Source organism: Pullulanibacillus pueri, assembly GCF_014639255.1.
GTDB classification, from domain to species: domain Bacteria; phylum Bacillota; class Bacilli; order Bacillales; family Sporolactobacillaceae; genus Pullulanibacillus; species Pullulanibacillus pueri.
On the sequence record NZ_BMFV01000005.1, the window covers coordinates 1 to 57,671 of the forward strand.

Below are 57,671 nucleotides of genomic sequence, written 5' to 3' on the forward strand. Positions count from 1 at the left end.
AAGCCAATCAATGTTAGGGCATATGGCGTAATCCTACTTGAAAAGAATAGTTCAAGTTCTGGAAAGTTTAATTGAAGTGCATTATGCAAGTGCATCCGTGTACGTTTTATTTCTTCTTCTACTTCTTGATAGAACCGAGAAAGGTCACGGATTTCATTATAAATTTCCGGCTGTTGTATTTTTTCTGGTCGATCATTTTTTTGATGGGCTTGTGCTAATTTGTGGGCGTCATGTTTGTCTGTTTTCCAGCTCCTCAAGGTTCCTTGTTCTAGTTGCTTTTTTGCTACAAGAGGATTTAATAAGCAATAACGCAATTGGTTTTCTCGACAAAAGATTTCAACTGGTTTTGAGTAAATACCTGTCGATTCAAAAACGAGAATAGGTTTTTCAGAAAGGTTTCGGATCTCGTCAAGCAATGTTTGGAACCCGCTCTCATTGTGAAGGATTTCCCCCTCCGAAAGGCAATTTTGACCATCGTATAGCACTTTGTAGCTTTTCCCCATAGAAATATCTAAAGCAATTACTAATCCCAATGTTTTTCCTCTCTCTTCTTGATCATTTTGAAAGATCTTCACTTATTCATTTCGATTCCAATTTCCTATACACGAGCTCCATGGCCCCAACATACTTAAATCTGATTCAAAAATGAAAGTGAAGAAGCTCAGTTTATGTTTCGGATTCGAAATCCCTGAGGTTGTGGTCGAGCTTTCTTTCACTTCTCACTATAACTCTAAAAAGAAAAATAGTGGGTAAAGTCATCCGTCGATGACCTTACCCACTAATCTTAGTATGTTTTTGTTTCCCTGGTTCTCTTTAAATAAGTTTTCCTTATTAACATGGATAATCTATTTTTATTTTACTTATTGATTAGATTGAGAGTATGATAACCGTAATAAGGAGTGATGAGGATGACAACCAAAAAAGATGTTCAGAGTCAATTTGGACGTAGTGCAAAAGCCTATGTTAGTAGTGACCTTCATAAGTTAGGAAAAGATCTCTCACTATTATTAGAAATCGCTAATATCAAAGGTAAAGAAAAACTCCTTGATGTCGCCACGGGCGGTGGCCATACGGCTAATGCCTTTGCTCCCTTTGTCCAAGAGGTCACAGCACTCGACCTTACACCAGAAATGCTTGCCGTCGCAAAAGACTTTATCGAGAGCAATGGCTTTCAGAATGTAAATTTTGTTGAAGGCGATGCGGAAGCTCTTCCCTTTGCAGAGGATGCTTTTGACATCATAACCTGTAGAATCGCGCCCCATCACTTCCCTCACATCGATCAGTTTATTACTGAAGTTTATCGCACGCTAAAACCAGGTGGGCAATTTTTGCTCGACGATAACATCGCCCCTGAGGATGAAAAAAGTGACCAATTTTATAATACAATAGAAAAAGAGCGTGATTATAGTCACTTCCGGGCGTGGAAAAAAACGGAGTGGATTCAAAAACTTGAAGCAGTCGGCTTCAATATTGAGGTCTTTCACCGTTTTGAAAAAACCTTTGAGTTTGATAGTTGGTGCGAACGCATGCAAGTCACTCCCGCTACAAAAGAAAAGCTTAATACTTTCATCCTGCATGTGCCAGATCAACTTAAGCAAAAGTTTCAAATTCAAATGACGGACGATCGCGTGCTCTCTTTTACAGGTGAAGCAATGGTCCTTAAAGCTATTAAGGCTTAACTCATTCCTCTTGCTGATATCTGCTGGGGCGGCTTTAGACTCTTCTAAGTTTCCTAGCCGTTTATCTGTCCGAAGACGGCTTCTCTACGGACTCTACTTCGTTCTCTAGATTTTATCTATCCGGAAATTGACTTATCTTCCGACCTATTCCGGCTCTCTGACTGTTGTCTGTTCTAACTCCCCGTACCAAGACAATTTTTCTAATCATACTCTTTATTCTTTAGGTAGCCTATATTTACTAACTCCTGAGAAAAACTTGGCTTCCGCCAAGTCCTTATCAGAGAAGACAAATTTTTCTACCGATCTCTTTATTGCTTCGACGGCTTATACTTTCTTATTCTTTTAAAAAACGGATTCCCTCATTAGGAATCCGTTCTAAATCTTAGTTTAAAATTTCAGCAATCGCTTGAAGTTCAGATGGTGTTAATTTAACCTCAAGAGCTTGGACAACCCCTTGAATTTGTTCTGGGTTTCTTCCTCCTGGAATAACGGCGTCCACCCCTTTTTGCGCCAATAACCAAGCCAAGGCAAAGTTCGGCAATGTCGTATTTTTTGAATCTGCAAAAGCCTTCAGCTGCTCGGCTTTAGCTAACTTCTCAGGTGTAAATCTCTGCTTGCGAGAATCGCCTTCTTCAAAGGTCGTCTTCGTAGTATATTTTCCGCTTAATAAACCAGCAGCTAAAGGGAAATAAGGAATAAAGCTAATATTATTTTCTGCACAATAAGGAAGAACATCAGTTTCTACAGAACGATCAATCATATTATATCCCGACTGGAGTGCAACAACCTCAGCGACCTGATCGGCTTCTTTTAATTGGTCAATATTAAGATTGGAAACTCCAATCGCTCTGATCTTGCCTTCTTCTTTCAGGCGCGTCAGTTCACCTAAAGATTCCGCTAGTGGCGTCACATTGTCTGGAAAATGAAGATAATATAAGTCGACATAATCTGTGCCTAATCGTTTCAAACTTGCTTCTAAAGCCGACCGGAGATAATCGGGATGATTATTGACTTTAACATTACCGGCATTATCCCATTGGTTAGCGCCCTTAGTCGCAATAATCAACTCGTCTCGTCTTGTCGAAATCTCCTTGAGCACTTCTCCAATAAGCTCCTCTGAACGCCCATGCCCATAAACATCTGCTGTATCAAGAAAATTAATACCTAGGTTAATAGCTTCTTTAACAAAATCCTTGCCCTCTTTTTCACTGAGATCTTTAAAATAGTTATGTCCACCGACTTTATTAGTTCCCAGTCCAATGGTCGAAATCTTCATGTCCGTCTTTTTAAGCTGAGTATAATCCATGAAACCACTCCTCGCCAGATATTTTTCCTACTTATTTCTAGTTTCTATATAGTATAGTACGACCCTTAGAGAATTGCATCTGATCTGATATTTCCCAAAGGAAACCTTGATAGAATAAGAAAAGTAGGACTTTATAAAATTATTTCCCGACAAATAATATGAATATTCCTACTATGTAAACTTTAGTGTACCTGTTTCTCTCCTAAGCTATAAATACTCAATTAATATCCATGTCTAAGTGAGGTTTAATCGCCTTTTCAATCTAAAAAAAGTCCGTCTTGCTCTTGAAATGGCATTCTCTCCTTCTTATCACTAGACTCCTCCCTTTAATTTCATATACTAAACAACACGCCATTGTACAATCCAATGGCGTGTCTATAAACACTGTGAGATCTATCCATTTATATACAGACAATAAACAGAGGCTCGCAAGTCCATTTTCGTCAAGAATTCACCTGAACATCGCCAAATTGCGCTTGGTGGAGTTTACTATACAAACCACCGGTTGCTAGTAACTCTTCGTGACGGCCCTGCTCGCTGATGCCTTCTTCTGTCACCACTATAATACGATCGGCGTGCTTGATCGTTGCTAAGCGATGGGCAATGACAAGCGTAGTCCTTCCTTCAGCCAGTTCCATAAGCGCCTTTTGAATAAGGGCTTCTGTTTCCGTATCAAGAGCAGAGGTTGCCTCATCAAGAATCAAAATCGGAGGATTTTTCAAGAACATCCGAGCAATAGAGAGTCTTTGTTTTTGTCCTCCAGAAAGCTTAACCCCGCGCTCACCGATGATGGTGTCTATCCCTTCAGCCTGTGAATGAATAAAGGTTTCCAGTTGCGCCCTTCTCGCGGCTTCCCAAATTTCATCATCAGTCGCATCAAGCTTCCCATAAGCAATGTTTTCGCGAATCGTTCCTGAGAAAAGGAAAACATCTTGCTGTACAATCCCGATTTGTTTCCGTAATGAGGACAAGGTCATGTCACGAATATCCATGCCATCAATGGTGATTTGTCCAGAATCCAGTTCATAGAATCTTGGCAGCAAAGTACATAATGTGGATTTCCCTGCCCCTGAAGGACCTACAAAGGCAATGGTCTCACCCGCATTAATCGCTAAATCGACGCCATCAAGCACCTTTTTCCCTGTCTCATAACCAAAGGTCACTTGATGATAGTCAATATTGCCGGATACGTTTTCGACATCCACTGCCCCCGGGCGATCTTGCACATCAGGCTCTGTATCAAGAATCTCAGTAAATCGTTTAAAGCCAGCAATCCCTTTCGGATAACTTTCAATAACCGCATTAATCTTCTCAACAGGTCGAAAGAAAACATTCGTTAACAAAATGAACCCCACAAACTCCCCATAAGAGAGCTGCCCATGAATGACAAACCATGTGCCACAAATCAAAACAAACAGGGTCATAAAGCGCATCATCATATAACTCACCGAAGTGCTTAAGCCCATAATTTTATAAGATTTAAGTTTTGTTCTCCGCAAAATTTGATTTCTAACAGCAAAGCGTTCTCTTTCATGCTCCTCGTTAGAAAAGGCTTGGACCACACGGATCCCACCGATGGTATTTTCCACTCGAGAACTAAAATCAGCGACGTCTTGGTGCATATTACGAAAGGTTTTCGTCATCATTTTATTACAGAAAATGATGAGCCAAGTGAGAAACGGAATGATGACAAAAGTCATTACAGCAAGTTTCCAGTTCGTCAGCAGCATCATCACGAAAGCTCCAAGTAATGTCATGATTGCGATAAAAACATCCTCAGGTCCATGGTGAGCCACCTCACCAATCTCAAACAAATCATTGGTCAAACGTGACAGTAGGTTCCCGGTCTTATTATTATCAAAAAAACGGAAAGAAAGTTTTTGAATATGATCGAACAAACGCTTGCGCATATCTGTTTCAATATTGATACCCAATTTATGTCCCCAATAGGTCACAATATACTGTAAGCCCGTATTTATGGTGTACATCGCAAACAACCCGATACAGGCCCAAACAATAAACGTCCAGTGATTGCCCTCCGAGAGTTTGTCGATCACTTTATTGACCGCAAGCGGAAAAGCCAATTCAAGAATCCCAGCAATAACCGCGCAGGTAAAATCTATAATAAATAATCTTTTATAAGGCCTATAGTAAGAAAAAAATCGTCGTATCACAGGCATCCCCCTCACTCTATACGTATTAAAATTAAAGTGATAACATTTCTCAATTATAGCGTATAAAGAAGGAGATTCATAATAAAAAATTGATATATACTAAAAAAATATTAAGATTTATATTTGGTCTGAAAGTTTTCTTGAAAAAGCTTTTCTTAGTCCTGTGGGATCCGGAAAGCGAGCGTTCTGAAGCGGAAGGCGGAAATCCCACACCGTCCTGATGACCAGAATTTTATACTTTCTGATCTTTCAAGAAAAACCGGGCAAAGATGAAGTTAGGTCTGAAAAAGTTTCTTATACCAAGGCATCGTCTGCAATCAAGTTGATTGGAGTGGAAGACGCGAGACTCCTTCGGAAACAGCAACCAGCGTTACTTCACGAATACACTTCGAGTTGTTCCGAGAAAACTGACTTCGAAGCAATACTTGTAGACGCAGGAACAGGGGTTTTTATTCATAAATACTTGGAACACAAAGAGTCCATTCCAAAATTAGCTGAGGCCGCTAAGGACAATCGGCTAAAATCGTCACGTCCTGTGACAACACCGATCCTACCCACTTCCTGTGGCATGAGGAAAGCGAGCGCTCTGAAGCGGAGATTAACACCGTCAATTTATAAAAAAACCTCATTCCTGAAGGCAATGAGGCTAATCACGTGAAAATATTCGTTTGACCATGTAAATGATAAAGACGATAATCGCAATCACTAAAAGAATATGGATAAGTCCCCCTAATAAGTGAAAAACCAGGCCTAGGAGCCATAAAAGGAGGAGAATCCCGATAATTGTCCAAAGCATTGACAAAATCACTCCTTCTTACAAGAGTCTATCCTAAATCCCCATTGCCCAACCACAGTAGGGATAGCAAGACATGTTATTGACTGGCAACCGAGCCGCCATCCACACGAATATTTTCTCCAGTTATAAAAGAAGCTTTATTTGAAGCGAGAAAAACCACTGCATCAGCCACTTCCTCTGGTCGCCCTGGGCGCTTCACTTCTATATGAGGGCGGTTCTTTTCTAAGAATTGTTGAACAGCTTCATCAAAGGTGATATTCTGCTCCTCAGCATCAGCCTTTAAATTGTCTTCTAATAATGGTGTCATCACAAAAGCTGGTGAGACAGTATTCACCAAGATCCCATCTTTAGCATAGGCCTTGGACAGGCTTTTTGTAAAATTGATAATCGCTGCCTTTGAAGCATTGTAATGGGGCATAAACGGATCGGGTTGTATCCCTGATTCCGAGCTGATATTGATAATCCGCGTACTCGCTTCCTTCTTCATATAAGGAAGTGCAGCCTTTGTCACTCTAACCATACCAAAAAGATTTACATTGAAAACCTCCTCCCAGTCTTCCACTGATAAAGCTTCAAAATCAAAGAAGCCACCAACAATGCCCGCATTATTCACCAAAATATCAAGGGTATGATAATGACTGATCGTCTCTGAAATCAACCGATCAACATCCTCCTGCTTCGTTAAATCCGCTTGAACGGCAAAGACCTCACCGCCTTGTCCCTCAATCCTCTGCTTCGTCTCATTCAACGCTGCCTCTCCACGGCCACAAATGACGACCTTACAACCTTCAGCTGCTAAAGCTATAGCAATGGCTCGTCCAATCCCTTTACTTCCTCCAGTGACAATCGCTGTTTTACCCATTAATCCGAATTCCACCAGTGATCACTCCCTTTATCTATTTTAGTCAGGTATTTCCCCTCTTCCCTATAAAACAAACCCTCATGAATTACAGTTTTCCAGTCCTTATCACTTCCATCATCATTTCTTTGTTAGGATAATCAGAGTTTTGATAGAGCTGAATGACTTTTTCAATATCATAAGGGACTTTCTCAATGGTGGCGTGTAGCCGTCTATCCTTTACTTCCACAATCGCATAAGAGGCGCGCGGACCATCAAAAGGTAAACCAACACTCCCAAGATTTAAAATACATTTCCCCTCAATGTATTTGATGTAAGCCTTATGAATATGTCCATACACGTAGAGATCGGCCTCTTCCGTACACAGCGTCTGAAGAATCTCTTGCTCCGAAGCATTGGGAAGAACATTTTTGAATAAACTATGAGGAGTAGCGTGGAAAGCATGCACATGAAGCGCATGATCTAAAGATGCCTTTATGTCGCCAGGTAACTTCTTAAGAAATTCAGTATCCTCCTGGGTCAATTGCGCTCTCGCCCACTCCCGTTCTTGAGTCATGATGTCAAAGGCGGGATCAGGGACTTCGCCTTGCTTCACACCACGAACAATCCATTCATCAGCATTTCCCTTGATGATGGGCACCTGTAACGTACGTACGATGTCGAGTGCGCGTTTCGGCTCAGGCCCTCTAAAGCAGAGATCACCGAGTACATAAAGTTGGTCAACGTGCTGGGTTTCAATATCAGCCAATACAGCTTCTAGGGCCACCGCATTACCATGGATATCAGATAGAAAGGCGACTTTCATAAGCAACTTCAACTCCCTCTTATTTTGTGTTAGGAATAGTTTAGCATCATTTCATATCATTTCACAAAATAGACGATATTCTTCACCGAATTTCGGGTATACCTATAGTAATAAAGAAATTTCCTTAAAGCAGAAAGGAAGATGGACATGAACGAATTGATCAAAAAGGGATTTTACTTAGGCCTTGGCGCCACGATCGCGAGTAAAGAAAAAGCAGAGAAATACATTAAAGACTTCGTAAAAAATGGCGAGCTTGCCCCCCAAGAGGCACGAAAAATGTTAGAAGAATTAAGTGAAAAAGGACGAGGCAAACAAGAAGATTGGAGTGACAATTTCCGAGAAGAAATCCAAACATCCTTCAAAAAGCTTGGTTTCGTCACCCAAGAAGAATTTAACGAACTCAAAGAACAAGTCAAAGTGCTTGAAGAAAAACTTGAAAATCTTAAGGGTTAACTAGCCCACTGCAGGTGAAGGGTCATGATCAAAAAAAGAATGCGCCATATCAACCGCTATCGGGAGATCGTCACTGCCCTTGTTAAATTTGGTTTTGGCTATATCGTGAAAGAAATTGGACTCTTTCATTTAATTTCCAACCCTATTAAGAAAATAAGGGTGAGTCTTGAATCAGAACACGTTTCCGTTGGGAAAAGACTGCGCTTATTTATGGAAGAGCTCGGGCCTACTTTCGTGAAGCTTGGACAACTCTTAAGTATTCGCGGTGATCTTATTCCTAAACAATTAACGATTGAACTAGGGAAGCTGCAGGATGATGTCAAACCCGTCGATCCGCTTGTGATTGAGCACATTATTGAGAGCGAATTGGGCGCTCCTACTTCAGAACTTTTTAGCTCCTTTAGTGGGAAAAGCCTTGCTGCGGCTTCCATCGGGCAAGTGCACAAGGCCACTCTTAAGACAGGAGAAACGGTCGCCGTCAAGATTAGGCGTCCCCATGTAGAGAAACAAATTGAGACAGACATAGAAATTTTACGAGATTTAACACGACTTGTTGAACAACGCTTTGCTTGGGCCAAACAGTATCAGCTTAGAGATATTGTCGATGAACTCTCTGAAGCGATTAAGAGTGAAATGGATTATTCTCAGGAGGGGCGTAATGCTGAAAAAGTCGCCAGACAATTTACAGATGATGATACCATCATTATTCCAAGGGTATATTGGGACTTTTCAACGAAAAAGATCTTAACCATGGAATTTATTGAAGGGAAGAAATATACCGATATAACCGACTTGCCAGAGGACACCTTTAACAAAGAATTATTAGCCGAGCGCCTCGTGAATTCCTTCCTTAAGCAAGTCTTAGTTACAGGTATCTATCATGGTGATCCCCACCCTGGAAATCTCTTTTTCTTGCCTGGTAATAAGATTGCCTATATTGATTTTGGACAAGTGGGTATTCTGAGCCAAGAGATGAAAAACAACTTCTCATCACTCATTATAGGACTAATGCGTAAGAACACGGATATTCTTCTTCATACTGTACTGAACATGGCGATTGTTCCAGAGGAAATTGATGAAGGCAAGTTAAGGAATGATCTTGATCAATTACGCGATAAATATTACGATATTCCATTTAGTAAAATTAATATCGCTGAAGCTATTAGTGATTTATTTGAAGTGACACAAAAGCATCAGATTACCATACCAAAAGATTATACCCTTCTTGGCAAAGCACTGATCACCCTTGAAGGCATTGTTACTTCGCTAGATGAGCGTCTCAGTATTATTGATCTCGCCGAGCCGTTCGGAAAAAAACTACTCTTAGAACGTGCCCATCCAAAAAATGTGCTCTCAAAACTTTGGGATAACGTTCAGGATATCAGCGGTGACACTCTCAAACTTCCTCGCCTCTTAAAGAAGGTGTTAATCAAGGTCGATCGTGGCGATGTCCATCTTGAAATGGAACTCCCACAAATTGATAAACTTTTACTTAGAATAGATCGGATTGGCAATCGTATTTCCTTTAGCGTCACCTTACTCGCATGTAGCATCATCATTATGGGTCTCATTATTGCCAAGACCTTTGGAAATCATTTTCTAGACTTCTTTCCCATTGTTGACATTGGCATTGTAATTGTTATTCTTATGTTCCTATGGCTGATTTTTTCTATTTTTCGTTCGGGAAGATTATAGAGAGGGAAAACCTATTGTGGATAATGTGTATACTGTGGATAAAAACTGTGGATCATGTGCATAACTCCACAGTACTCCCCTCTCTCTCTTCTTCACTTAATGGCGACTTGCTTGGTGTAAAAAGGCCTCGCCATTTTTCTGGTTACGCCATACTTTTGCCAGACCACTCAATAGCATAAACAATCCAGCTAAGGTAGTAAACATGGCCCCATAGCCCCATTCATTTTGAATCTTACCGAGCATCGGAAATAAGACCGCTAAAAGAATGGCCATGCTTGATTCCATTGCTGACATGGTTGTGGATTTAAAGGCTTCCGGAGCCAGCACCATCACTTTTCCATCAATCATCACTTCATTGATACCCGACAGTGTTTTACCCAAAAACAGGGCAAAGATAGCCATACTCATCAGAGCGATGTTTGGCAATTCCGTCCCCGCCGAGGCAATAAATAAAAAGAGAACTCCAGCATAAAGCAATGGCGTGATAATGACCCAGCGGCGGAAGTGCAACCGCTGACTTATCGTCTTCGCCAACTTATTGCCTAAAATCGCAAAAACATTAGCCACCGTGAACACCAGAGTAATTACGATGTTATTCAATCCGACGTGAGCATAGTAAGGCTCTGCCAGCTGTCCAACAAGACTCGACAGCGTCCAATAGCCCGCACAACCGAGTAAAAAGATGACAAACATCTTTGGAAGCAAGCGCCAAAAGGTCAAGAGCTCTTTCGCCTCTGACCAAAGCCTCGCCATTTTATCATTTACAGTCTGTTGTGGAGAAGGCACTGACTGAAGCCTTGGCAAAGTGAAGGTCAAACCTAAAGTGAGCACAACGATACAGAGTTGGATCCCATACAACCATTTAAATGACAGCAGTGTTGAGATAAGACCCCCAGCGATACCCCCTACAATTAAACTGACATTGACGACGGATGAGTAATTGGCCAGTACAGCTTCATACCGGTGCCTTGAAATCTGTGCCACGTAATCATACACATAAGCCCGATCAACATTGGAAACTAAGGTAATCGCCATTCCCATTAAAACACTGGACAAAATATAGAGTGGAAAATGACCGGCTTTTAAAAAGAATAAGCATACCACACTCACACCTTCTAATACTGCGCCTATCATTAAAAACTTTTTACGCCCAAAGCGATCAGCTAAAAAGCTGAACGGAATATCGGTGAGAAGATTCGTGATTTGGAAAACGGCATAGCCAATCCCAACCTCTGACAAAGAAAAGCCCAAAGAGCCTAAATAAATAAAATACAAAAATTGATCTAAAGATAATTCCGATAAGAAAGCATATAAATATAGACGTTTCATCACAATCCCCTCTCCTACAATGGTTGCCCTTATAAGAGCTTCCGCTAAGTGATACATTCTGACTTGCAGGAAAGGGGAACGAAGGTCTTGGGCTTGGTCAAACTTGTGGACGCACTCTAAGATTCAAGAATAACGATAAAAAAGAACAAAGCTCCCGTCGCTTTGTCCTTTCCAATCGGCCTCCTATTATAAGAGACACACCGTACGTATAAAGGAAATGAAGCTTACGTTCCGCTATCCTGCAGTCAGTATTTGGCTAAAAAAAGACAGACGTCTCCCGTCTTAAGCCAAAACCAAAAGTCGAATAACAGATAAATCCATAAGCCTCTTTCACTCCTTTAATTTTGATTATAGCCATTATAACACTTTTCCCACTATTTACAATAGGAGACTTAATTCTCCTTCTCTCTGCAAGGGTGTGGATACTGTGGGTAACTATTGTTAATAATGTGGATAAGTTATCTATAAAAGCATCATAAATCACTTGAATTTGCGGTTGGATACTAGGAAGATTGCTTGTTGCAACCACCCATACAATATTCAAATCAATACCAAAATACTCATGAATAAGAATAATTCTAATGCCAATCATCTCTCCAAGGAACATCAGGATTATTGTTAATAAGCTCTGGGCTCAATTTATTTGCAGCTTCACCAATGACCTCGCTATTCCTTATCACCGCATCTAGAACATGATCCTTGTGGACAATGTGGATAGGTTGATGAGCGTTGTGGATAACCATTGTGTGTGGAGTGGATAACTGTCATTTCCCCTAAAGTCATTAAAAGGCCTCCCGATTATCGTGACCGGGAGACCTTATAAGAGCAACTTTGGCTTTCTGCATTAAAGCTTGGTGATAAGCCAAGTTTTTAATAGACAATCTCTTCTTGCTTATGGGTTTTATTGAATTCGGTCATGTTAGGATCAAAATAGGAAGGATCATAGTGCTTAACAAAGGAATCGTTTTGTACATAACCTGAACCCCAAGTGGGATCCATAGTCACCCATTTACCGTTTAATTTGGCTTCTACCCATGCATGTCGTCCTCCTGCTTCCCCGGTAATATAATGAGACTCAATCCCTGCTGCTCGCAATAAAGCGACTGTGAGAAATACATAGTCCTGACAAACACCTTTTTTAGTACTGAGTGTGCGCAGCGCACTATCATCCAATTTAAAGAGATCTTTGTGATATTTATCCATATCATAGGTGACGTTTTTGGCGACGTAGTCATAAATTGCTTTGGCCTTAGACTTTTGATCAGGTTTTCCCTTTGTTAAGGTGGCGGCTAATTGTTTAATTTCTGGGGCATCAGATTGTATCCCCCGTGAAGGAAGCAAATCGCGCTCATCCTTAGCATCACTTGTGACTGAGAATTGAGCAATCCCACTATATTTAAAATAGGAGTGATAACTTCCTGGATCATCAGGAATAGCAACAGTAACCTGATAGTTTCCGGACCCGAAGCGCAAATAAAAGTCACCAGCAAACCGACCGTCTTGTGCCGGGATTAAATAAGTTGAGGTCAGCTTGCCTTTTTTTGCCTCAACGATTAATTGATCAATTTTAGCATTTTTCCCCGCTTTCACATCATAGGTTCCTGAGATATGAAAGGTTTTTCCTGTCTTTTCACCACTGGCCACCGGTTCATCAAGTTGATAATGCTCGTCAAAGTAATCTTGAAAATACTCTATTGATGCCGTCGTTTCTTGTTTTGAGCTGTTATTCACAATAAAAGTGGCACCATCTAAATAATAATGCTCTCGTTTGGGATAGGGGACCATGACAGTAATTTTGCTGTTGCCTGCTCCATATTTAAGCGGAAAATCCGTCGCAAATGTGCCGCTATTCACTAACACCATCGTGTCCCATTTCTTCTGATCCTTCTCTGCTTGAACCATCAGATACTGGCCATTGTATTTTTCAGAGATCTGACCTTGTATCTTCACCTTATCTTTGGCTTCACTATACCCTTCAAGCGGAGCAGTGAGCTTCAAGTCAGCGTCTAGGGCATCTGGCGTCTTTTCAATATCACGTGTGATCTTTGAGCTCGTATTGGTGACATTGAAGGTCGTCATTTCATAGAAGCTATTCTTTTGACCCTTATTCGGAAGATTCATGACCACCTGATACTGGCCTTTTCCCTCAAAAAGCCTGATCGTTTGTTTAAAAGTCGTCTTTTTTATCGGAATATAATAGTCAAAGGTTCCATGTTGAGGACCCGTTACCCTCACCCAGACCCTTTGGCCATTTAAAGCTTGATCCTTGATTTTGCCTGATAGTGTAAAAGCCGATTGCACCTTAGACGCATTCTCCTGAGGTTCTTCAAGATGAGCACCAACGTCTTTGGCATAGGCTGAGAGTTCAATAGGATTCAGATGTTTCCCACTGGTTTCTTCTGCCGAAGGACCACCTTGTGATTTCAATTGCTCTAAAGGTGTACAACCCACGAGCAAGCATATCATCAATAAGCCGAGACCACTTATCAGAGACAGTCGCTTTTTCATTCCCTTCTCCTTTCCTTCTATAGGAGTTCTTCAGCTATAAGCCTGTAAGATCTTAGGCGTTCCTCATAAGTCGGTGTTAATGTAATAATCATCAATTCTTCAGTTTGATAGCGCTCCTGCAACTGTAACAGCTCTGTTTTAACCTGTGCAGGATTACCAACAATGACTTTCTTCGCTGACTCCTGCAACTTTTCTTTTTCATCAGTAGAGAGTGAATAGCCCTTCGCCTCTTCTACAGTGGGATAGCCGACATGACGAAAATCTTTCTCGCGTTGTAAGTTGCCAATGGCAACGGCATAGGCGATATCCTCAGCTTCCTTTGTCGTCTCTGCGCAGATCACCGAGACCGCCACAAGTGCTTGTGGATGCTTGAATTGGCCATTGGTTTGAAAGTCTTTTTTATAATCAGCCACTGATTTGGGACCGTCATCGTCACTCATAAAATGACCGAAGGCGTACGCTGTCCCTTTTTCCGCTGCAAGCTTGGCACTCTTGTTGCTCGTTCCTAAAAGCCATAATTCAGGAGACTCATCTGGCTGCGGTGATGCTTTGATCTTCGAAAACATCTCATCCGCAGGAAAATCATTGTTTAAAAAATGAATAAGTGCTTGCAGGTTGTCTGGCATTTGACGAACGTTTTCTAAAAAATTTCCTGAAAGCGCGATGGAAGCCTCAGCAGATCCCCCAGGGGCCCTGCCAACCCCTAAATCAATCCGACCTGGAAATAGTGTTGCCAATAGATTAAAAGTCTCCGCAACTTTATAAGGTTTATAGTGAGGAAGCAAAACAGCCCCCGAGCCAATACGCATCGTCTTCGTATGGGCACCGATATAACTCAGCATAACCTCAGGTGCGGGACAAGCAAGACCTGCCATGTCATGATGTTCTGCCACCCAATATCTCGTATAACCTAGTTGTTCCCCTAATTGTGCTAAGGTAACCGAAGCCTCTAAAGCCTCTCTTGGACTGCTTCCTCTCATGATTGGCGATTGATCAAGAATACTTAATTTCATACTCTGCCTTCTTTCTACGATTATAGCTTATGAGTTTAAATGTGAATTGTGGATAAAGTCCTGTGACTATGTGGATAACATTCTATTTGTACTCACTACCATACCATTCTTTTATCTATAGGATACCCCATTCTCTTATTCTTAATAGTGTATCACGGATTTTATACTACCTTTTAATCCTTCGCTTTCCCTCTTCCAACTCAAACGATGAGCAATAGCTTTATAGGTAAATACAAAAAGAGCATCGGCCATATCCGACACCCTCTTTTCAACTACTTATTATCCTTTTTCCTTTAAGTTTAAAACTTTCCACTGGGCCTATTTTCTGTAAGCTTGGTTGTGTAATAGCTTCCTAATACCTTCACATCATGGCCAAGGGTTTCTAAAATAGTAATAGCCTTCTGCATGTTGACTTCTTCAGCGCCTAATTCCGCTTCAACAAAAAAGCGGTAGGTGCCGAGCTTCTTTTTCGTCGGTCGTGATTCTATCCATGTTAAGTTAATAGCAAGTGATGAAAAAACATTAAGAATCACCGACAATACTCCCGGGCGCTCTTCGCCCGGAGAGATCACAAGCATGCTTTTCGTTGCCTGCTCAACCTCTTGTTGTTCCTTCGTTAAGACGATAAAACGTGTATGGTTAACCAGATTATCTTGAATATTACTTTTAAGTGGAATAAGATCAAACACTTCTGCTGCCCATTGTGAAGCAATAGCCGCCACATCACTTCTTCCTGACTCGCTCACTGCTTGGGCGGCGGAGGCCGTACTATTAAAATGCTTCACCTCTGCATTTAATTCATGAATACATTCTTGACACTGAGCCAACGCCGGTGGAATCGACCAAATTTCTTCTATTTCACTGGCTCGAGTTCCCTCATTTCCTAATAAATGCATAGCAATGGGTAATATAAGTTCTCCCTCGATATGTAAGCCTTGAGACAGTAGACCGTCTATCGTGACGTTGATCGTGCCCTCTATCGTATTTTCTATAGGAACGATCCCCTTATCGACATTGCTTTTTTGAACAGCTTCTAACACATCAAAAATCGTCTCGCACATTTGCCATTCCGGCTTTTGCGAAGAAAAATAACGGTATGCTGCTTCTTCTGAAAATGTTCCTTTAGGACCTAAATACGCAACCTTCACAATGTGAGCTCCCTTTAATGTTTTCATCCATTATAACGCAAGAGGATTTTTAAAATCTAGGAAAATCTTAAATACTAAGCTTAAGGCAATACGAACAAAACTGTATAATGATAAGAGATCTTATCCTTATAATTTTTTTAGGAGGTCCAATGTGATTGCATTACTTGAATTCTTAGGTGTTGGTATTTTAACAGGCATTCTCTCAAGCATGTTCGGCTTTGGTGGCGGACTTATCGTTATTCCCGTGCTTTATTGGCTACTACCTAGCCATGACATTCCAGATACCCTGCTCATGCATGTGGCTGTCGCGACTTCACTGGCGATCATGATCATTAATTCAACGAACTCCACTCTGTCACATCATAGAAAAAAGAACATCATATGGCCTATCTTTTGGAAGCTTGCCCCTGGAATTGCTGTTGGTGCTTTCATCGGTGGTTTGGTCAGCCATTTCTTTGATGATGCTATTTTACGTTATCTCTTTATTATTTTTGTCCTTTACACCATTATTTCTTCCTTTGTTAAAAAGTCCTTCATTCAAGTCAATTCAGAACCCATAAAACTACCTGGACCTGTCATGAATTCAGTTGTCGGTGGTGTGATTGGGATTATCGCAACCTTACTCGGAATTGGGGGCAGTGTCTTTACCGTTCCTTATTTGAGAAAGTGTCGATTAAAGATGCTGAATGCTGTTGCCCTCGCTACACCTTTAAGTTTACCCATCGCCCTCATCGGTTCAGGAAGCAATCTCTTTACGGGCCTAACCCAATCTTCATTACCAGCTTCTTGTTTTGGGTATATTTTTCTACCGGCGTTTTTCGGCATTGGCATCGGTGGATTTATTGGCGTGCCAATAGGGGTGCGATTAGCACAACGCCTGCCTGATCAGATCTTCTCTAAAGTCTACTTAGGACTCCTTGTCCTTGTCGCTATTTCAATGGTGATTTAGACATATAGTTCTTAGGCAAATGTTGGTGTAATAAAAAACCGGAAACAATAATAAGATTCCAAAACAAAATGAGCAAGGCTTGAACCATCATAAAATGCATCATCCATATAGATTGCAAAGTAACAAGGAGGCGCACCAATCAAGGGGAAATTCACAAAAGAGCGTCGCGGACTCACATAATGCCTCGACAGTAATCAAGTGGATCCCGAGATTCGGAACACTTATCCTAAGTGTGTTCCCAGCCTCGCTGACTCACGGATGACTAAACTAGAGTCCTTGGGAAACAAAATTTATGCTTTTTTAATTAAAAGAGTGGTACCCACTTCATTTTGGCGGGTACCACTTTTAATTTTACTGGGTTTTGCCCAGCTTCTTTATCATTATTTATCTAATAACTCATTCACATTGTAAATCCTGCCGTTCTCGGGATCCTTATCAATCAATAAATCAATGAGTGCCTGAGCGACAACTTCAGGAGATCTTAATTGCCCATTCTCTTTAAACCCTTGAAATTTCTCAACATCCTTAAACGCCTGCTTGCCACTAGAACGAATAACACCTTGCATTTCAGTGTCCATAATCCCGGGATTATAGGCGATAAAAGTATGCGGTGCATCAATATGTTGAGCTTCTAAGGCCGCTGTTTCTGTGAATAAGTTCACTGCCGCTTTTGAGCTGCCATAAGCACTCCAACCATGCGTAGGATGTAGGGCTGCCCCAGATGAGACATTGACGACAGTAAGTTTTTCCTGAGTAAAGGCCTTCACAAAGCCATTAGTCATCACCATTGGGGCGAGGATATTCACCGTCATCAGCCGCTGCAAGTCCTCTGTTCCCATTTCTCCAACAACTTCAATAGGCTCAACAACCCCCGCATTGTTGATGAGATAGAGCGCCTCCGCGGTTCCCCATTCTTGAAGCAAATGAATGATCGCCTCTAAAGTCGATAATTGTTGATCGGGTGATGCCAAGTCACAGTTAAAATGAGCATAGAGTGATTGACTTTCACTTGCCTTCCTTTTCAGCGCTTCATTTTCCTGTCGTGAAACTGTAATTAGACCATAACCCTTATCTATAAATCCTTCCGCAATGGCAGCCCCTAAACCTCTAGAGGCACCCGTGATAACTGCAAGCTTCATTTTTATTCCTCCCCAACTTTCAATTGTTCGCGCTTTTGATTTGGAGCTGTGATTACTTCATTATTTCCAGCTTTTAATCCTAAAAACAGGAGTAATAAAGTAGCCACTATCAACATGATCAGTGGCAGTGTCCAAGAATGACTCATATCGTGAAAGAGTCCAAATAAAAGAGGACCTACAGCCGCCAATAAATAGCCGACGGATTGCGCCATTCCTGAAAGTCTCGCGGCATCATTGGCATTTTCTGTTCGCAAACCAAATAATGCGAGAGCAAGACTAATGGCTGCCCCACCCGCAACACCGATTAAAATCACCCATAACCATGTAAGGGTTGTTCCATTACTCAATAACCCAATATAACCGATCAAAAACAGAAGGAAGGTAAAAAAGATAATCCTTCGTTGATTCTCGAATTTCCCTGCTAATACCGGGATGATAAAGGATGCGGGTAAGCTGACAAATTGCATGAGCGATAACATCCATCCTGCAGTCCCTGCCGATAACCCTCTGCTCTGCAATAACTCTGGTAGCCAAGCGACGTTCGAATAAAATAAAAGCGATTGTAGTCCCATAAATAAAGTGACCGCCCAAGCTAATGAAGAAGTAGAAAGCTTCGTCTGTGAAGCCACATGCTTTGGCACATGTCTGTTTCTTAATTGCGGAAGCCAAATAATGAAAGCCACAATAGACAAAATGGACCAACTGACTAATGAACCCCGCCAACCAAAGCCATTGACATGTGAAATCGGTACACTGATACCCGATGCAATAGCCGCACAAATGTTCATCGACATTGAGTATATGCCTGTCATCAGACCCACATTTCCAGGAAAGTCCCGTTTGATTAAACTCGGCAATAACACATTGCCCATCGTGATGCCAATCCCTGCTAAAAGCATACCTATTAATAAGGTTATTGATGAATCAACATAACGGATAAGAATCCCTGCTGTAATAACAACTAAACCCAGCGCCAATGTAAGCTCTATTCCCATCTTACGGGCAATTCCCGGTGCGAGGGGCGAAAACACCGCAAAGGCTAGAAGAGGGAAGGTGGTTAACATTCCTGCTAACACGCTCGATAACCCTGTGTCCTCTTTAATAACATCAATAAGTGGTCCTACACCTGTAATAGCTGTTCGTAAGTTCGCCGCAACAAAAATAATCCCTAAGACTAATAAAAAAGTGCTCAACTTCGTGCGACTTGTTGCTGAATTATTATGATTGCTCATATTTTAAACCTTCCTTATTCAATTATCTTTCACCCCTCCAATCTTAAAGCGAAAAATACCAATTAACAACCTTTTTACTTTTTATGATCATTAAAAAACTTGGCACCCACCAATAATTATGGCAGATGCCAAAGTTACGCTTATAAGGTCTTTACTGTTATCACACTGACATTATAAAAAACTGTGTGCTAAACCCCGTCCTTGTAAAAAAATCTAGAGGAGCAACGGTATCATTAGTCCTGTGGCCATGAGGAAAGCGAGCGTTCTGAACGCGTAAATCCACAAGTCCTGATGGCCAAAATTTTTATGCTTTCTTAAAAAAGCGTGAACAGTATCCCTACTATTCACGCTTAACACTCTTATCTCTATTAAGGCTTTAAAACAACTTTAATACAGTCATCTTCTCTATCGTTAAAAATTTTATAGCCATGTGCCGCATCATCCAGAGAAAGCTTGTGAGAAATAATATTTGTCGGTTCAATTTCTTTCTTCACTATTTTTTCATAAAGCTGTTCCATATACCCTCTCGCTGGGGCTTGCCCCATTTTCAACGTGACATTTCTCGCGAAGAATGCTCCAAGAGGAAACATATTATAAAGCCCCCCGTAGACACCTGTAATCTGGACCGTTCCAAATTTGCGCACCGCTTTTGTCGCGATTTGAATGGGCCCTAATGTACCTCCTTGCAACTTTAATTTCTGCTCAATAAATTCCAACGGAGACTTTTTACCATCCATCCCAACACAGTCTATAACAACATCGGCGCCGCCTTTGGTTGCCTCTTTTAAAACTTCTCCCATATCCTTTTCTTTCGTAAAATCAAAGGTTTCTACGTGATTAAATTTGTGTGCATGTTTGAGCCGATAATCTAAATAATCCACAGCAATGACGCGCTTTGCCCCTTTCTTCCAAGCAAATTGTTGCGCCATAAGACCAATCGGACCACAGCCTAGAACAATGACGGTATCTCCGCTTTTAACCCCCGCATGCTCAACACTCCACCAAGCTGTCGGTAATACATCCGATAAAAATACTAACGATTCATCCTCAAGTTCACAATTCTCCGGGACGAGGAAGGGTGTATAGTTACCAAATGGGACTCTGAGATATTCTGCTTGTCCCCCAGGATAATTCCCATATTTTTCACTATAACCAAAATAACCGCCTGAATCATAATGTGGATTAGCGTTATCACACTGACTCTCTAAATGATGTTCACAATAAGGACAGTGGCCACAAGCAACAGTAAACGGAATAACGACTCGATCTCCCTTTTTAACTCTTGTCACATCCGGACCAACCTCTTCAACAATGCCCATTGGCTCATGACCAATAATATAGCCTTTCGGAAGTGGGAAATCGCCTTTATATAAATGTAAATCTGAACCGCAAATTGCTGTGGTAGTTATCTTAACAATGACATCTTCTCTATCTTGTATTTTCGGGAAATCCACATTTTCTACACTGACAGAATGAACACCTTGATATGTGACTGCTTTCATAGCTCCTCCTTAAAAACATCCTTTTTTCTTTAAAGTGTGCCTCAAACTGAAAAAGTATATGTAGGAAAAAATTAGCTTTTAATAAAAGAAACTTGTTACTCCACACTCCTGTGATGCAATCTTAATGTGAAAGGAAAAAGCTTTTTTTGAATCTGACTACTTCTTTTGCAAAGCTAGGTGTCCATTTATAATCGGTCTCCTTGTTAGGAAGCGTTTTGATAGTGGCCTTCAAATAATCTAGATCCTTTTCCCCTAAAAAAAATCAAAGACTCATCCTCAAAAGAGAGGTCTTTGATTTTCGTTAATGTTCTTGCTCATTTTCAGTTGTTTTTTTCTTTGCACCCAATAGCCTTGCCAAGTATAAGATGCTTTTATTGATGCGCCATATATAATAAAGATCATTAATCAGTTGTTCTGCCAGTCTGCGATCACCAACAGTATCCGGTCCGCGCTCAATAATCTCTCGCTCCCTTTGAAGATCCCAGACAATGGGGTGGTTTATTTTATCCCCTGAAAGCAACTGGCAAAGTGTCTCAATATTTTCACTCAGACGCTCGTTAACTTGCTCAATGGTTTGTCTTAATCTGTCATTCAAACACTGCTTTTTTGTACGGATTGAAGAAGCCACTAAGTGTTTAGCATAGTAATTTATAGCCGTTAATGTTGTTATTTCACTTGATAGCGTCGCGGATGGATTGAAACGAAGCCGTGGTTTAGTTAACGGTTCTGCTTCATCCCTCACCTTTTGCAGTTGACTGGCTAACAAAAAGATTTGATAGTCAAGATGATGATTCTGCACCCCTTCTTGACTGTATGCACGCAAATGAACCATTGTATTTTCTTTGAGCGTCATTAAGAATTCAACCATCATTTCAGCGACCTTATCCTTTGTCCTTTGCGGTAAGAGAAAGGCTGTGGACAAAGTGCCGAGGCCGGCACCAATCAGTGTATCTAAGACACGCGCAGATAATAATTGCTCATTAATGCCACCAAGGAGCAAATTATACATTATTGCGAGCATCATGGTGATCCAAAAGCTCAGCAAAGTATAGGATATCTTAATCAAATAAAAACCTAAAAAGATGCATAAGAATAGCAGCGGAATTTCAACCACGGGAAAACCCGAGATAAGACTATCCAAAACAAAACCTAGAATAGCCCCAAGGAATGTCCCTAAAAACCTTTGCCAGGCCTTAACAAAAGTGCGCCCCACAGAGGCCGTACCTAAAAAAACAAGATATGAAGCCAAGAGCATCCAATATTTATGAGATGGTGACAGCCAATAGCCAAAAGTAATGGCAAGACCACCCGCCACAACCGCCTGAATCGCCTTCTTGGTTTCAGGATATAAGCCTTGTTTTTTATCACTTTCTTGATCAAGAAGTGACTCATTCTCTTCCAATGGGGGCCTATTTTCTGGCACTGGAGTCCTATCGCGGATTTCATAGATCCTATGAATTCCTTTTATAAGATGCTCTGTTATTGACTGAATCCGCCTTAATAAATAAAGCCAATTTTCACTTTCCTTATTATCCGTTCGTAAATGGCCAAGTTTCTGTTTAAATTGAACTAAAATATCCTCAGCTTCTAATAAAGCCCCATGATTATGACGGCTTTCAATAAAACTGACTTCTCGGAGTCGGCGCATGAGTTGAAGCAATACCAAACGAACAGCTTCATGCTCAAAGGCATGATGCATTTTTAATTGACTCACAGCAGAAGACAGAGTTTCCATAAGCATGGCAGCATTAAAAATATAGAGTCGTATAGTCCGTGGCTCAATATTTTTCCAATGTATTAAGTCCTCATCGGAATCAAACTGGTCCGATACGGTTCGGGCATATTCATTTAGTTTGCTTACATTATGCTTGAGCCGCTTTACCCTCTCAGGATCGAGCTGTAATTCCGCAATCATTTCCATAATAAGATCAAGGGTTAAATTCACTTGGATGCGAAAAGAATCGACCGCTCGTTCTAGCGTTTTCTTTGGCCTTTCCCTCCAAATGATAAAATTCATACAAAAAGCACTAGTTATTCCCACAATAATCGCAACATAAAGCCAGCCCAATTGCGCAGGGCCCACCTGTAATAGCGCCGAAAAATAAATGGACATAAAGGCGACCATACATATTGAAAAATAGCGACTGGCTATCCGTTGAAAATATAACGCGCAAAAAATAATAATCAAAAGTAACGCATCAACAAAGACATGCCCCAACGTGGCCATGAACGTGGCCCCGGTAAGCGCTATAGCACTAGAAAAGGGGAGTAAAAGCGTGGTTATTCGCTTTTGCTCAATCGTATCATCATTAACCGTCACATTCCCCAACATCGCCAGAACCCCTGAGAATATGATCACAGTAACAGGGATATTGCCTGCACGAAAAGCAATAAAGCCCATCACGGAAACGGCAATGATGACACTTAGAATGGTTTTTGAAGCCCAATGCAAACGAATATGCCCAGGGTCAGAGGCTGAAAAACGCACCCACCAATATTGTATTTTCTCTAGATTTACGATTGTTTGCTTCATATTTTTATTATACCATTGGATGACAGCACGTCTAAACCAACACCTTCATGGGATTTAACCGAAGAGTAAACGGATCCCACCAATCGCGGTTAATATTAAGACAATACGCTGAAACCACTCCTGAGGAACCCGCTTTAGAGCAATCACTCCGATGAGAGCACCACCAATAATAGCCGGGATCATCAAAATATCAAAATGGAGTGTATGCCATGTTATCAAGCCTAGGGAAGCATGGAAAGGCACCTTTATAACATTCACAAAGAGATAAAACCAAGCCCCAGTTCCTACAAATGCATCTTTATCAAGCTTCTTCGCCAAGAGGTAAATACTCATAATTCCCCCGGCCGCATTGCCAATCATCGTTGTAACACCCGCTAATATCCCTAAAATTGCCGAAAACCATAAGGAACCATCTAATTTAGCTTCTAGTTTCTGATCCATTCTGGCTTTGATAAGATGAAGCACTAACAAAATGAGCACAATGGCCCCAATTAAGATCTGTAATAGCTTATTACCACTATAATCCAGTACGAGGAACCCACAAATTAATCCAACAATAACCCACGGCATCACTTGCCATAAATACTTCCATATCACTCTGCGTCGGTAATAGGTGACCGCAAAAATATCGCCGACTATTAACATTGGGACTAATAACCCCACCGAGGCTTTAGCTGGAAAAACAATCGCCATGATAGCAACCGCTAACACGCCTAGACTGGGCATCCCCGTTTTTGAAAAACCAATTATCAAGCCCACTAACAGTCCAATAAGCAACTCAAGAATGCCAAAGTCCACAGGCTCTCCCCACCTTTAACCAACTCTGAATTAATAAGGCACTTTATTCGTTAGACTTCCCCAAAGCGCAAAAGGCTCAATGGCATTATCAAGAGGTAGATGAATAAAAGGGAGCGATCGCTTCTCGGGAGAAATAGGGACCTCTTGATAAATAAAATCGTCATCAAAATCAGCATGAGCGGCATCCACCCGATTGGCTGCATAATACACAGCATCTAAACGAGCCCAATAAATGGCGCCTAAACACATAGGACAAGGCTCACAACTGGTATATAGAGTACATCCGGAAAGATCAAAGGTTTTCAATTTTTGACATGCCGCTCGGATGGCCATGACCTCAGCATGGGCTGTAGGATCACAATCATCGGTCACACGATTGACGCCCGTCGCAATGAGCTCATCTCCCTTCACAAGGGTAGCACCAAACGGGCCCCTTGGTTTCTGACATTTTGTGAAGCTAAGGCAACCGCTTTCGATAAATAAGTGGCGTGCTTGTTGCTCATGAAATCTCCCCCTGTAAAATGAGATAAACGTGATCTCTTTGTTATTATGTATCTCTTCTTAAATTATCTCATACAAAACAAGACAGTAAAGGTTTTCACTCAAGAATACCTTTCCTTATTTAAAAGGTAAGAATGAGAGAATCCCCCCTTATTCCTACCCATTCCCACCTTTCATCATTTTCAAAAGTTGCTTATGCATCCAAATGGCTGCCTGAAGTCCGTCCCCCATAGCAATAGCGACTTGCTCCGAGTGCACAGTGACATCGCCTGCTGCCCAAACATTTTCAACATTCGTCATTTTAGTTCTCGGATGAGTATTGATATGTTTATTGTGATGTAACTCTACGCCTAACTGTTCAGCAAGGTCCGACCGCACTTCATTCCCTCCAAAAGCGGAAAAAGCATGATTGGCATCTAACCTCTGTCCATTTTCTAATAAGACCCCTTTAAATGCCGCACCTTTAGCGAACACCTCTCGGACACCCTCATTATAATAAGGAATACTCTTCTCAACTAATTGTTGGATAACATCTTCATCTATTGGCGCCCTCTCGTGATTCACATACATTAATTCATCAGTAAAATAAGTAAGGGTTAACGCCATTTGTGCCCCGGGATTTCCAGAACCGAGAACAATCGTTCTTTGATTTTTTATTTCATAACCATCGCAATCCGGGCAAATATACACACTGATCCCTAAACAGGGCTTCAATTCTTGAAAAAGTGGCATTCTATCTTTTACGCCTGTCGCTAGTAAAAGCGTCTGACTCCTGTACTTAGCACCGCCTTCATCCTCTATCTCTATGTACGTCTCTTTTTTTACCGCCTTTATCACTTTGGCACTATAAAATTGTATGCCTAGACGTTCGGCCTGTGCCTTTCCAATATCACGTAAGGATTGCCCACTCACACCTTCTGGCCATCCCAAAAGATTATGGTAGCACTGGCAGAGATTAGACCGCCCTTGGTTAGAGTCAAACACCAAAACCCGATGCCCATAGCGCCCTAATTGAATGGCAGCCTGTAAACCAGATATACCACCGCCAATGATGATGCTATCAAATATCATACTAAACACTCCGTTTGTCATATATTCTTTTACTCCTCGTTAAAGCCTCGACTTTCCGTACAATATAAGCATGCCACCTCCTCGGTTCTATCTCTCCTAGTCTCCCCAATAGGATGAATGACACACACCTTTTTATCAAAAGAGAGGCCGTCTCTACTTCTTTTAAAGTTCAGAAAAAAAATATGTAAAAAATACAGAAATGTCACTTTCCCTAGTCTAAAACTTCTCTAATATTTAGAAGCCTTTTTATCCTCTCTATCCTTTATTAATGACAATTTTTATTCTCTTTATTTAATGAAAAAGGGCTTTCTATTCAACTTATTTTTTTAAAAGAAGGGAATGGGCAGTGAAGATGTTTTATAAATCTAATGACCCTGATTTAAATGAATAGGAATATACCTGCACGGTTAGAACGCTTGCCTGTCACACGGTTCACTTGGAAGATTGTTCTACTCGCTGGATTGGCTTGGTTTATAGAATCCCTCAGCATCGGCTCATTAGGGGTTGTCCTTGATCCTTTAAAACAATCTATGCACTTAACAGCAAATCAAGTGGGATTATTAACAGCGTCTTCTACATTGGGCATTGTTATTGGCCTCATTCCGGCTGGCTTCTTGTCTGACCGCTGGGGAAGAAAACGCATCTTAATCTTAGGGATTATTGAATACAGTCTCTTTACCTTATTTTGTGCGTTCAGCCCTAATTACGGCTTTCTTTTATGTTTCCGCTTTCTGTCTGGATTTGGTATGGGTGCTGTGTTCCCACTTCCATATGCCATAGTGAGTGAATTTGTAAAACAGAAACAGCGCGCCTTATTTAATGGGATTATGGATGCATGTTTATCTGTTGGTTATTTTATAGCGCCTTTATTAGGGCTGTTGATTTTGCCACATATCGAAAGTTCTATGTCGTGGCGACTCTTCTTTATTGTGTCAAGCCTTCCGATTTTATACGCCTATCTCATCCATATTGCTCTTCCTGAATCTCCACGTTGGTTGGTTAAGAAAGGGCGTTTTTTAGAGGCTGAAAAAATCATGCAGACCATTGAAAAACAAGTCGTGGATTTAACAGGGAATCCATTACCTGAACCCGAAATCATCTATGAGCGACCGACTGAGCAGCGTGTTAAGGTCACGCCGTTAGCACCATGGAAACACCCTTATTTTAAGCGCACTGTCTCTCGATCTCTCGCAGCAACAGGTGCTTTCTTTATGTTTTACATAGTGAACACCTATATGCCCGTTCTATTCAGTTCTAATGGGTTTTCTTTTGCCGATTCGCTATTATTTACCGCTGTGATCACAGCTGCTGCGATTCCTGGTAAACTTTTAAACGGTTATCTCTCTGAGTTTTTGGGACGTAAAATGATGTACTTTATTTTTATGGGGATGGCTGGGGTGGCTTCTTTATTCTTTGGGTTAGCGACTACTGCCGTGTCTATGCTGCTCTTCGCTTGTTTCATGTCATTCTTTGGCACAGGGACTTTCCCAGCACTTAAAATGTCGTATGCGGAACAATACCCAACACTCCTACGCACGACAGGAACAGCCACAGTAGAAGCTATTGGACGTTTTTTTGGAGGGGTTGTCGGATCTTACGCAATGCCCCTGATCTTGAATTTAAAAAATGGTATGACAATAGGATTTTATATGGTTGCCGCTGTGGCCTTTGTCGCCATATTTGTTGAGCTGCTCTTTTCTCCAGAAACAAAAGAAGCGACATTAGAGCAACTTGAATCCGCAGCAGTAAATAAGTAGAAAAACAAATGATTTAATCTTTTATTGAGGAGGGTAGCCCATGCAGAAAAAACACTTATACGAAATAGACCTAATGCGCACCTTTATTATGCTTGGAGTACTCTCTGTCCATAGTGTGTCGGTTTATCTTTCGCAATTAGAAGATTGGACGCCATCTTTTATTACGATTGCGACTATTCATTCCTCCATGCACTTTACTCGTATGGCATTTATGTTCATCACAGGTGTTGTCTTATTTATTACTTATTATCGACGTGAGTTCCACACATTGAAGTTCTGGAAAAAACGTCTTTTACTCATCGCTATACCATATGTATTTTTCAATATTATTTACGTGCTGTTTGGTCATGGCCTTTACAATGGGTCACTCTTAAGCTTTTTTAAACATTTATTACACGCTTTGGTGAGCGGCGATGAATTCTATATCTACTATGTTCTTGTCAGCTTTCAATTTTATATTGTTTTCCCTGCCTTACTTTACGCCCTTAGAAAGTTTGAAAGATGGCATGTGCCTATTTTCATTGGGAGTTTTATCTTTCAACTCTTACTCATGGGATTCTATAAATTTATACTTCCACCGCTCGATACATCCCATTGGCCTTATCTCTTACAACTCTTTGCCGGTCATTACGGTGTCTTTGTCTTAACCTATGAGTGCTGGTTTATTGCTGGCGGTATTTTCGCATGCCATTATGAAAAAATTGTTGCCTTTATCACCTCTCATGCAAGAGCCTTGTACGTGACATTGGGAACCAGTGTCCTAATCATGTGGGCACATTACTTCTTCAATCGCATCGTCCTTCATGAGACAGACCATAAAGCCGAAATGGTGGAGCAACCCATCTTTGTTCCCTATAGCTTTATCATCATCGCAGTGATGCTTTACTTAGGTTTAAGATGGGCTCAGCGTCGGACTGAGCCGAACATGAAGACCTTTAGTCGTTTCGTTGCTTTAGCATCACAGTGCTCTTTTGGCATGTTCCTTGTACAGCCTTTCGCATTATTTTTGTTAAAAATGATGGTACCTAAACTCGAAGGCACACTCTTTTTTATTTCTATTCCTTTTGGCATATTATTTGTCTATTTTTTATCGATGCTTATTGCCTATTGCTTGAACCGAATACCGCTGCTTTCCTATTGCGTCGGACGAAAATCAAAGCTTTTCCAACGCAAGTATAAAGAAAGCCCAGCTGTTAAAAACACTTAAAACTGTCTATTAAACTATATTATTCAAAAGGAGATGCTTCTATGTCTCAGCTTACCGAACGCATCCACGAACGTCTGGCTCATTCACCGTTACCCTGTCTCTATGACATGGAGCGGTGGATCACAGGTCAAGACTTTTATCGTGACATGACCATTATAAAGAATATGCTCTTCAAGGCAGGCATTAAACCCGGAGCGCGTATCTTGCTGAGTTACCCTAATTCTTATGCCTTCGTTGTCACCTATCTAGCTATTATTGAATACGGTGCTGCTGTGGCACCTATTAACCCGAAAATGCCTGAATCTGAGTTCATTCAGTTCCTAGAGCGTTGCCAACCGACTTGTGGTTTTGTAGAAGAGCAACACTTAACACTTATAAAAAAGAATACTGACACCTCAATAGGTTTGACGCATCTTTTCCTTGCAGAAGCCATGGACTCACCGCTTCCTTTAAAAACCTATACATTATCAAATACAAACTGGATTGAACACTCCCCCTTTGTTAGTGAAACACCAGGTGATCACCCTCTTCCCTCCGAAGAGACTGTAGGTGTTTTACTTTATACCTCCGGAACAACAGGGAACCCGAAGGCAGTCGGTTTAAAACACCGTCATCTGCTTGCAAGTGCTAACAATATTATTGTATCCCATCAACTTGATACAACAGATGTCGCTTATAGTTTCCTGCCTCTGTTTCATATTAATGCTCAAGTGGTCTCCATTCTTTCGACAATTCTTTCGGGAGGACGCGTGGTCCTTGCACCGAAGTTTAGCGTGAGACGATTCTGGCCTACTATTCAAGAACATCAGGTAACATGGGTATCCGCAGTACCCACAATTATCGCAATTCTTCTCACCTCCGATGGTCCAACCCAAGCGCCCACGCACTTGCGTTTTGTCCGTTCAGCATCGGCACAGCTTCCTATGCTGCATGCTCGCCGATTTGAACAAAAATTTGGGGTTCCTATTATTGAGTCCTATGGAATGACAGAGGCTGCCAGCCAGATTTGTATCAACCCTATTCCTCCCAATAAGAGAATACTCGGCTCTGTAGGATTACCGGTAGGTCTGGACTTACAAATCGTCAACGAAAGCAACCAGCCTCTTGCGCCTAATAAAGTTGGAGAAATTACTATCCGTGGGAATAATGTCATTGAGTATTATGAAAAAGCTGATCATCAAAATGATTTTCAGGAAGGCTGGTTCCACACAGGCGACCTTGGTTATTTAGATAAGGAAGGTTATGTCTATATTGTGGGGCGAAAAAAGGAAATGATTAATGTCGGTGGAGAAAAAATCAGTCCTTATGAAGTCGAAGATGAAATTCGTAAATTATCAACTGTCAAACATGTCGCCGTGATTGGACTGCCTGACCCTTTATATGGGGAAAAAGTTGTGGCTTACATTATACCCACGACGAGCACCGTTGACGAAAAGGTATTCATTCAGGATATTCACGCTCATTGCATAGGAGCCCTGTCCCATTATAAGTGTCCATCAGAAATCCATGTCGTATCCGAGATCCCTATAGGACCTACTGGAAAGATACAAAGATTTCGCCTCAAGGAACAAGAACTCCTTAGACAAAAGGTGGACAGTCATTAACCCTACCCGCTAATAGAATAAAAGGAGGGAAGGATTACAGCATCCTGCCCTCTCACTTTTTCTCAGTCATCCCTCTATTTATCATCACCGCATAATCATGTACTTTCATTTTTAAAAGGTATTGTAAACGTTTTGGCAGGTTTCTGCTGTCGGTTCGTAAAAGCAATGTAATTTATAGCGCCCTACAAAAGGTTGATCATACCATGTTTGTGGGCAATCTCCCGGTGGTCTAAAATACCAAAGACTATACTTCGCTGGCCAATGTTGCAAGCCGTTTACAGCCTTCCTCGCCAAACGCTTTTCCTGTGGTCTTGCCCTTTGATAAAAATAACTATGGATGGTCGCCTCAAAGGCATGGGGTTGAAACACCATTTGTGGAATCGTTCGAAGCCCCGTAAAATCGGAACAGTTTGCTCTAATTCGGTTGATTCCGACATTTCCTACAAGCTGCATTCCAACAATACCTTCCCCCTCTGCTTCAGCCCTTAGCAGCCGCGCAAGAAGATCGATATCCGAATCCGTCGCCTTAATCACTGCCATGCCAAACACCTCCCAATATATTTTATTACACTAAGTCCTTATTAAGAACATCATCCATTGGCAATCATAGTCTTATTCCTCTCTTGCTTAAAATATGTAATTACAACGGTAATTGCCAACTTTATTTAGAATTAGAGTACACTTTTTTAGTGAAGCATTACCCTTCTAAGGAACAAAAAGCCTCAGGTCATAAGTTTGGAGGTAAACCATATGAGAAAATTAAGGTATATCCTCATAGGGGTTCTAGTTATCGCTCTAATCCTTTGTCTTTTCATTTTATGTTTTAAAGAGAACTCTACAGAATACACGCCTTCAAAAGGGGCGCTATCTTCTGAGAAAGACAATGAACAAGTGAATCAACAAGCTGATAATGAGGCGTTGATTTTAAATCATTATAAGAAAAAAAATTATTCAATCAAGGATCCATACGTTGTAGTCAATCCATACGGAACGAGCCCTCTTAGTGCTCTTGTCATGTTTACAACTGACAAACCTACCCAAATAACGGTGACGGTTAAAGGGACTAACCCACATACAACTATAAAAAAGACGATTTCCGGCTATAAAACAAAACATGAAATTCCGGTGCTTGGTCTTTACCCTAATAAAGCCAATGAGGTAAGCCTACAAGCGAAAAATAAAAAAGGACAAAATACAGAAAAAACACTCAGCATTCAGACAGGGGCTTTGCCTAACGATTTCTTACAAACCACACTCGTCACGTCGAAGCCCGATAAAATGGAGAAGGGTTTAACCTTTCTAACACCTAGTAGTAAATATGCTTATGCAGTCGATAGTCATGGTGATGTCCGTTGGTATAGCACCTTATCTAATGAACATGTCTTTCAACGCTTAAAAAATGGAAACATCCTGTTTGCAGCCAAAAAGGCCGGACAATATAAAGAACTGCTTGAAATGGATTTACTGGGAAAGGTTTATAATGCCTACACGATTAATGTAAAAAACTATACCAATTCAGACGTCATTCATCACGATGCTATCCAACTTCCCAATGGCAATTTTTTAGTTACGATTCATGATGGGTCAAAGTACATCGAGGACACCATGATGGAAATTGATAAAAACAGTGGAAAAGCGGTACGGACATTAGATATGAAAAGTATTTTCCCCAAAAGCTTTTACAAGCAATATGATGGTCCCGGGGTGACGGACGATGAAGTGGATTGGTTACACCAAAACGCGTTATGGTATGACCAAGGTGATCATAGCCTTATCATATCAAGTCGCCACCAAGACACCATCATGAAGCTCAGCTATCCTGAAGGTAAAATTAAATGGATTCTAGCAGACCCTAAAGGCTGGCCAAAAGAGGAACAAGACAAATTATTAACCCCCATTGGAACAGACTTTAAATACCCAGGGGGGCAACATTCAGTAATGGCCATGCCTGATCAAGATCACGATCCCGATACCCTTGATATCCTGATGTTTGACAACAATAATGTGATCACTAGAGGAAATAAGAGCGTAAGCCAAAAGTTCAGTCAAGGCGTTCAATATAGAATTGATGAGAAAAATATGACCGTGAAACAGGTTTGGGATTTTGGCAAGTCACGCGGCACGGACTTCTTTTCAACAATTGTAGGAGACGATGATTTCCTTCCTAAGACCGGCGACCGCCTCATTACCTCTGGTTATATTAAAAGCCAGAACGGTATGAAAAGTAATATTGTAGAAGTCACAGACAGTCAGCCCGCAAAGGTGGTTTTTGAATTAGACGTCACCGGATTTAAAGCAGATAGTCACAGACAAATCTACCGCGCACTCAGAATGCCCTTATATCCCGATAAATGGAATTTTGATATAGAAGATCATCAATAATAACCGATCACCAACCGCTTCTAGAGACATTAAGAGGCGGTTTTCTTTTCTGTTTATAGGACTTAAGCCCCCATCCTTTTTCAGGATTTCCCCTCCCTGCTTTTATGCTAATATTAAATAATGTTCATATATTTAAAAAACTGTCGGCCTGTAACGGAACTTACATCTATTGTTTTATTCTATCGCTCAAGGCGCATATCGTTTGTTGTTATTGATATAGATTGAAATTAACAGGGAGGCGCACGAAACAGGGTGAAACTAATAAAAGAGCGCTGTACCTGCACATAAGATGCAGTTAACGAACAAAAAACGTCGACAGCAATCCAGTGGAATGGAGTTGAAATCAACACCCGTCCCTTTCACCCAAATTGAGTGGGGGATTTTCGTTCATATTAGGAGATCACCAGCTGCCCGCGGAAGGTGTAGTGTATTTCTGTAGCGATGACTATGTTTTACGTCGCCTTTTACTTCAACTCTTAAATTTCATGACCCTGAAAAAATCAACATTCCTCTAGAATGTTCCATTTTATATAAGCCATAAATCCAGAAAGGGGAGACTTAGTGATTGCATTACTGTTCAAATTGCGGAGAAGCATTAAATGAGCATGAAAAGTATTGTAAATCGTGTGGGATGAAGAGCGATAAGGTAGCATTACGCCGTGAAGAGACTTCGGCCAAGGAACAAGTAGCTTCAACAGAGCACCCTTCTCCACCCCAAGACACACCAGCATCTCAAAAACGACTTAGCAGAAAGGCATGGATTGGTATGGGGTCGGGAGTCATGGTTATCATTCTATTGGTCACCGCCTACTTGGTAATGGCCAATCATTATGGCCGTTCTCATGCTGCGAAAACCTTATCAGAAGCCATTAAAACAGAAAACGCCTCGAAAATAGCAGATCTTCTTATTTATACTTCAGGGGATACCAATATAACTCAGGCATCTGTCAAGCCTTTTACAGACTATCTCAAAGAGCACCCCAATGAAAAGAAAAACATCCTGAAAGATATCGAGACTCAAGGGCAAGGCCATGGCGTTTACTCTTCCCTCTTTGACTTAAAGATTTACAAGCATAAAAAATGGGGGCTATTTAAAGTTTATACGTTTGCAGTGGACCCTTATCGTTTAACCATTAATCCCGTTCGAGCAGAAGCTAATGTCACCGTCAATGGTCAGACCAAAACCTATGATGGCAAGCAGGCACTCACCTTTGATCACCTTTTTCCCGGTCAATATCAAATAGAGGGAAGCTGGTCTGGTGATTATGCTAAGCTTCATGATGAACAGACAGTTGAACTAACGTCGCCTAAAGATTTAGAGCAAAGTGTTGATCTTGATCTTAAAGGGCAATTAATTGAGTTACATACAAATGCTCCGCATGCAAAAGTGCTCATTAACAGCCAAGAAACAGACCTACAGGCTGCTGACATTCAACATTTCGGTCCAGTAGACCCCGAAACCACGTTTGCTTTACAATCAGAAAAGCTTCCATGGGGAACCGTGACAAGTGAACCGATACAGGTTACTAAAGATCAAACCGACTATACAATTCAACTCACCCCTTTTGATAAGGACACCATCAATACCATGCTCGAGACAATGAATACCTTCGCTAAACAGAGAGCAAAAGCCAATAGTCAAAAGCGCGTGGAAGCATATCAAAATGTTGATAAATCCTATCTCGTAGATCTGGAGACGGAAATTAAATATATGGGAGCAACAAAAGGGTGGAAGAACGCTAAACTGATGAAAACAGAATATGCTATAGACAACCTTGACTACGAAACTAATTACAAGAAAGAGTATGTTGTCCAAATCCCTGCTAAGTTTACTTATCATGTAGACACTAATAAAAAAACCATCGAGCAACAGCTCCTTGTAAGCGTGGCCTATGTCCCCAAGGACAAAAACTGGAAGCTCTCCTATAGCTTTGATCATGACTTCCCTAAAGACGCGAAGCAAACAAAGGCTTTTAACTTTTAAAAAACACAGACCGAAAGTGAGAACATCTGGCTTATCCTTACCACCTCATTAAGTACAGCCTAATGTTCTTACTTCCACACTCACACTAGGGTTGTCGCCAAATCTTAATGGCAAAAAGCTAAAGCTACCCTTATAAGTTCTTCCGCTAAATTCTGATTTTATAGTAAAACGGGGATCAGCGAGACGACTTGGTTACCGTTTTTCATAAAAGTCTGGAAAACGGCAAGGTCTTCGTTGAGAAATTGAAAAGGTTTTTACCGAAAGGCAGCGTAGCAACTGAGTTAATTGGAACGGAAGGTGCGAGACTCCTTCGGGAACAGCACGTGTCCGAAGATCCACTTGGGAAAATCGATGCCCATCCCAAAAGTTAGCTGGGGCCATTAAGGACGATCGGCTAAATGCGTCACGTCCTTAAGGAACTTCGACTAAAACCGTCCATCCGTGTGACAACGCCGAAGCTAGTACATCATTACCACCCCAAAAAGTAAAGAACACTTTTCGGGGACCCAAATCGAGTCGAACGCCGACCCTACCCACATCAAAAAATCGTAAAAAATACGATTTTTCTGCGAGGATTATTCTCCTAGAAGTTTTCCATAGTCCTGTGGGCATGAGGAAAGCGAGCAGCCTAAAGTGGGGTCAACCAAAATTTATACTTTCGTACTTCTAAAAAAAAGAAGAAGGTCAATACATGCCCTTCTTCAAAAGGAGAATTAAAATGGAAAATGACGATACGGTGTTATTAAAGGATAGTCCCTTATACAAAGACGCATCTTCAAAAAACACTATATATCCTTCCCTAAAGGCTCAAAACCATCAGCAGACACTCACGATAAAAAGAATGATTATTGAAGGCTTGCCCATCTTTATTTTTTTACTAGGACTCTGTATCCTTGTCGGATATTTTTTAATCCTTTAAACCCTTTATGGTTTTCTCAATGCTCTTCACCTTCGCCTTTTTTTCTTTAGTAGATAACGAATCATCAGCTTTAGTGTATTTTAAATAAGCCTCTTCCACCTTTAGTTGTATGGCCTTATCCTTTAACCCTTTGGCCATAGCATAAGCTTCTGTATAATGATCAAGCTTCAAATCACTTTCTATCGCCAATTCACTCGCTCGTTTGCTCCCCGCTTCTTTATAGAGTGCAAGCACTTGCTCATAATCTTGATTGAGCCAGGCTTGTTCTAGCTGTACACTAGGTTCTTCAGACGGCATGTCCTTAATCGCTTCTTTAGCCTCATCCGTCTGCATTGCCACGAGTTTTCCTACTATCGTCACTTGCTCGCTTGGATCTAACTTAGCCGCTTTGAGTAAAGACTCTGGATCCCCCAGCGCCATGTATTGTTCAACTAAAGTCTTTTGATCTTGTTCATTTAATGTTTTTAGCGATTCAAAAGCCGCCACCGCCTCTGATGACTCGTTTTCCCTTGCCAGGCGATAGCCCTCCAACAAAGCTTCCGCTTGAGACAACTTTGCCTCGGTCTCCTGAACGGCATCTCCCTTTTTATCCATTTGCTTAAGTGCCACGGTTGCCGTACTCTGTGCTGGTAGGACTTGAAGAAAATACATGAGCCCAATTCCCACCAATAGACCCACTAACAGCCCACCTAAAGCAAAGACGGTCGCCGGACGCTGGCTTGGCCTTTTATTCCTTCGACTGATGAGACGCTTATGCTCTTTTTCCCTTTCCTTCGTACATAGAATGGATAACTCATCGATTGTTCTGGCTAAGGCGATCTCATGAACAAAAGCAGATTCATTCCCATTGAGCTGCAGCTGTGACGCTCGCAGCTCTTGAAACTCATGGTCTGAAAAAATAGAAATAAATAAACACTTCATGAGAAATAGCAGCTCATCTTCATTCGATGCATCCGCTGGCAATAATGTTCGCCAGCCTCTATAGAAATATTTAGCCTTGCCTGCCTTGTTAAAAAAGATATTATCGGGATCTATAAGCGTCGTGTAATTGGTGTTGACTATTTTATAGATCTCGAGGAGACTTTCCGCGACGGCTAACCGTTCTAATACATGATGACTCGATATTTGGGATAAGGGAATATAGCCCTTTTCTGGGGTGTAATAAAGGGAAAGACCTTTCTCATCCATATGTATATCCGAACAATGAAAGAAAAGCGCGTCTCTTTCTTTTAAAGGATTGAGTTCATCCAACTGTTCAACAGTTACTTGATGCCTTGGAAGATGATAGACCCAATGTGCTTCCTCATAACTAACAGTCCCTGTACCGAGCTTAAACTGTCTTTCCATGGTTCATTCCACCTCTGATTCTTCTCCACTCTTATCAGATATCTTAAGTTCTATTCATTAAAATATAGACGAGAACACCCATCAGCCATAAGAGTGATAGACTATATTCAACGAATAAGCGTTTGTTCAAAAGTTTCGGCTTTTCTTCCTCAATCGCCTTAAGCCGCTCTTGCACCTCTTTTGCCGTTTGACAACGCCTGCTAGGTTCTAATTGAATTAAATCATGAACAAGACTAACCAGGCTTTTGGGTAGATGGCGATGCAGTGTGTTCAATGGCTTTTGCGTCGTATAAACATATTTCCCATTACTCAGTAAGAAGTACATCATCGCCCCTAATGAAAAGAGATCGGTTCTATGATCCGTTTGCTGCTTTTCAAATTGTTCAGGAGCCGCGAAACCAACAGTACCAAGCTGTAGGGTGTCCGCCAATTTACGCTCATCAAATTTTCTAGAGGTCCCAAAATCAATGAGCTTCACTTCACCGGTATTTGTGACCATGACATTTCCCGGTTTAAGATCCTTATAAATTACTTTCTTCCGATGGAGATAATCGAGCACTCCACTGATCTGTAAGCAATAGTGGACAATATCCTTATAATCCAGCCCTTCTTGGCTTTCCTCATGGAGTTGTAAAAGGGTTTTTCCCTCGATGTATTCTTGAACAAGGTAGAAATAGCGGTGATCTTCTGATGAAAAATAGTCGACGATTAATGGAAGGTGGGGGTGATTTAATTCGCTCAGTATCTGGGCCTCTCCTTTTAGCTGGTTATAACCCTTTGCTGCTACAGAGGACGCCTTAATCGCCCAGCGTTTGCCATCAGACTCGCTATCCTCAACCAAGTAAACCGTAGACATCCCCCCTGACCCAATGATTTTTATAATGTTGTATCGACCATTAAGAGGCTCTTTTGCCTGCCGTTGTCCTTCAACACGCCCCATGCTTTCCCCTCAGCTTTCTGTTTCTCCTATCCTGTCTATAATCTCCTAAACCCTTTAGCATGAGTAAAGGGTGCTTGCTGACGAACATACATATGTCGGAGTAGAATCACAGTGATATTATCCTGACTGCCTCTATCACATGCCAATTGAACGAAGTGTTGGCTAATCGCCTGTAAGTCCCCATGTTCCTCCTCAATCTCTTGTAAAATTTGAGCAATTGCCTTGTCTGAATAGGTAGAATAGAATCCATCACTACATAAGAGAAAAATATCATGAGGTTGATAGTTTCCTATTTTTATAAAAGGATGAACAAGCGTCTCAATACCTAAGCTTTGTAACAGAACATTTCTTTTCTCATGGGTTCGCGCTTCTTCCTTTGTCAGTCGTCCCGCTTTGACCTGAGTATTAACCCAGGAATGATCCTCCGTTAACTGATCAAAGTGTGCCTCTCTTTCCAAAACCTCTGTTTCCTGACCCATACCTTTATAACCCTGAAGCTCCGCCTGTTTCCGGAAAAAATTTTGAAAACCAATGGAACTCCCTTTATGCTGATAAATGCGGCTGTCACCCACATGGCTTAAAATAAATTCACCTTTATATAACAATATAACGGAAAGCGTCGTCCCTAGTTTTATGCCTTCCTCCTCCCCGATTGTTATTAAGGCGTCATTAATGTCTAAAAAGAGTTGGTTCAACGCTTTCACAAGCTTATCCTTTGGGAAGCGTCGTTTTAAAAGTCTTTTTATCTTGAGCTCCCACCAGTCATTGACCTTTTCAATAGCTAAATGACTGGCCACGTCACCGATTTGATAGCCACCCATTCCATCCGCAACAACTGCCATCACTATTTCATGGCCCTGATGATCATGTTCAAGCCTCACAAGTGCTCGATCCTCGTTTCTTTTTTTCTTAGGCCCTGTTTCAGATGCCACACCAAATTGCCAAAGGGTTTCCTGTCCGTGCATGATCAAGTCCCCATCCTAAAAATGTACTCAACTTTGCCAATAAAGACCTTATCTTGATCCTTTAAAGCATATAACTTATAAGGGACCAATTGCTCTTCATTCAATTGTGTGCCATTCTTTGAACCTAAGTCCTTTACCCCATAAGTCCCATCCAAATGAACAAATTCAATATGAGCACGGGAAACCCCAATGCTATTTTCAACATATTGGACCGCTTCAGCATTTCGGCCAATGACAAAGTGATCCGTATCAAGCTTCACTTTCTCTTTCTGATTACCCTCTCTTATAACTTCTAAGAAGGGCCGTATAGTAGATGGTGTTTTCTGCTCACGACTCTCTGTGAGGACCTCTGAAGCATCCCCCAGCATCACCGTATCATCCTTTGATAAAGGGGAAGAGGTACTGTTATGTTCAGCAAAGGCAGGGCTCATCTGAAAATCGGTGATCGGTGGTTGAGAATAAGGCGAGTAAGCCACTCCTTCTGCAAATAACGGCTCCCTACCTGGTACGTTTCCGGCACTTATTCCCTTCGGTCGGGGAACATCTTCACGCCCCTCTTGCCGTTTTACTCCAGGCCTCCAGACCTTCCAATACATCAGCCAGAGAATGATGACAACACCACTTAAACCGCTACATATATACAGCATTGTCGGGACAGTAAAGGCATCATAAAGCTTCCAGAGAATGGCCAATGATAAAACGACCATTAAAATTGAGGACGTGCGTTCACGTGAGGTTAACGGAGGTAATGCCCCTTTCAGTGTCGCTTTCTCCTGTTTGTTAGACTGAGACGACGAAGCCTCTGCTTGCTGGGAGGCGGAAGAACTTCGTTGATGCTCGCCATTAAAAGCTGGGGCACTTTCCGAGTGACCATGAGTATAAAGCGCTGATGCCATTTCACTTCCCGCATACATCGCATGGGGCTGCGTTTGTGCCGCTTGTAATTTCATAATAAGCGCTTTTAGACCGGATAAGTTGAAATTGGGATCCTTGATATAGTGAAGCACATGTTTAAAGGCACCTCCCATTAAGCCTTGAACCTCACCGGCAATATTAAGAAGTAAGGCCTTTACATCTTCTAAGCTTTCATTCTTGCCTTCAATGTCGTTAAAAGGTAAATAAGTTAAATAGAGATCCTGGACGTTTTTACCGATAAAAATAAAGTCTTCTTTTAAAACGTACTGTTGGTCACTTAGCATATAGAGCCGGCTATCCTCAAGCGTCGAAATGATCGTGAGGAATAGTGTATAGTACTCATTCATAGATAGTGACTTTTCTTTTAAGTAAGGCGTCAGCATTCTCTTCGCGGTGAGATTGTAATAGACACGCACTCGAAAATCGATTTCTTCGACTTCTAAAGGTAAAAGATGTGGGATGGTATTTGACTCAATCATTTTTCTTTGTAAGCTATTAATATCCTCAACCTTTAAAGGCTTTCCCTGCCTTTCCGTAAAAACAATAGAGTGCCCGTTATTTTGGATAAAATCATATTGAAAGCCATAGAGCTCTGTTTTCACCTTCTTTACCCCCTTTAGATCAAATAAAATAATAATAAGTGGTGACAATAGCAGGTAGCACTGCATACATAAACGGAAATCGTAAGCTTTCTTTTCTTTTATACTCTTCTAATGCTTTAAAACTACGGGAGGTGACACTATTTAAAACCTCAAGGAGGCCGTTCATCATTCTAATCATAAATTGACGCGTACATAATAGAATAATCAGTCCAATAATCCCGGCATAAATAATGGAATACATCATCGAATACAAAGCAAGCTGTATGCCTGTAAAAGCCCCTATTGCAGCAAATAACTTCACATCACCTGCACCTACGGCTCGGAAGAAGTAAAGGATCAACATCACGCCACCGCCAACCAAGAGCCCTAAGCTTGAAGCGAGGAAACCCTCCAAGTGATCAAAGATAAGGTGAATGACCAAGGCTATCGCCATGCCTCCAAAGGTTAAGAGATTCGGCAGTTTTTTATATTTCACATCCCAAATAAACGCAATAATAATAAAAAGAAATAATAGATAGTCACTGACGTCCAATGTCAATTGTTTTCCACCTTTCTATGACCCCACCCAAAGCTTCTCATAAGCGCGACTTTTTAAAATGATACTCTTATTTACAAAAGGGACAAACATATCCATAGTGTACTGTGCCACAATATCAATATGAGCGTCGCTTCCTGCTGTAAGGCTTGTAAGACCATCGGCTTTAATGACCTTAACATCGTGAGAATCAAAAAAGTCGCCTATGGTGTCTTTAAATTGCTTTTGGACAATAGGATTGAGTGCTGATGCTGATAGACCATTAAGTGAATCTCCAATATTAATGCCTAAATTTTGCAATCCCTTATCAAGCAATGCCTTCGCCTTATCTAAATCCACCGTTCCCATTGATTTTTCTTGAATGAAATCATCAATTTTCCCTTCAGCTGCACTGGCAGCTAACCCTGCCGGATAGGCATGGGTAGCAATGACTTCAGCCGTTTCAGAGACAGAGCGATCAAGGGCCATCTGTGCAACCGAAATGCGAATTAACATGATTAAGAAGATAACAAATAGGAAAAAGATAGGCACAATCAAAGCGGCTTCAAGGGTCATGCTTCCCCTTTTATCTTTTAAAAACCTTAACAACTTGTGCACCTCATTTCACAAGTTCAATCCGTTCATTATTCCATTTCCTCTTTTGTGACCTTCCAGGAGGCCTTCCCTTCTAATTCCTCATAATCGTTAAAAAATCCAAGTGTATAAAAGGTATTAGTATAGGTATCAAAAGCAAGGACGCCTTCTGTCGATTCCCCTGGTTCAAGATTTGTCCCATCATTCATCAAGTCATCTTTTTGACCCAGTCCATAAGCAATATTGGGTACGCCATTATCATTATCTTGATCTTCATTTGGCTGTAGGTCCCCTGCAAATAGGACAGGATCAAATATATCTGCAACTGTAAACTTGGTTTTACCTACATTCGTAATTTTGATTTGCATCTTAACAAAAATATCATTAAAAGGTTTTTCATCACCCAATTGTTCGAGGAGCTTTGCCGATTCTAAAGTCACTTTATAGGTACCAATAATATGTTTATAAACAGCTGAGTCACCAATCGACAGGCCCATTTTATTATTAGCTTCAGGATCTTCTTTTGAATCCGTTTCTGCTTTCTCAGGATTATCCTCTTGTGTATTTGCCTCATCAGTATTACCACTGTTTACTTTATTGGCAGAGTCAACGGCCGTATTCTCATTTTTATTTACCGACTTATCCTCATTATGACTACAAGCTATTAATGTCCCTGCGGATAAAATTAAGGCCAATAGTAGTTTTAACTTCAAAGCTTCCATCCTCTCCTACAACATCCTATTTCAATTCATCCTTTGTAAACGCCCATATTGTCTTACTGACTTGCGAATTCGCGTGTCCAAAAACAAATTGATAGTTATCGGTATTCCAAGTATCAAAGACCATGTCACCTTCAGCAGTTTTCCCTGGTTGAAGTTGCCCTTTATTACTCAGTGGATCTTGAACACCTTGTATTTGGTTAGCATAATCTGGTGCACTTCCACCGTTTTTCCCAAGGTCTAATAGATCGACAAAACCGGTTAAATCCTCAAGATCCATAGCCTCCTTACCAACATTCTCAACCTTTACTTTGGCGACGAGAAACACATCATTATTGGGATTTTCACTCCCTATTTTTTCTTTTTGCTCGACTGATTCGAGTGTGACTTTGAAAGTCCCTTGATACTCGATTTTCACTGTCCCCGTATCACCGATTTGAAGCTTACTCTGTTGCCCATCATCCTTGTTATCCGCCTCTGACTGCCCTTCATTATTATCATTGTTTTGTCCTGTTGCTGATGGATCATTTTTCCCACTACTCTGATCAGAATTTCCTTGATCAGAACACGCCATTAGCACGCTTAGACATAGGAGAATGCCTAGTGTCACTTTCAATATGTTTAGTTTCATCGTCTTCACTCCAATTTGTTTAATAGGAATAAGCAACCTTAGAAGTAATATAATAGCGTCCCCCTCTTACATCGCCACTAATAGCCCCTACATCGCTAATAAGTTTCATCGCGGTAGGTAAGAACCATAGATCAACAGAAGCCTTCGCCTCTCCTCCGATATAAGTCGGTGCTTTTGAAATATCTGTGCCCGTCTCTTCCTCCACGACTGCCAATGATCTTCTTAAGCGATTGTCTTCACCTGGATGCATAAAGAGGAACAGTCTTAAATAATCCTTATAATCAAACTCAACCCCCCTCAGCCTCCGATAAACCGGAACACTCTGGGGTTTATTCCCAACGAGCTTCGTCATATCATCAACTGTATAAATAAACGCCTCTCCAGCGGCAACAATAAAAGTCACTAATGGGAAGGGGAATTTCGTTTGAGTAAGGGCATAAACAAAGTTCAAAGCGTATCTCAGAGCAAATAATTCAGTGTAGGCTGCAGCATAATTTGCCCCTGGCTTATTGATGCCATATAAGATATACTCCACCTGTTTATTTTCAAATAAATAACTCTCAGCATCTGATGGCGAGAACGGTTTTGAACTTACAAAGTGTGTTAAAATATACTCATTAATATAAGCACGATCTCTGCCTGCCTTTAAGACATCTCCTAAAACCCCGAATAATTTATCCACCATAGATAAAATATCATTTGCCGAATCTTCAGGGTCATCGAGATCAATTTGTGGATGAATCTCATCATCAGCGGCGTCATATTTTTTCAATAACCCTTGCAGTGCATCATAGATGTATCGATCATTCGCCAAATCAGCGCCTTTGACAAGCTTATCGAGAGTCTCTTTGCCCTCATCCATCTTGTCCTTAGCCTCATCTTCTGCTTCCTCTTGCTGTTTTTCCTCGTCTCCACCCTTTGGTACCTTTCTGTTCGATTGCAGATAGCTGATGGCCTCACCAATAGCCTGATCGGCGTTTTTAAAGTATCTTTTCATCGCTTGGCTAAGAACACTTAATTGATCATCAGAATCATGCTGGACACTTATAAAGGCTAATAATAGTGTATAAGCACCAGCCAGGCTTTTCTGATCTTCTCGTGTGCCTATCGCATCCTTAGCGTTTTGAATCTTCGTTTTCAACTCCGTGAAGAAATCATCACCATAAACATAGTTATTTAGATCCTCTGTTAAACTATCAATTTGACTGGCATCACTTCCCGTTGAGCCTGTGGCATTATCGGGAATGGCCTCTGTTACGCCACCGTAATTATCCTCATTAGCGGAGTGGGTACTTTTTAATTTATCTTTTATTTTTTTATTGATTTTTTTCACTTGTTCTAGTGCTGTTAATGCATCGTCAAGCTCTTGATTGCTCTTATCATAGGCAACCTTTAATTTACCTAGCAGCACCGTTGATTTATCAACATATTCAGCATCCTTATCCTTATCATCCCCTGAATTAAAGGTCGGATATTTCTCAATAATATCTGCCAAATTTTTCACCTCTGGATAATCACTACCCGAGGGTTTATCGGAAAGTAGCCCATTCGCTTTGCCCAATTCCTTTTTGGCAGTTTTTAAATGCTCTTCCACTTCATCCATCTTTTTTGTTCGATCCTTGACATCTTGCTCTATCTCTGAGGCGGCATGGGCAAATTCCGATGCCGATTCAACCCCTTCTGAGACTTGGGTAAATTGGTCAACAATTTCCTTGATAAACTCAATGGGAGCGCGGTACTTCATTTCTTCCAAAATCTGATTTTTTTGGGTACTCTCATTTAATAATGTGTAATTTTTTTCCTCTATGACACTACTTTTTTCTGGCCTAGGGCTTGCGAAATGATAAAAGCGCCCTTCATTAACATTTAAATTCTCTTCAAATAGAGTTTGAAAGTCTTGTTGGGGATCACCATCCATAACAAACAAGCCGTACTTTCTTACCCCTGAGTCGAAAGAAGCCATTGTTGAACGGGCAGCCGCCCTTGCTGCCGTATCCACCTTTTTCTGCGCGACAAGCACGCGAGCAAAATCAATGAGAACGGCATTAAAAATAAAGAATAATAGCGTAATAATAATTAAATAAACAGAAACTGCACCCTGGTCGTTAACAAAAAACTTTTTTATCCCTTTCATTCCACCCCTCCGTACCCATGGGCCGCAAAATCAAAACTCACTTTTTCTTTCTAAATCGGTCAATTAAATTAAAGTTCTCTTGTAATTCCTTAAAGTAAGTTATTAATAAATCTGTGGTCCGAATGAATTCTGTAGGCTCTGTCACCGAAGCACTGGAATTTGCCCGAACAAAATCAATACCAAAGAGTTTTTTGGCCGAACCTGGAAAGTGGAGTGGTTCTTCTAACTTAACGGTAATGTCACGTGAGAATACACTATTATTATAAGAGATGGTACCGGTTGACCCCGGGGGTAAAAGTGCCTTGGAGGCTTTCCCAAGCTTCTTTCCAATCAATCCCCCTCCTGAGCTGCCAATGGTAACCTCAGAATGATGACCACTAAATATAGAAATGCCGAATTGCGATAAAAATTGATCATCCGCCATACGCCAATACAAACCATCCCCACGATCATCGGTTGTATACGTTCGAAAATCTCCATCTATATTTTTTTGACTATTATTCCAAACATAAGCGACACGATTGGCAATTAATCCTGCGCGTTGCTGGAGCACTGCCTTCTGATAGACCACAATACTTAAAAGCAATAAACAAATCGTAAGGATTAATAAAATAGGAAAAAGGAGGGAGGCCTCAATTGTGAAGCTTCCCGATTCTTTTTTTCGAAGTTGATTTAAGAACGCGACCATTCAACCATGCCCCCCTTTCCAAGTCTGTCAGTATCCCTTACTCCCCACCACCGCCAGTGCCAAACTGGTCAATATTTTTATCTCCTACATCAAATAGCTTCTGAATCCATGAAGTAATTTTGTCACGGAACATTAAGGCAATGACCACGATCACCGCAATAATAAGCATAATTTCAAGGGTTTGTAATCCCTCTTCATCTTCCCAAAAGTGTTTCATCCATAATGTCAATGCTTTCACATCTCTCACTCTCCTGTTTTTATAAATAAAGTGAAACTTCAATCAGTGGAGGTTTTTGGCTTTCCTCTACTGATTATGAGTTGAACCCATCGGGGGGTGTTAGCACCCGCTACTCCCACTTAAACCGCTTTGTATCACTTCATGTTTTGAAGTCGAAATCTTACAGACGGTTGCACCAGGATAAATAGCCCAATCAATTCTCTATTACAGCAATGATAAAGCGGGATAACCAACAATAATCATTACAGCGACAAAAATCAAAACGAGCGGAAACACAAGTTTAGATGAGGCTTCCTCGCCCTTGGTCTTTGAGATCGATTTTCGCTTTTCCCAAAGCTCGTGCGAAAGCTCTCTTAACGCTAAAACGAGGTCATGGCCACCCTTTCGATAATTCAATAAAATGGTCGTAGTAAAAATGGAGACCTCCTGGATCCCACAATTTTTACTCAACTCATTCATCACTGAATGAAAGGGTTCATTACTCGTGAGCTTATTGACAGCTTCCCTAAGATCTTTATAGAGTGGCCCGTCCTCAGCCTGCTTTGTTGCCACACATCGAATCAGTGCCTGCTGAACGGTTTCCCCAGCATTAATCAAAAGAACGATTTTATTAACAACCTCTGGCAACTCGGTCACAATCGCGTTCCGGCGCTCATTTTCCATATTAATAATGCGCTTAAACATGACCACCGGCACCATCACCGTAATAATACAGCCGGCGATAAAAATGGTGGTATCCCCTTGTGACAGCAAAGCAAACACGGAGCTCCCCAATAAACAAATGAGAACAGTTGAAATGAGCTGGGCTAAAAACATCTTCGTGTATTGCAGCGCATCCCGACTACCATACAAACTGATCATCGTTCGTTGAACAAACGAGATACGGCTATATAAACGATCGATAATATTCAAACGATCGATAATATAAAGAGAAACCGGCGCCATAAAAACAAGGGAAGAACCGCTCTTATATCTTTCTACAAACATGGCATACGTTTTTTTAGCCTTCATTGATAAAATGAAGTACATAACGATAAGCAGGATTGAAAATATCCCATAAAAAACCATTAGCATCTACACCTTAATTTTCATGATCTTTTGTCCTAACCAGTAGGATAAACCTAAAATAAAGAGACACACGGTCATCACAAAAGGCCCTAAAGATCCCCAGTCATACAATGGATCCATATACCCTCCCGAACTATATTTCAAAAGCAAGATCACAAATATAGGAATAATACTTAATACTTTAGATTCGAATCGCTTTTGGGCAATCATCACTGAGACTTCCTGTTGAATATCTAACTTTTCTGTAATGATATCTGTCGTTCGACGAATAACCATGACAAGATCTCCGCCTGTTCTTTTACACGTAATAAAAACATCAGAAAAATTCTGAATATCTTCAATATCAGACCGCCGAGCAAAATCTTCTAACGCGCGTTCAATCGGCTCTCCATTCTCGACACGGCTATTAATAATCTGAAACTCACGAATAATATAAGTGTTTGGGTCCGGATAGAGGAGACTGAGATCAGCTAGAACCTCTCGGAAACTATTCTCTGTTGAACGTCCCGCAGCCAGTGAGGAAGACAATGAAGAAATGGCCTCCTTAAATTGCATTCGAAGCTGTTCCTTTCGTTTCTCCAAAAGGGCCTTCTTCCGCATTTTCGGATAAAATAAACCGAGTAGGGCAAAGCCGCAGGCCACAATAATCGTAGAATAAAAGAGATAACCAACAAAGAATAAGAAAATACCTGCTAAGGTTGCATAAAGGCCATATTCAAGAGGCTTCATGTCGTACTCTGCATAGTAGGTTAAATGACTTCTTCCCTTAGGCTTCTGAAGCGTATGCGTATATTTTTTCATTCTTTCTGAAAGGGCCGAGGAGTGTACCTTCTCCTTTTCTACATTTATCTCTGGTTGTTCCTTAGGGATCCCTTCACGTTTTTTACGTCGGCTAATCGAAAAGAATAAAGCACTTATAAGTCCTACGAGGATAACCCCTAATATAATATTTGTTACCATTTTTTATCACCGCTTTTAAAAATATGGTTATGAGGGGACTCCGAGACCAGCCATTTTCAATTTAAAGGTATTTTTCAAAGGATTTCCCGTTCTTTGAAGAGATCCTAAGACTTGACCATCCGGCCCTTCCCCTTCCTCAACGAACTCAAAAAGTGGATTTAATTCAATATCTCCATCTCTTACAGAAAGAACCTCACTAATAGCAATCACCTTTCTTGAATAGTCACGCATTCTCATGAGGTGGACCATAATATCTAAGGCCGAACTCATTTGCTTGCGAATCACTTCTACCGGTAGCTGAGCACCACTAAGCACCATCGTCTCAAGCCTGCTTAACATATCTTCAACGGAATTGGCATGACCTGTGGATAATGAACCATCATGGCCGGTATTCATCGCCTGTAACATATCCAATGTTTCAGCCCCACGAACCTCGCCAACAATAATACGATCCGGACGCATCCGCAATGAGGTTTTAATCAATTCCCTAATCGTCACCTCTCCACGGCCCTCCGTATTTGCATTTCTCGTCTCCATACTGACAAGGTTAGGCACACTTCTTAATTGCAGCTCAGCAGAGTCCTCAATGGTAATGATTCTTTCATGTTTAGGAATAAAGTTTGAAAGCACATTAAGAAAGGTTGTTTTCCCTGATCCTGTCCCGCCACCAATAAAAATGTTGTATTTGGCGATAACCAATTGTTTTAAAAAGTCCGCCGCTTCCTCTGAAATTGACTGGAACTGTATGAGATTCTCAACGGTTAGAGGTTTATCTGGAAATTTACGTATTGTCATCGTGGGTCCTTTGAGTGAAATTGGAGGGAGAACCACGTTGACCCGCGAACCATCTTGTAAGCGGGCATCCACTATTGGCGAGGACTCATTAACGACTCGATTGACCTTGGAAACAATGGCTTGAATAATATCCTCCAGCTTTTGTTGACTTTCAAAACGGACCGGCACTTGAACGGTTTCCCCATGCCGCTCTATAAAAATTTCTTCATGATGATTGACCATAATTTCCGTTATCGTAGGATCATCGATTAAAGGCTGAAGAACATCTAATCCCCGTAAGGCATGGTAGATTCTATCGACGAGTTCTTTTATCTCAGAAGATGTAACAGGCTGTTCCTTGGCGTACTCAAAAACAGTGCCCTCCACGTATTCTAAAAGCTCTTCATTCGTTGTTGAATGCATAAAATCCAATGTTTCTCGTAATCGCTCAATTAACTCATGAACCACTTGATCACTGACCATAAAATACGCCACCTTGCGCTGTTGTCTGTACACCTAAGTGATGAAGAAAGTCCTCTGAAAATAAGGGCGTTGATAATAACTGTGTCCCACTTCTTAACTGCTTCCATTCAGGAATGAACGGTGTATATTCTTTAATCGGGAGGGATGCTATCTTAAATTCCTCAGCAAGCGTTCCCGTAAACTGATTTAAAATAAATAATAATTTTTCCCCTAACTCCGCTTCCTTTTCAAAAAAAACTTTACCTTGTTTCATCAGCTCCTCGGTTTTAAAGAAGCTTTGTCTTTCGTTATTCAGCACCCAAAGAATAAAGTCGCTGACATTCAAGGCCGCTTGCATTCTTGGATCTAGGGAATCATCACCATCAATGATGATAAAGTCATAATGTTTCGTTTCTAATAATCCAGAGACAAGTGTATTCACATCCTCTTCAGTGAGATCTAACATTTCTTCAGGATTTATAGCTAGATCGAAATACTCGACTTTCATGTCCGCACTATATTTTTTTAAGGACTCAATTTTAGAAACAAGCTGATCTTTACTCGTTTTTACATGGTACAAAATTTGGGTTGAAGGCTGGTCATCTAATGAAGTGAGATACAGTGATGTGGAATTAATCAATTCTAAATTGAGGTAAAAAACTTTCTTATCTGCCAACGCTAACTGTCTTGCTAGGCTTATAGCTAGCGTGGTCTTTCCTACCCCACCTGACGCTGAATACATGGATAATACCTTCGTCCTACCCATTTCGTAATGAAAGCTTTGGATCTTTCCATTCTCATCATAGTAATGAGATAGAATATCAGAAATGAGCTTATTAAGAGGCTGGTATTTAAAAATCCTGATAAACGTTGAATCATAGCGAGCAATACGTTCATCCTCAAGCATGAGCACAAGCCCGACATGCTGAATCGGTAGCTCTTGAGTAAGTAACTCTGGAGCAATAAGCAGAATATCTATTTGTTCATGGTTTGATAAATAATGTGAGACATTTTCAGATGTTGAGAATAGCTTCACATCAAATTTCACGCCCTCATGGGATGAACGTAAATAGACAGCGACTGATTCCATATAGTCTGCATCTGTGTCAGCCATCATTAATTTGAGCTTCTTCATCCATTTCTCCCCCCTCACCACATCAAAGAACTATGTATTGGTTCCCAAACCACTTCCAAAGAGGCTCATATAACCAAAAGAAGGTATACATATTTTGATATAGTATGAATCCTTTGATTATTTATACCTGAAGTCATTTTCTTTATTTTCTAGACTAAAAAGAAAATATGAACAAACAAAGTTTAGAAAAGACTGTAGATAAGGTCAATATACTTATAAACAAACGCAACTTTTATACTATAAATTTTTAATTATTATATTTTTGGACTAAACCAAAAGACCTATATTAGTAGGTCTTTTTTACCAAACGCATCCGGTGCCTGAAGTGTTTTCAAAATGGGTCACATGCCTTTTCCTTGATACCTATTTTCTTGCAGATTCACAAAAGAATGCCGTCGCCAAACAAAAGGGGTGAGTTGATTAACAAATGGGCATTGCGCCCGCACAAGTGAAGTCGCTGACTAACAAAAGAAGTGCCACTCTCACAAGCTGGTGACCTTTTTAAAATTCTTTTAAATTGTCGTTATCCCTCAATATGTTAATAGAGTCAGAAAAAGCTGCAAAAAACACCCTCCACTATTAATGTGAAGGGTGTTGGTCTCACTCTATTAATGTTTCATATCCTTGTTACGAATTAGAAAGAGACAAGAAACGGCTCCAATGGCGAGAATAACAGCCGCAATTTTTATAATATCGCTTGTCCCTTCGACGAATGAAGAACGGGCTATCTCCTTAATCGTAGGGAACAGTGGATTATTCTGAAAAGCATTTCCGTCACCCGAACCTGTCAGTCCAGTACTCCCAGCAATCGGACCCGCCTGACCGATACCATTGATCATCGATTCTTTCACCTTTGAGGTCAATTGTGACGCTTGTAAAGCATTAATTTTATCCGTGATCAAGGTGGTATAATGATTGGCTAAAACAGCTCCAAAGAAAGCCGTACCAAAAGCGATACCGATTTGTCGTGCCACATTATTAACACCCGAAGCCATCCCTGCTCGTCGGGGCTCCACCGTTCCAATCGCTAGATTTGAGATCGGGGGATTAATCAATCCATTTCCAATGCCAGCAATGATAAAACCTGGAAGCAAAGCAATCCAATCTGCCGCTTGATCCGTTGGTGATACACCTGACATCAACCAGACCCCAATGGCCATAAGAATTAATGCAATGACAATCAACCATTTTGGATTGGCTTTTCCCATTAATGCCCCAGCAATCGGCCCCATTAAAAAGGAGAGCGCACTAAAGGTTATAAAACGCAGGCCGGTCTCTAAAGCATCAAATCCTAGGAAATTCTGAAAGTAAAGGGAAAGATAAAACAGTAAAGCGTACATCCCGGCACTTAAACAAAAAGCCGCCACTGCCGCTCCAGTAAAGCTTGGTGTTTTAAATAAACGTGGGTCGACCATAGGATTTTTCAACTTCAGTTCACCGATAATAAACACAATAATAGCCACGGCCCCCACTGCCCACAGTCCTAGTATTTCAGGAGACGACCAACTCAAATTTGCATCATTCACCTTGATCAAACCAAAAACAAGGCAGAACATAAAAATAGTAAACGTCAGAAGTCCAAAAACATCGACCTTCTTACCGGCTGATTCATCCTTTGACTGAGAAATTGCCCATAAAGATAGTAAGACACCTATCACACCGATAGGAACATTGAGATAAAAAATCGATTGCCAATTAATTTTATCAACAAGAATTCCACCGACTAGTGGACCAATGGCTGTAGCCAAACCACTGATGCCTCCCCATATACCAATGGCCATCCCTCTTTGTTTCCCTTGAAAAGTCGCAGAAATAATTGCTAAGGATAATGGCATCATGGCTGAAGCTCCTAATCCTTGAATCCCACGAGAAATATTGAGTGTCGCGATATGAGATAAACCCGCAATAGTGATATCGCTAGACAACGCGCATAGTAATGACCCAATGGTAAAAACGGAGAGACCTAATATAAATAATGTCTTCCGTCCAAAGATGTCTCCTAGTCGACTCACGGTCACTAGCGCTACCGCAAACACTAAAGTATAGGCACTAATCACCCATTCTAAACTTGAAAAATTAGTATGTAAATCTGCCTGAATGGCCGGCAATGCGACATTCACAATTGTGACATCCAATAATGCCATAAATAGTCCAAAGCAAACAGCTCCTAAAGCCCACCATTTGCGTTCAACTTTAGCTTGTCCCTGTTGATTCACTGTCATCTTCTTATCCATTCTCCTTAAGTTCTTCAATTTTTTTAAGTACCCACTCTTCACTCACTTGATTTTGGAGTAGGCGATGCTCAAGTACACTTAAAATATTCGGGACTTCATTCTTAGGGATATTATCTTCACCCTCAACATGTGCTTTTAATTCTTCAATGTGACGCCGGAGATAGCGAAGATAATCCTTATAATGATGATAAATGACTAAGGCTACATCACGAGTCACATGGTCAATATTGCTCACCTTTATATAAAAATGCACTTCATAATCCGATTTATATTCAATCGGTTCTTCCATTAAGCGATAAAATCGTTCTTTACCCAGTGGAGTAATTTGATAGGTTTTTTTCTTTCTTCCCTTTCCTTCAGTAGTTACCTCTACTTCCTCTATAAGATGATCCTCTTCCAGTTCATGAATCAGCGGGTAAAGGACCCCCCAACTTATCTTTCTTATCGGCCCAACGACACGATTAATTATCATTTGCAATAAATAGCCATGGTAAGGGCGATCCATTAACTCCCCGAGAATATAGAGTTCATACATTTTTCCCACTTCCTCATAATATATCTTAAAGATATATCAATAAAATATATCTTTAAGATATATTTGTCAACTTTATACCTCCCTATAAGTAATCAACCAGAATAACAACAAATAACCACAATTCCCTATAGATTTACTAAGTTTTTTACCTTAAACTATCAATATATTGACATCAATACCCCATTGATACTTGTCCGTGGTATACTCACTTTATATAGTTATTTTCTGAAAATTTAATGCTGTATTTTTGAATAGAGATGAACATGATGTATTGATCATCAATTAACATGGAATGTGAGGTGAAGAGGATGAGTGGTATTGTTGGATACATTGGCAAGCAACCGGCTCAGCCCATTTTATTAGACTGCTTAAAACAGCTCGATTATCGTGGATATGATTCAGCAGGACTCGCCATTTCTAATCATCAGCGTATTGAGGTTCGAAAAGAGATGGGACGCATAGAGGATTTAGAAGCCTCACTGATCCTTGAACCGATAGCAAAAGGAACACTCGGCATTGGTCATACCCGCTGGGCTTCTCACGGAACTCCTTCCGCACTTAATTCTCATCCATTGAGCGACGACAAAAATCAATTCTTTGTTGTCCATAACGGAATTATTGAAAATGATCATCAGCTGAAAAGGATGTTAACTTCTGAAGGTCATGTTTTTGTTACGGAAACAGATACGGAGGTCATCCCCCATTTACTCTCCCATTACAATACAGGGAACTTTGAGGAAACAGTTCAAAAAGTGATTCCTTTATTAAAGGGGGCTTTTGCGCTTGCCATCATGTCTCACTCAGAGCCTAATACCATCATCGCTATTTCTCAAGAGAACCCACTGATTCTTGGATTTGGTAAACATGAAGCCTTTTTATCTTCAGACATTCCAGCCTTGCTTACATACACAAGGGAAATCCATCCGATCAAAAACGGTGAAATGGCGATCCTAACGCCGGATGGAACAAAAGTAAAGACACTCCTTGGTGAGCTTCTTGAACCTAAGAAGGTCTTTATAGAAATGTCTAAAGAAGCGATACACCTTCAAGATCATGAACATTACATGTTAAAGGAAATTATGGAACAGCCCAAAGCGATTAAGCGCACATTAGACGGACGATTAACCTCAGAAGGCGTTATCCTTCCCGAACTTGATGCTTTCTTCGCTGAGCTTGATGTTCATCGGATTCGTAAGATCGATATTGTTGGCAGCGGGACTTCTTATCATTCAGGGATCATCGGAAAAAAGCTTCTAGATACAATGCTTGACATTCCTGTTGAGGTCTCGATATCCTCTGAATTTAGCTGTGAGCATGGTAGCCTCGGTCCAGGTAATCTTGTTATTGTTTTAAGTCAATCGGGAGAGACTGCAGATACTTTGTCTGCATTAAAAGAGGCGAAACGCTGTGGTTGTCCAACGATTGCTATTACTAATAATAAGAGGAGAAACATCGCAAGAAAGGCAGATTATACGCTGTTTACAAGCGCTGGTCCCGAACTCGCGGTAGCAGCCACTAAGGCGTACACCTCACAAATTAGTGCATTAATGTTACTCGCTATTGCGCTTACAGAAAAAACAAACGGCCCAGGTATGGCACTCATACCTGATCTCTTAAATGCCTTACACCAACTGCCAGAGGATATTGAGAAATCCTTAATTATGACTCAAGACGCCATCGATCAATTTGCTCAAGTGACCAATGATCAGGACCATCTCTTCTTAATTGGAAGAGGTTTAGACTATGTTCTCGCACTCGAGGGGGCACTGAAGTTACAAGAAGTGGCTTATTTACACGCCGATGCCTATGCAGCAGGGGAAATGAAGCATGGTACCATGGCCTTAATTACACCTGGAGTACCGGTCATCGCCCTAGCCACACAGGAGAAACTTCGTGAGAAAACAATCAGTAATATTAGGGAACTCAAAGCCCGGGATGCCTTTGTTGTTGGTATCACCACCACAGGGGACAGTGATGTCAGTGACGTTGTTGATGAAGTGCTCTACATCCCAGAGGCACACCCGTTTCTCATGCCGATCTTAGCAGCTATCCCTTTACAATTACTCGCTTATTATGCCGGAACAGTGCGAGGTTACGATGTCGATAGACCCCGTAACCTCGCCAAAAGTTTAACTGTAGAGTAGTTCACATATTTTCTCTTTCCATTTCGGTAACTTGGAAGACAAAAAAATGGGCTCCAATATAATTTATAATCGCTCCGATTGAGGTGGCAACAAGTTTACTTAAAAATAAGGGCCAACCCGTGACTTGGAAGAAAAAGAATAAGAGACCTGAAGCAAAAACCAAAGTGATTAAGTTTACTCCTGTAAATTTTATGAATTCACTTTGGCTTTTTTTCACTTGAATGGCCCACATTCGATTCAAGGCATAGCTATTCACCAGCCCACAACAATAAGACAGACTCTGTGCCGCTAAATATGGAAAACCACAATAAGACAAGAAAGTAAATACAAAAAAATCAATGCCTAGATTTAGGAAACCAACGATCCCTATCTTTATGAGAGTCAAATATTTTTTAAACATGGATCACACTTCCTTTATCTCGCATCATAAGAAGAAGACTCCCTACCCAATGATGCCCGATTCTGATCAACTACTCTTCAGCAGAATGCTCTCTGCTGATTGAGTCTCACTTTTCACGAAGAATGATGCTACCCCCATAAATTTTTAAGGACACTCCCAAAACAGCGTTTGATTATCTCACAGACTCTACCCTGTTATTGTATTATTCCCCTCTAACATTCATTACACCCCAATGATTGGAAAAATAGAGGCTGCTCTTGAAGAAATAAGAGATATAAAGCATGTTAGATTCACTCACTTTTCTCGCGCTTCCCGTTTAAAACAGTTTGTATAGATTGATTAAGCGCATCGATATTTACCTGAGGACGGGGCTCATTAGATAGCTTATATTTCTGCTTTAACATCATGATTCTAGCCACGCTTTCATCAATACGTTTCATTGAAATATCTCCGTCATGAACAGCTTTTTTTAGCGCGTTTAGCGCCCCAAGTTGTTCATTCTTATGATAAGCGATAAGAACAATATCAGCACCTGCCTTTATTGATCTTATTGCCGCCTCGTCAACAGGATAATGTTTTTCAATAGCTCCCATCGTCATATCATCTGTAATCACAACACCCTTAAACTTTAATTTGTTTCTTAACATATCGGTCATAATGGTCTGAGACATCGAGGCAGGATACTTAGCATTTAACTGCGGTACCATGAGATGGGTCACCATAACCGCATCGGCTCCACTCGCGATTGCCTGTTTATAAGGCGCCCAATCCTCGGCTTCTAGGCGTTTCAATCCATAGTTAATCTGCGGTAAATCAGCGTGAGCATCCACTGTTACACTCCCATAGCCTGGGAAATGCTTAACAACAGGGACCACTTTCTCCGACTGTATGCCCTTCATGGTAGCTACACCCAACTGACTCACGATCTTTTTATCCGAACTGAACGATCGATTACCGATAGCGGCCTGTTCCGATTCCTTAATATCAAGCACTGGCGCAAAATCCATATTAAACCCAAAGGCTTGCAATTCCTTACCTATCACCTGCCCCATCTCTTTAGAAAAATCTTGATCATCTAACTGACCCACCTTCGCATTTGCAGGTAGGGATGTGATGGTATTTGGCATGCGTTCTACATCCCCTCCTTCTTGATCTACACTAATAAAAAGCGGCAAAGGATTGCCCGCATTCTGATTCATAGATTTTAATTGATTAATAAGCTGAACCGTTTGAGCAGTACTTTGGACATTCTTACCATACAAGATGACTCCACCAACATGCTTATCACGTATAAACATCCTTTCATTGGCTCCCATCGTTGTTCCTTCAACACCTACCATCAGCATTTGCCCTAACTTTTCATCCAAACTCATTTTGTTAATTTTAGCAGCTATTCCTTTATCTCCTTCCTCATGGTGCTGTTTGGGTGATGCTGCTCCGTTAGCTTTTTGAGAGAACTTCTGGCTCGAACATCCGATCAATCCTATAGTGAAAAGACATACCGCAATTATCACGATCAGTTTCTTCAAAAAGATACTCCCCCTTAGATAGACACTGAAATTCTAGGCCCATCTCTCTAAGTTGCTAACCAGTATTGGCATTATTCTATGACTTAATAAACTTAAAGATTATTAAAAGAAGTTCCCCACCTTCTAACAATGGGTAAGAAATCTAATGAATTTTTTCAATGAAAGCGCGTTTTCCCTCCTACCTCTTTAAGTATTCGTGGAAGCGACCCGTTTCTTAATGTCATTTAATGACCGACTTTAACCTTTCTCTTCGCAAAAAAAAAAACAGGCCGGTGACCTGATTTTTCAACACTTCTCTCTTTAGTTGTCCAATGTTTTTTTGGCTAAACTGACCGTAAATTGTGTGCCTTCATTAGGCCTACTTTCGACTTGAATGTCCCCATGATGCATCTCGATAATCTTCTTTACAATCGAAAGACCTAGCCCATTGCCACCAACTGAGCGATTTCTCGATTTGTCGGCTTTATAGAATCTTTCAAAGATACGAGCCTGAGTCTCCTTCGTCATCCCCACACCCGTATCAGCAATCTTCACAGCGACCTCCTCCTCGGTCTGTTCTATAGACACGTATATCTTGCCGTGCTCAGGTGTGAACTTGATACTATTATGAATGAGGTTGATCCAAACCTGGTTCAAGAGCGCTTCATCGCCCGTGATCATCACCTTCTCTAGATTAACCTCCATATCAATCTTTTTGTTAAGCCACTGGGGTTCACAAGTTAAGACCACACTCCGCAATTGCTGATCCAAACGATAGGCTTTGGGTTCAAAAGGGGCATGCTCTCCTTCAAGTGAAGTGA

49 protein-coding genes (1 of these 49 running past the window's edge) are annotated in these 57,671 nt (G+C 41.0%); 10 read left to right on the forward strand and 39 right to left on the reverse strand.

What is annotated here, in order from left to right; genetic code table 11:
- On the reverse strand, window positions 1-533 hold a 533-nt coding region (locus IEV91_RS04595), incomplete at its 3' end, for an IS110 family transposase (protein WP_188496241.1).
- Window positions 534-908: 375 nt separating this feature from the next.
- On the opposite strand from IEV91_RS04595, the gene IEV91_RS04600 reads away from it, so the two are divergent.
- A complete protein-coding gene (locus IEV91_RS04600) occupies window positions 909-1,679 on the forward strand; it encodes a class I SAM-dependent methyltransferase (protein WP_188496242.1) in 771 nt (256 codons plus the stop codon).
- A 382-nt stretch (window positions 1,680-2,061) separates the two neighbouring features.
- Here the strand turns inward: IEV91_RS04600 and IEV91_RS04605 are convergent, their stop codons facing one another.
- From IEV91_RS04605 to IEV91_RS04625, 5 genes are all read right to left on the reverse strand, one after another.
- Window positions 2,062-2,985, reverse strand: a complete 924-nt coding sequence (locus IEV91_RS04605) for an aldo/keto reductase (protein WP_188496243.1) — start codon at window positions 2,983-2,985, stop codon at window positions 2,062-2,064.
- Window positions 2,986-3,428: 443 nt separating this feature from the next.
- The gene (locus IEV91_RS04610) at window positions 3,429-5,159 is read right to left on the reverse strand and encodes an ABC transporter ATP-binding protein (RefSeq protein WP_188496244.1); all 1,731 of its coding nucleotides are present in this window, start codon (window positions 5,157-5,159) and stop codon (window positions 3,429-3,431) included.
- A gap of 646 nt (window positions 5,160-5,805) precedes the next feature.
- Window positions 5,806-5,955 (reverse strand): lmo0937 family membrane protein, encoded by a 150-nt coding sequence (locus IEV91_RS04615; RefSeq protein WP_188496245.1) that lies wholly within the window; start codon window positions 5,953-5,955, stop codon window positions 5,806-5,808.
- A gap of 76 nt (window positions 5,956-6,031) precedes the next feature.
- Window positions 6,032-6,832, reverse strand: coding sequence for an SDR family NAD(P)-dependent oxidoreductase (locus tag IEV91_RS04620; protein WP_188496246.1), 801 nt, complete (start codon window positions 6,830-6,832; stop codon window positions 6,032-6,034).
- A 70-nt stretch (window positions 6,833-6,902) separates the two neighbouring features.
- Window positions 6,903-7,619: a metallophosphoesterase family protein gene (locus IEV91_RS04625; RefSeq protein ID WP_188496377.1), complete on the reverse strand. Its 717-nt coding sequence runs from the start codon at window positions 7,617-7,619 to the stop codon at window positions 6,903-6,905.
- A gap of 147 nt (window positions 7,620-7,766) precedes the next feature.
- Here IEV91_RS04625 and IEV91_RS04630 point away from each other — a divergent pair, with 147 nt between their 5' ends.
- Both IEV91_RS04630 and IEV91_RS04635 read left to right on the forward strand, forming a co-directional pair.
- Entirely contained in the window at window positions 7,767-8,072 is a 306-nt protein-coding gene (locus IEV91_RS04630; RefSeq protein ID WP_188496247.1) for a phasin family protein, read from the forward strand.
- 24 nt (window positions 8,073-8,096) lie between these two features.
- Window positions 8,097-9,767 carry an ABC1 kinase family protein gene (locus IEV91_RS04635; RefSeq protein WP_188496248.1) on the forward strand — a complete coding sequence of 557 codons (1,671 nt, stop codon included), beginning with the start codon at window positions 8,097-8,099 and terminating at the stop codon, window positions 9,765-9,767.
- 96 nt (window positions 9,768-9,863) lie between these two features.
- Here IEV91_RS04635 and IEV91_RS04640 read toward each other — a convergent pair whose 3' ends face one another.
- The 5 genes from IEV91_RS04640 to pheA all read right to left on the reverse strand — a co-directional run bounded on the left by IEV91_RS04640 (window position 9,864) and on the right by pheA (window position 15,765).
- The gene (locus IEV91_RS04640; protein WP_229745418.1) at window positions 9,864-11,096 is read right to left on the reverse strand and encodes an MFS transporter; all 1,233 of its coding nucleotides are present in this window, start codon (window positions 11,094-11,096) and stop codon (window positions 9,864-9,866) included.
- A 256-nt stretch (window positions 11,097-11,352) separates the two neighbouring features.
- Window positions 11,353-11,688, reverse strand: a complete 336-nt coding sequence (locus IEV91_RS04645) for a HepT-like ribonuclease domain-containing protein (protein WP_188496250.1) — start codon at window positions 11,686-11,688, stop codon at window positions 11,353-11,355.
- A gap of 278 nt (window positions 11,689-11,966) precedes the next feature.
- The gene (locus tag IEV91_RS04650; protein WP_188496251.1) at window positions 11,967-13,604 is read right to left on the reverse strand and encodes a transglutaminase domain-containing protein; all 1,638 of its coding nucleotides are present in this window, start codon (window positions 13,602-13,604) and stop codon (window positions 11,967-11,969) included.
- 17 nt (window positions 13,605-13,621) lie between these two features.
- Window positions 13,622-14,617, reverse strand: coding sequence for an LLM class flavin-dependent oxidoreductase (locus tag IEV91_RS04655; RefSeq protein WP_188496252.1), 996 nt, complete (start codon window positions 14,615-14,617; stop codon window positions 13,622-13,624).
- Window positions 14,618-14,916: 299 nt separating this feature from the next.
- Window positions 14,917-15,765, reverse strand: a complete 849-nt coding sequence (pheA, locus tag IEV91_RS04660) for a prephenate dehydratase (protein ID WP_188496253.1) — start codon at window positions 15,763-15,765, stop codon at window positions 14,917-14,919.
- Window positions 15,766-15,916: 151 nt separating this feature from the next.
- On the opposite strand from pheA, the gene IEV91_RS04665 reads away from it, so the two are divergent.
- Window positions 15,917-16,714 (forward strand): sulfite exporter TauE/SafE family protein, encoded by a 798-nt coding sequence (locus tag IEV91_RS04665; RefSeq protein WP_188496254.1) that lies wholly within the window; start codon window positions 15,917-15,919, stop codon window positions 16,712-16,714.
- Between the two features lie 380 nt (window positions 16,715-17,094).
- Here IEV91_RS04665 and IEV91_RS04670 read toward each other — a convergent pair whose 3' ends face one another.
- The 7 genes from IEV91_RS04670 to IEV91_RS04700 all read right to left on the reverse strand — a co-directional run bounded on the left by IEV91_RS04670 (window position 17,095) and on the right by IEV91_RS04700 (window position 25,490).
- Complete coding sequence (locus IEV91_RS04670; RefSeq protein ID WP_188496255.1) at window positions 17,095-17,853, reverse strand: (S)-benzoin forming benzil reductase; 759 nt, start codon at window positions 17,851-17,853, stop codon at window positions 17,095-17,097.
- Between the two features lie 2 nt (window positions 17,854-17,855).
- Window positions 17,856-19,085, reverse strand: coding sequence for a CynX/NimT family MFS transporter (locus IEV91_RS04675; protein ID WP_188496256.1), 1,230 nt, complete (start codon window positions 19,083-19,085; stop codon window positions 17,856-17,858).
- A gap of 368 nt (window positions 19,086-19,453) precedes the next feature.
- Complete coding sequence (locus IEV91_RS04680) at window positions 19,454-20,587, reverse strand: zinc-dependent alcohol dehydrogenase (RefSeq protein WP_188496257.1); 1,134 nt, start codon at window positions 20,585-20,587, stop codon at window positions 19,454-19,456.
- A 301-nt stretch (window positions 20,588-20,888) separates the two neighbouring features.
- Window positions 20,889-23,120 (reverse strand): FUSC family protein, encoded by a 2,232-nt coding sequence (locus IEV91_RS04685; RefSeq protein WP_188496258.1) that lies wholly within the window; start codon window positions 23,118-23,120, stop codon window positions 20,889-20,891.
- Window positions 23,121-23,174: 54 nt separating this feature from the next.
- Window positions 23,175-23,918 (reverse strand): sulfite exporter TauE/SafE family protein, encoded by a 744-nt coding sequence (locus IEV91_RS04690; RefSeq protein WP_188496259.1) that lies wholly within the window; start codon window positions 23,916-23,918, stop codon window positions 23,175-23,177.
- A 30-nt stretch (window positions 23,919-23,948) separates the two neighbouring features.
- Window positions 23,949-24,329 carry a nucleoside deaminase gene (locus IEV91_RS04695; RefSeq protein WP_308420011.1) on the reverse strand — a complete coding sequence of 127 codons (381 nt, stop codon included), beginning with the start codon at window positions 24,327-24,329 and terminating at the stop codon, window positions 23,949-23,951.
- A 246-nt stretch (window positions 24,330-24,575) separates the two neighbouring features.
- Window positions 24,576-25,490 carry an NAD(P)/FAD-dependent oxidoreductase gene (locus IEV91_RS04700; RefSeq protein ID WP_188496379.1) on the reverse strand — a complete coding sequence of 305 codons (915 nt, stop codon included), beginning with the start codon at window positions 25,488-25,490 and terminating at the stop codon, window positions 24,576-24,578.
- 383 nt (window positions 25,491-25,873) lie between these two features.
- Between IEV91_RS04700 and IEV91_RS04705 the strand changes: the two genes are divergently transcribed.
- Genes IEV91_RS04705 through IEV91_RS04715 form a run of 3 tightly spaced genes read left to right on the forward strand, consistent with a single transcriptional unit; the run spans window position 25,874 to window position 30,058 of the window.
- A complete protein-coding gene (locus IEV91_RS04705) occupies window positions 25,874-27,247 on the forward strand; it encodes an MFS transporter (protein WP_188496260.1) in 1,374 nt (457 codons plus the stop codon).
- Window positions 27,248-27,287: 40 nt separating this feature from the next.
- Complete coding sequence (locus IEV91_RS04710; RefSeq protein ID WP_188496261.1) at window positions 27,288-28,454, forward strand: acyltransferase; 1,167 nt, start codon at window positions 27,288-27,290, stop codon at window positions 28,452-28,454.
- A gap of 41 nt (window positions 28,455-28,495) precedes the next feature.
- Window positions 28,496-30,058: an AMP-binding protein gene (locus IEV91_RS04715; protein ID WP_188496262.1), complete on the forward strand. Its 1,563-nt coding sequence runs from the start codon at window positions 28,496-28,498 to the stop codon at window positions 30,056-30,058.
- 111 nt (window positions 30,059-30,169) lie between these two features.
- Here the strand turns inward: IEV91_RS04715 and IEV91_RS04720 are convergent, their stop codons facing one another.
- Window positions 30,170-30,598: a cell wall hydrolase gene (locus IEV91_RS04720; protein WP_188496263.1), complete on the reverse strand. Its 429-nt coding sequence runs from the start codon at window positions 30,596-30,598 to the stop codon at window positions 30,170-30,172.
- Window positions 30,599-30,808: 210 nt separating this feature from the next.
- Here IEV91_RS04720 and IEV91_RS04725 point away from each other — a divergent pair, with 210 nt between their 5' ends.
- Both IEV91_RS04725 and IEV91_RS04730 read left to right on the forward strand, forming a co-directional pair.
- Complete coding sequence (locus tag IEV91_RS04725; RefSeq protein WP_188496264.1) at window positions 30,809-32,440, forward strand: aryl-sulfate sulfotransferase; 1,632 nt, start codon at window positions 30,809-30,811, stop codon at window positions 32,438-32,440.
- 565 nt (window positions 32,441-33,005) lie between these two features.
- On the forward strand, window positions 33,006-34,424 hold the full coding sequence (locus tag IEV91_RS04730; RefSeq protein ID WP_188496265.1) for a zinc ribbon domain-containing protein: 1,419 nt from the start codon (window positions 33,006-33,008) through the stop codon (window positions 34,422-34,424).
- Between the two features lie 907 nt (window positions 34,425-35,331).
- Here the strand turns inward: IEV91_RS04730 and IEV91_RS04735 are convergent.
- From IEV91_RS04735 to IEV91_RS04815, 17 genes are all read right to left on the reverse strand, one after another.
- A complete protein-coding gene (locus tag IEV91_RS04735; RefSeq protein ID WP_188496266.1) occupies window positions 35,332-36,690 on the reverse strand; it encodes a type VII secretion protein EssB/YukC in 1,359 nt (452 codons plus the stop codon).
- Window positions 36,691-36,733: 43 nt separating this feature from the next.
- Window positions 36,734-37,630 carry a serine/threonine protein kinase gene (locus tag IEV91_RS04740; RefSeq protein ID WP_188496267.1) on the reverse strand — a complete coding sequence of 299 codons (897 nt, stop codon included), beginning with the start codon at window positions 37,628-37,630 and terminating at the stop codon, window positions 36,734-36,736.
- A gap of 35 nt (window positions 37,631-37,665) precedes the next feature.
- Window positions 37,666-38,595 (reverse strand): PP2C family protein-serine/threonine phosphatase, encoded by a 930-nt coding sequence (locus IEV91_RS04745; RefSeq protein ID WP_188496268.1) that lies wholly within the window; start codon window positions 38,593-38,595, stop codon window positions 37,666-37,668.
- A 2-nt stretch (window positions 38,596-38,597) separates the two neighbouring features.
- Entirely contained in the window at window positions 38,598-40,112 is a 1,515-nt protein-coding gene (locus tag IEV91_RS04750; protein ID WP_188496269.1) for a DUF6382 domain-containing protein, read from the reverse strand.
- Between the two features lie 19 nt (window positions 40,113-40,131).
- Window positions 40,132-40,650: an A24 family peptidase gene (locus IEV91_RS04755; protein WP_188496270.1), complete on the reverse strand. Its 519-nt coding sequence runs from the start codon at window positions 40,648-40,650 to the stop codon at window positions 40,132-40,134.
- 15 nt (window positions 40,651-40,665) lie between these two features.
- Window positions 40,666-41,235, reverse strand: coding sequence for a TadE/TadG family type IV pilus assembly protein (locus IEV91_RS04760; protein WP_188496271.1), 570 nt, complete (start codon window positions 41,233-41,235; stop codon window positions 40,666-40,668).
- A 35-nt stretch (window positions 41,236-41,270) separates the two neighbouring features.
- A complete protein-coding gene (locus IEV91_RS04765; RefSeq protein ID WP_188496272.1) occupies window positions 41,271-41,933 on the reverse strand; it encodes a hypothetical protein in 663 nt (220 codons plus the stop codon).
- A gap of 25 nt (window positions 41,934-41,958) precedes the next feature.
- Entirely contained in the window at window positions 41,959-42,570 is a 612-nt protein-coding gene (locus tag IEV91_RS04770; RefSeq protein WP_188496273.1) for a DUF4352 domain-containing protein, read from the reverse strand.
- Between the two features lie 19 nt (window positions 42,571-42,589).
- Window positions 42,590-44,704, reverse strand: coding sequence for a DUF5702 domain-containing protein (locus IEV91_RS04775; RefSeq protein ID WP_188496274.1), 2,115 nt, complete (start codon window positions 44,702-44,704; stop codon window positions 42,590-42,592).
- Window positions 44,705-44,741: 37 nt separating this feature from the next.
- Window positions 44,742-45,392: a hypothetical protein gene (locus tag IEV91_RS04780; RefSeq protein WP_188496275.1), complete on the reverse strand. Its 651-nt coding sequence runs from the start codon at window positions 45,390-45,392 to the stop codon at window positions 44,742-44,744.
- A gap of 37 nt (window positions 45,393-45,429) precedes the next feature.
- On the reverse strand, window positions 45,430-45,630 hold the full coding sequence (locus tag IEV91_RS04785; RefSeq protein WP_308420013.1) for a Flp1 family type IVb pilin: 201 nt from the start codon (window positions 45,628-45,630) through the stop codon (window positions 45,430-45,432).
- Window positions 45,631-45,834: 204 nt separating this feature from the next.
- Complete coding sequence (locus IEV91_RS04790; protein ID WP_188496276.1) at window positions 45,835-46,698, reverse strand: type II secretion system F family protein; 864 nt, start codon at window positions 46,696-46,698, stop codon at window positions 45,835-45,837.
- A gap of 6 nt (window positions 46,699-46,704) precedes the next feature.
- Entirely contained in the window at window positions 46,705-47,658 is a 954-nt protein-coding gene (locus IEV91_RS04795; protein ID WP_188496277.1) for a type II secretion system F family protein, read from the reverse strand.
- A gap of 27 nt (window positions 47,659-47,685) precedes the next feature.
- Window positions 47,686-48,915, reverse strand: coding sequence for a TadA family conjugal transfer-associated ATPase (locus IEV91_RS04800; RefSeq protein ID WP_188496278.1), 1,230 nt, complete (start codon window positions 48,913-48,915; stop codon window positions 47,686-47,688).
- Window positions 48,905-50,029, reverse strand: a complete 1,125-nt coding sequence (locus IEV91_RS04805; RefSeq protein WP_188496279.1) for an AAA family ATPase — start codon at window positions 50,027-50,029, stop codon at window positions 48,905-48,907. The genes IEV91_RS04800 and IEV91_RS04805 overlap by 11 nt, the downstream gene beginning before the upstream one ends.
- Before the next feature lie 608 nt (window positions 50,030-50,637).
- Window positions 50,638-52,263 (reverse strand): MFS transporter, encoded by a 1,626-nt coding sequence (locus tag IEV91_RS04810; RefSeq protein WP_188496280.1) that lies wholly within the window; start codon window positions 52,261-52,263, stop codon window positions 50,638-50,640.
- Window positions 52,256-52,798 (reverse strand): PadR family transcriptional regulator, encoded by a 543-nt coding sequence (locus IEV91_RS04815; protein ID WP_188496281.1) that lies wholly within the window; start codon window positions 52,796-52,798, stop codon window positions 52,256-52,258. Before IEV91_RS04815 ends, IEV91_RS04810 begins: the two co-directional genes overlap by 8 nt.
- A gap of 308 nt (window positions 52,799-53,106) precedes the next feature.
- Between IEV91_RS04815 and glmS the strand changes: the two genes are divergently transcribed.
- Window positions 53,107-54,942: a glutamine--fructose-6-phosphate transaminase (isomerizing) gene (gene glmS, locus IEV91_RS04820; protein ID WP_188496282.1), complete on the forward strand. Its 1,836-nt coding sequence runs from the start codon at window positions 53,107-53,109 to the stop codon at window positions 54,940-54,942.
- Between the two features lies 1 nt (window position 54,943).
- Here the strand turns inward: glmS and IEV91_RS04825 are convergent, their stop codons facing one another.
- From IEV91_RS04825 to IEV91_RS04835, 3 genes are all read right to left on the reverse strand, one after another.
- The gene (locus tag IEV91_RS04825) at window positions 54,944-55,342 is read right to left on the reverse strand and encodes a GtrA family protein (protein ID WP_188496283.1); all 399 of its coding nucleotides are present in this window, start codon (window positions 55,340-55,342) and stop codon (window positions 54,944-54,946) included.
- 290 nt (window positions 55,343-55,632) lie between these two features.
- Entirely contained in the window at window positions 55,633-56,871 is a 1,239-nt protein-coding gene (gene nagZ / locus IEV91_RS04830; RefSeq protein ID WP_188496284.1) for a beta-N-acetylhexosaminidase, read from the reverse strand.
- 300 nt (window positions 56,872-57,171) lie between these two features.
- Window positions 57,172-57,671: the end of a sensor histidine kinase gene (locus tag IEV91_RS04835; RefSeq protein ID WP_188496285.1), read on the reverse strand. 577 nt of this gene lie beyond the right edge of the window; the window shows 500 of its 1,077 coding nt (coding positions 578-1,077); its start codon lies off the right edge, out of view; the stop codon is at window positions 57,172-57,174.

Bases quoted from the DNA above. Each gene is read 5' to 3' on its own strand.
- IEV91_RS04600 (WP_188496242.1), top strand. From the start codon at position 909: ATGACAACCAAAAAAGATGTTCAGAGTCAATTTGGACGTAGTGCAAAA.
- IEV91_RS04605 (WP_188496243.1), bottom strand. From the start codon at position 2,985: ATGGATTATACTCAGCTTAAAAAGACGGACATGAAGATTTCGACCATT.
- IEV91_RS04615 (WP_188496245.1), bottom strand. From the start codon at position 5,955: ATGCTTTGGACAATTATCGGGATTCTCCTCCTTTTATGGCTCCTAGGC.
- IEV91_RS04625 (WP_188496377.1), bottom strand. From the start codon at position 7,619: ATGAAAGTCGCCTTTCTATCTGATATCCATGGTAATGCGGTGGCCCTA.
- IEV91_RS04630 (WP_188496247.1), top strand. From the start codon at position 7,767: ATGAACGAATTGATCAAAAAGGGATTTTACTTAGGCCTTGGCGCCACG.
- IEV91_RS04635 (WP_188496248.1), top strand. From the start codon at position 8,097: ATGATCAAAAAAAGAATGCGCCATATCAACCGCTATCGGGAGATCGTC.
- IEV91_RS04640 (WP_229745418.1), bottom strand. From the start codon at position 11,096: ATGAAACGTCTATATTTATATGCTTTCTTATCGGAATTATCTTTAGAT.
- IEV91_RS04645 (WP_188496250.1), bottom strand. From the start codon at position 11,688: ATGATTGGCATTAGAATTATTCTTATTCATGAGTATTTTGGTATTGAT.
- IEV91_RS04650 (WP_188496251.1), bottom strand. From the start codon at position 13,604: ATGAAAAAGCGACTGTCTCTGATAAGTGGTCTCGGCTTATTGATGATA.
- IEV91_RS04655 (WP_188496252.1), bottom strand. From the start codon at position 14,617: ATGAAATTAAGTATTCTTGATCAATCGCCAATCATGAGAGGAAGCAGT.
- IEV91_RS04670 (WP_188496255.1), bottom strand. From the start codon at position 17,853: ATGAAGCTTGCAGTTATCACGGGTGCCTCTAGAGGTTTAGGGGCTGCC.
- IEV91_RS04675 (WP_188496256.1), bottom strand. From the start codon at position 19,085: ATGAGCAATCATAATAATTCAGCAACAAGTCGCACGAAGTTGAGCACT.
- IEV91_RS04680 (WP_188496257.1), bottom strand. From the start codon at position 20,587: ATGAAAGCAGTCACATATCAAGGTGTTCATTCTGTCAGTGTAGAAAAT.
- IEV91_RS04685 (WP_188496258.1), bottom strand. From the start codon at position 23,120: ATGAAGCAAACAATCGTAAATCTAGAGAAAATACAATATTGGTGGGTG.
- IEV91_RS04700 (WP_188496379.1), bottom strand. From the start codon at position 25,490: ATGATATTTGATAGCATCATCATTGGCGGTGGTATATCTGGTTTACAG.
- IEV91_RS04705 (WP_188496260.1), top strand. From the start codon at position 25,874: ATGAATAGGAATATACCTGCACGGTTAGAACGCTTGCCTGTCACACGG.
- IEV91_RS04710 (WP_188496261.1), top strand. From the start codon at position 27,288: ATGCAGAAAAAACACTTATACGAAATAGACCTAATGCGCACCTTTATT.
- IEV91_RS04715 (WP_188496262.1), top strand. From the start codon at position 28,496: ATGTCTCAGCTTACCGAACGCATCCACGAACGTCTGGCTCATTCACCG.
- IEV91_RS04720 (WP_188496263.1), bottom strand. From the start codon at position 30,598: ATGGCAGTGATTAAGGCGACGGATTCGGATATCGATCTTCTTGCGCGG.
- IEV91_RS04725 (WP_188496264.1), top strand. From the start codon at position 30,809: ATGAGAAAATTAAGGTATATCCTCATAGGGGTTCTAGTTATCGCTCTA.
- IEV91_RS04735 (WP_188496266.1), bottom strand. From the start codon at position 36,690: ATGGAAAGACAGTTTAAGCTCGGTACAGGGACTGTTAGTTATGAGGAA.
- IEV91_RS04740 (WP_188496267.1), bottom strand. From the start codon at position 37,630: ATGGGGCGTGTTGAAGGACAACGGCAGGCAAAAGAGCCTCTTAATGGT.
- IEV91_RS04745 (WP_188496268.1), bottom strand. From the start codon at position 38,595: ATGCACGGACAGGAAACCCTTTGGCAATTTGGTGTGGCATCTGAAACA.
- IEV91_RS04770 (WP_188496273.1), bottom strand. From the start codon at position 42,570: ATGAAACTAAACATATTGAAAGTGACACTAGGCATTCTCCTATGTCTA.
- IEV91_RS04775 (WP_188496274.1), bottom strand. From the start codon at position 44,704: ATGAAAGGGATAAAAAAGTTTTTTGTTAACGACCAGGGTGCAGTTTCT.
- IEV91_RS04780 (WP_188496275.1), bottom strand. From the start codon at position 45,392: ATGGTCGCGTTCTTAAATCAACTTCGAAAAAAAGAATCGGGAAGCTTC.
- IEV91_RS04790 (WP_188496276.1), bottom strand. From the start codon at position 46,698: ATGGTTTTTTATGGGATATTTTCAATCCTGCTTATCGTTATGTACTTC.
- IEV91_RS04795 (WP_188496277.1), bottom strand. From the start codon at position 47,658: ATGGTAACAAATATTATATTAGGGGTTATCCTCGTAGGACTTATAAGT.
- IEV91_RS04800 (WP_188496278.1), bottom strand. From the start codon at position 48,915: ATGGTCAGTGATCAAGTGGTTCATGAGTTAATTGAGCGATTACGAGAA.
- IEV91_RS04805 (WP_188496279.1), bottom strand. From the start codon at position 50,029: ATGAAGAAGCTCAAATTAATGATGGCTGACACAGATGCAGACTATATG.
- IEV91_RS04810 (WP_188496280.1), bottom strand. From the start codon at position 52,263: ATGGATAAGAAGATGACAGTGAATCAACAGGGACAAGCTAAAGTTGAA.
- IEV91_RS04815 (WP_188496281.1), bottom strand. From the start codon at position 52,798: ATGTATGAACTCTATATTCTCGGGGAGTTAATGGATCGCCCTTACCAT.
- glmS (WP_188496282.1), top strand. From the start codon at position 53,107: ATGAGTGGTATTGTTGGATACATTGGCAAGCAACCGGCTCAGCCCATT.
- IEV91_RS04825 (WP_188496283.1), bottom strand. From the start codon at position 55,342: ATGTTTAAAAAATATTTGACTCTCATAAAGATAGGGATCGTTGGTTTC.